The organism is Streptomyces sp. NPDC033177, assembly GCF_055577715.1.
In genome coordinates this window covers 329,486-379,214 of the sequence record NZ_JBVIPS010000004.1, presented here as the reverse complement: position 1 = coordinate 379,214, position 49,729 = coordinate 329,486, and the positions used below count along the sequence as shown (strand labels likewise).

Sequence of the window (49,729 nt, the reverse complement as noted above, 5' to 3'; positions counted from 1 at the left end):
GGGGGTTGGGCGGTGGGGGGATGGGGAGGATGTTTTTGGGACCCCACGCCGCGCCAGGGGGGGGGGAGTTGGTGGTGGGGCGGGCCCGGTTCTCCGCCCCCCGCCACCGGCTCCTGCCCGGCCTGCTCGGCGTCAGCCGCTCTCCGAAAAGTGGCCGGAGCCCTGAACGTCCTCGATCCAGCGGAGTGCCTGCTCCGGCTCGGCCACGACGCGCACGGCCTCGGGCACAGGCGGCCTGCGCACCACCACCACGGGCAGCCCGGCCTCGCGGGCGGCCGTCAGTTTGGGCGCCGTGGCCGCACCCCCGCTGTCCTTGGTCACGACGACGTCGATGTCGTGGCGGCGCAGTAGTTGCCGTTCTCCGTCGAGGGTGAAGGGGCCGCGGTGAAGCAGGACCTCCATCCGGGCCGGTTGCGGTGGCTCGGGCGCGTCGACGGACCGTACGAGAAACCACAGCTCGTCCAGGCCCGCGAAGGCCGCAAGACCCATCCGCCCGCTGGTCAGGAACACCCGGCGGCCCAAGGCGGGCAGCAGCTCCGCGGCTCCCTCGAGCGAGTGGGCCTCGTGCCAGTCGTCGCCCGCCACCGGGGCCCATCCGGGGCGACGCAGCGCGAGCAAGGGAACATGGGCGGTGGCGGCGGCGTGTGCCGCGTTGAAACTGATCGTTCCGGCGAAAGGATGCGTGGCGTCGATGAGTGCGTCCACCGTGTGCTCACGCAGCCACGCGGCCAGCCCCTCGGCCCCGCCGAAACCGCCCACGCGCACCTCGCCGGGCGGCAGCCTGGGGGCGGCCACCCGGCCGGCCAGGGAGTTCGTCACCCGGAGCCCGGGCAGGGCGGCGGCCGCCTGTAGTTCAGCCAGAAGTTCGGCCAGGCGGCGGGCCTCGGTGGTGCCGCCCAGGATCAATACGTGCACGAAAGCTCGGTTCCCTTCATGAATGAGCCCAAGGGCGGTCGTGGCGCCCAACTCAAGCACACCGGCCTGCGGCCCGGCTGGACCACCGGTGCCTGTGCGACCGCCGCGGCCACCGCCGCGTACACCGCGCTGCTGACCGGCGAGTTCCCCGATCCGGTGACGATCACGCTGCCCAAGGGGCAGACCCCGTCGTTCGCGCTGGCGGCCGAGGAGCTGGCCGGCTCGTGCGCCATGGCCGGCATCGTCAAGGACGCGGGCGACGACCCGGACGTCACCCATGGCGCGCTCGTCCGCGCGACGGTTCGGCTGCTGCCCGCGGGTACCGGAGTCATGTTCAAGGCGGGTCCCGGCGTGGGCACGATCACCCGGCCCGGCCTGCCCCTGCCGGTCGGCGAACCGGCTGTGAACCCGGTCCCTCGCCAAATGATGCGCGACCACATCGCCCGGGCCGCACAGGGGTATGGCGGCACCGGCGACGTCGAGGTCACGGTCTCCGTCGACCACGGCGAGGAGATCGCCCGCTCCACCTGGAACCCGCGCCTCGGCATCCTCGGCGGTATCTCGATCCTGGGCACCACCGGCATCGTGGTGCCCTACTCCTGCTCGGCGTGGATCGACTCCATCCGGCGCGGGGTGGACGTGGCGCGCGCGGCCGGACGCACGCATCTGGCCGGGTGCACGGGGTCGACGTCCGAGAAGACGGTGATCGCCGAGTACGGCCTGCCCGAGGATGCCCTGCTCGACATGGGGGACTTCGCGGGTGCCGTACTGAAGTACGTGCGCCGGCATCCGGTCGATCGGCTGACGATCTGCGGTGGCTTCGCCAAGCTGTCCAAGCTGGCGGCGGGCCACCTCGACCTGCACTCGGGCCGCTCCCAGGTCGACAAGGGCTTCCTCGGCGAACTGGCCCGCCGCGGCGGCGCGAACGAGACACTCGCCGCCGAAGTGGCCACATCCAACACGGGGCTCGCGGCGCTCCAGCTGTGCCAGGCCGCCGGGGTTCCGCTCGGCGACCTGGTGGCGGTCGCCGCCCGCGACGAGGCACTGGCGGTGCTGCGGGGTGCGCCCGTCACCGTCGACGTGATCTGCATCGACCGAGCAGGCACGGTCGTGGGCCGCAGCACGGTCCAGTAGACCACGACGCCGCCGCTCGGCCCGTACGGTCCGCAGACTGCCCGTCGGGGCCTCGTCAGCAGGAATGCCGCTCCCGCTCGGGCGAGTACAAGTGGCTGTCCCTGAAGTGCTCCGCGCCCAGCGACCGCCCGACCATGATCACCGCGGTGCGCAGCACTTCCGCCGCCTTCACCTTGCCGGCGATCTCGTCGAGGGTGCCGCGGATGATCACCTCGTCGGGGCGAGAGGCGTAGGCGACCACGGCCGCGGGGCAGTCGGCGCCGTAGTGCGGCAGCAGCTCGCCCACCACGCGATCCACGTACTGGGCAGCCAGGTGCAGCACGATCAGCGCGCCACTGCGACCGAGGGTGGCCAGGTCCTCGCCCTCCGGCATGGCAGTGGCCCGGTTGGCGACGCGGGTGAGGATGACGGTCTGACCTACGGTCGGCACGGTCAGTTCCCGCTTGAGGGAAGCCGCCGCGGCGGCGAAGGCGGGCACGCCGGGGACGACGTCGTAGGGCACTCCCGCCGCATCCAGCCGCCGCATCTGCTCGCCGACAGCACTGAACACGGACGGGTCCCCGGAGTGCAGCCGGGCCACGTCGTGCCCCGCTTCGTGGGCACTCAGCAATTCGGCGGTGATCTCGTCGAGGTTGAGCTGCGCGGTGTCCACCAGCCGTGCGGTCGGCGGGCATTCGGCGAGCAGTTCACGCGGGACGAGGCTGCCCGCGTACAGGCAGACCTGGCAGGCGGCGAGCGTACGGGCGCCGCGCACCGTGATCAGATCGGCGGCGCCGGGCCCGGCGCCGATGAAGTACACGGTCATCTGTCTGCTCCTGCAACGGGATCGGTCGGGTCGGATGTCTCGTGAGCCTGAACGGCCGGTTTCTGTACGGCCCACTGGGTCACCGGCATGGCCTGGCGCCAGCCGGTGAAGCCGCCCACCGGCACGGCGTGCGCGACCGCGAGCCGCACCAGGTCACCGCCGTGGCGTCGGTAGGCGTCGGCGAGCAGCGCCTCGGACTCCAGCGTCACGGTGTTGGCGACGAGCCGCCCGCCGATGGGCAGCGCCTCCCAGCACGCTTCGAGGAGGCCGGGCGCGGTGAGGCCGCCGCCCACGAACACTGCGTCCGGAGGCGGGAGTTCGGCCAGCACGGCGGGTGCGGCGCCGGTGACGACCCGCAGCTGGGGCACTCCGAGCCGGGCGGCGTTGCGCGTGATGCGCTCGGCGCGCACGGGGTCGCGCTCGACGGTGACCGCCCGGCACGACGGGTGGGTGCGCAGCCATTCGACGGCGATCGAGCCCGAGCCGCCGCCGATGTCCCAGAGCAGCTCCCCGGGGGCCGGGCCGAGCGCGCCGAGGGTGGCGGCGCGCACATGCCGCTTGGTGAGCTGGCCGTCGTGCTCGTAGGCCGCATCCGGCAGGCCCGGCACCGCCCCGAGGCGCAGTGCGTTCGCAGCGCGGTGGCATTCGACGGCGACGATGTTGAGAGGGTCGCCGGGCGGGTGCTGCCATCCGTCGGCAGGGCTTGCTTCCGTCGTACGTTCCCGCTCACCGCCCAACTGCTCGAGGACCCGCATCGTGCTGGGGCCAAAGCCCTGTTCGCGGAGCAGTGCGGCCACATCGGCGGGCGTGGCGGCATCGGCGCTCAGAACGAGGATCCGGCGGCCCTCGTGCAGCGCGGCTGCGAGGCGGACGAGCGGCCGGCCCACGAGCGTGACGACCGCGGTCTCCTCCAACGGCCAGCCGAGCCTGGCGCAGGCCAGCGCGGTGGACGAGGGGTGCGGCAGGACGCGTACGGACCCGGGGCCCAGCTCCTCGACGAGGGTGCGTCCGATTCCGTAGAACATCGGATCCCCACTGGCCAGCACGGCGACGGCGCGCCCCGCGTGTGCGGCGATCAGGCCGGGGACGGCCGGTCGCAGAGGTGAGGGCCAGGCGACCCGCTCCCCGGCACACGCGGTGGGCAGCAGCGCCAACTGTCGCTCGCTGCCCACCAGGACGTCGGCGGCGAGCAGCACCGCGCGCGTGGGCTGGGAGAGCCCCTCCCAGCCATCGGCTCCGATACCTACGACGGTCACGGCGGTATCGGCTGCACCCGCGGACTCGGGCGGTGCAGATCGTGCGGGGGCCACTGCTCGATACCTCGGGGCTCAGGGGGGGCAACAAAGGCGCACTTTACTGGGCATCGTCCTGCACGTCGGAGCCCGGGTGCCCATCAAGGCGATCCCCCGTCGGCCCCGCTTCGGGCACCGGCCGGAGCGTCCGACCGGGCGGCAGGAGAGCTGATGCGAGGTGCGTGTACCGCGAGTCAGGTACAGACTTGAGCACATGGGTACCAACAGGTCCCGGACGCTCTCCGCCGCCTCCTCGTCGCCGGGCGCGACGAACCAGAGTCTCGCGCTCGCGGCCATGCTGTTCGCGGTGTCGATGACGTTCATCGACCAGACCATCGTGTCCATCGCCGCACCGGACATCGTCGAGGAGCTCGGCCTGACATCCTCGGGGATGCAATGGGTCGTCAACGCCTACTTGCTCGCCCTCGCGGCTTTCTTCGCCCTCGGCGGCAGACTCGCCGACCTCATCGGCAACCGCCGGATCATGCTGGCCGGCACACTCGTCTTCGTCATCTCGTCGGTGCTCTGCGGCTGCGTCCCCGAGGGAGAGGTCGCGCAGACCTGGCTGATCATCTTCCGGGCCACTCAGGGGCTGGGTGCGGCACTGATGTTCCCCGCAGCCCTCGCCGTCGTGGTCAGCGTCTTCCCTGTTGAGAAACGCGGGCGGGCGCTCGCCCTCTTCTTCGGCTTGTCGGGCGCTCTTACCGCTATCGGCCCCTTGCTCGGCGGGTGGCTCACCGGGTGGACGTGGCGCGCGATCTTCTGGGTCAACGTCCCGGTCGCCGTGATCGCGCTCATCCTCACCTTCATGGCACATGTCCCCAACGTCCGGCGGCCCGAGAAGCTCGATGTCCGGGGAGCCGCGCTGGTCGCGGTGGGCATGGGGCTGAGCGTGCTGGGTCTCCAGCAGGCCCAGGCGTGGGGCTGGAGCAGCGTGCTGACCTGGGTCTGCATCCTCGGTGGCCTGGCGGTGCTCGCGGTGTTCGTCCGCTACGAGATGACCGTGGCCCAACCCCTGATCAGGATGCAGGTGTTCAGGGACAAGGCGTTCACGGTGGACAACCTCGTCCTGTTCTTCGCGATGCTCGCGTTCGTCCCGCTGTTCTTCTTCGCCTCCGTATACGCCCAGGTCTCGCTCAGCGCCTCGCCGAACCAGGCAGCACTGTATTTGCTCTACTTCTTCGCGGGATTCGCGATCACCTCGCAGTGGGGCGGTCGGATCCTTGACAGGAGGGGCGCCCGGCCGGCCCTGAAGATTGGCACGGCTCTCGGGGCGGTCGGCTTCGCGCTCTGGGCCGGCAAACTGACCGATCTGTCGATGCACAATCAGTGGCCGTACGTGGCTCTGGCCGGGGCGGGCATCGGGTTCCTGTTGGCCCCAGCCTCGACAGACGCGGTCAACAGGGCCATCGGCGCCTCGTACGGCGAAGTCACCGGCATCACCCAGACAGTGCGCAACTTCGCGGCGAGCGTGGGCCTTGCCGTCTTCGGCACGATGCTGACGCACGTGACCACCAACCGCGTGACGGACACCCTAGAGAGCCGGGGCCTGTCTCAGGACGAGGCCCGGGATACAGCGCGTTCGGTGGCCGAGGCGGTCGCCGGGAACGCGGACGGCCGGGCTCCGACCGGGGATGGACCGGCAGCCACACGGATGCGTGAAGCGATGGGCGACATCCAAATGGACTTCGCCCATGCCAACCAGTGGGTCTTCTACGGGATGGCCATCGCGCTCGGCATCGCGTTCTTGTGCGCGCTGCGCCATCCCGGATCACGCGTGACATCGGATTCCACCACCGCCGTGCCGCCCGACGCGCCCACCGGTAAGTCGCCCGATGCACCGTCCGAAACGCCTCCCGTCCACCGAGCGTAGGGCTGGCGGTTCAGCGGATGATCTTGACGCCGAAGCGGCCTCCGAGAGCGAGGCCGACGGCGGTGTGGAAGTGGGCGTACATCTCCAGGCCGCGGGCCGCGGCGAGGGGGCCGAGGTCGATGATGTCGGTCCAGCCGTAGGCGTTCAGAAGTTCGCGGGCCGCGGACTTGGCCTCTTCGTGGTTGCCGGCCAGGAACATGGTGTGGTCGCCGCCTGCGAACTCGGCCGGATTGACGACGGTCTCCTGTTCCTGGGTGACGAAGGCTTTGACGACGGGGGTATCGGGCAGGGCTCGCTGGATCTGTTCGGCGAGGCTGTCGGTGTCGACGGGGTCCAGACGCGGCATTTCACCCCAGGGGGTGGGCCAGGAGTGTTCCGGGTCGCCGGGCTGCTGGTAGACGTAGGGGACGGCGTAGTCGATGAGGGTCTTGCCGGTGAGGGCTCCGGCGGGGATGGCAGTCAGGGCGGTGACGGCGTTCGCGCCGTCGATGCCGTTGATCACCAGTTCACCCGCGTCGGCGGCTTCGGCGAACGTGGCCAGGGTCAGCGCGGGGTGGGCGGCGTGGAACGCGGCAAAGGGACCGGTTCCCATCATGTCCGGTTCGCTCCGTGCGAGGGTGGCCTGCGGATTGCGGGTGCCGACGACGACCTGGTGGCCGAGCGCGGACATGCGGGCTGCGTGCTGGCGGGCGCCCGCACCGGTTCCGAGAATTGCGATCTTCACAGTGATGCTCCTGAGATGGGGATGCTGTCTGAGAACAGGCGGCCCATATGGCCACAAAATAGACAGTAGAACCTTTTGAGGTCACGTCGTGTCCTAAAAGGACGCACCAGGCATCCGATCTCATCCGGCGGCGTCGAGGATGCGGCGGGCCGCAGCGCGCAGATGACCAAGGACGGCATCGTCGGCATCCAGGGCGTACTCGGCGCCGAGGCCGACGAGGATCTGGACGATGCCGGGTAGGTCATCGCCGGAGCAGTCGACCGTGCAGGAGTGGGGACCGGCCGGTTGGATGCGGTCGGCCAGGGCCCAGGTACGCCGACGTACGGCATCGGCGGGTTCCCGGAGGGTCGCGATCGCCCGGTAGCGCACCGGCGCGGAGGCGATCTTCCCTGCCACGTAGGCGGCGGGATCCTCACCCGGCACGGGGCGGGGTGCGTAGTGGCGGCGGGTCGGCGTCAGGTCGCCGATGCGGTCGAGGCGGTAGACGCGCCAATCTTCGCGTGCGTGGCCGTGGGCGAGGAGGTACCACAGACCGCCGGAGGAGACCAGGTGGTGCGGGTCGACGCGGCGGTCGGCGCCGTGGCCACTGCGGGTGGTGTAGGCGAAGGTCACGGTCTCTCGGTCGCGGCAGGCGGCGGCCAGCGCCGCCAGGGTCGCCGGGTCGATGCGCGGACCGCGGCGCTCCCATTCGACAGTGGCCGTTGACTGCTGCAGGGCGGCGACCTGCGAGCGCAGGCGCGCGGGCAGGACCTGTTCGAGTTTGGCGAGGGCGCGCAGGGCGGTCTCCTCCATGCCGGTGAGCTGGCCCGCAGCGGTGCGCAGGGCGACGGCGGTGGCGGTGGCCTCCTCGTCGTCGAGGATCAGCGGCGGCATCGCGGCACCCGCGGCCAGGCGGTAGCCGCCGGCGTGACCGGTGGTGCCCTCGACGGGATAGTCGAGTTCACGCAGGCGGTCGATGTCGCGGCGCACCGTGCGGGCGGTGACGCCGAGCCGCTCTGCGAGTTCGGCCCCCGACCACTCGCGGCGCGTCTGCAACAGGGACAGCAAGCGGAGCATCCGGGCGGGAAGGTCGGTCGTCATGTCTCCAGGATGACGCCCTTTACGGACGCGAGATGTCCTAAAAGGGCCATAACGTCTGCGGCGTGGACAAGAACCCTGCGGCCTGTGCCGGAGGCCACCCACGGCAGAACCGCAAGACTCCCCGGCGGCCTGCTCCCCGCTCCCCCCTTCGCACGTCACACACGAAAGGCAGTCACACCATGGGCTTCATGTCTCCCGGCCAGGTGGTCTGGTTCGAGTTCGGCACCACCGACTTGACGACCGTGACCGACTTCTACGGCCCCCTCCTCGGCTGGAGCTTTGAAGTCGACCCGGACTCCTCCATCGACGGCCGCACCTACACCCGCATCCTCGCCCCGGGCGCACCCTGGCCGATGGGCGCCATCCAGCAAGGTGACACCGGAGGTGAAAGTCTCAACCTCTCCGTCCTGTCCGCCGACGTCCATGACGACGTCGAAAAACTCATCGCATTCGGCGCGCAGGTCCTGGTACCGGCGACGGCAGTCGGTGACGTGACCGTCTTCGCACGGCTGGCCGATCCGCGCGGCAACGTCTTGTCCCTGTTCTCCCGCGGCGAGTCGGCAAAGCTCGCCGATCGGGCGAAGGCAACCGAAGAGCAGATGCAGCAGGCCGCAGCCGCGCCGCAAGCGGGAGCCATGGCCGGGTTCGAGATCGGCACCACGGATGCGCAGGCCACGATGGCCTTCTACACCGCAGCCTTCGGCTGGCGGTTCGAAGAGGACAAGACAGCCGGCAGCAGGCCGTACTTCAGGGTCTACACCGGCGGCGCCGAGTGGCCCTCCGGCGGTTTGTGGGACCACGGCAGCCAGCGCGACGGCGCCGACTACGCCATGCCGACCTTTCTGGTTTCAGACGTCGCCGCTGTCACCGACGCCGCCGCACAGCAGTCGGCAGTCCAGGTCGAGTACGGACCCGAGGCCTCCCCCGACGGGCTGGTCCTCTCCCGCATCGTCGACTCCCGCGGCAATCGCTTCGGCCTCTGCTCCCTGCCCGCCCAGCCCGCCGAGGCATGAGTTCCGACGGCGAACGCCCGCCACCCGGGAAGGAAAAGTCATGAAGATCGCCCTGCTAGGAACCAACTTCGGTCAGGCGCACGCCGCCGTCTACGCCGCCCGCACCGACGTGGAGGTGGTGATGTTCGGCCGCGACCCGCAGAAGACCGCACATTCGGCCGGCCAGTTCGGGTTCGCCTCCTCCACCGACATGGACACCGCGTTCACAGACCCCGCGTTCGACATGGTCGACATCTGCCTGCCTGTCCCACTGCACGCCTCGTACGTGTTGCGCGCCCTGGAAGCGGGCAAGCACGCCTTGGTGGAGCTGCCCCTGGCCGACGACATCGAGGACGCCAAACGCGTCGCCGATGCGGCGGCGCGCAGCAACAAACACGTGTTCGTTGACATGTTCGAGCGGTTCATCCCGGCCAACCAGGCCCTGTTCGACGCGGCGAGCAAGGGGACCTACGGGCGGCTGGAACAGCTCACCCTGTGGAACATGACCGCTCCCCTGTGGCCGGGTGCCTCACTCGGGCTGAAGGCCCTGCCACTGGAGGCCATGCACAGCGACATGGACATCATTACCCGCACCCTCGGACTACCCCAGGACGTCACCGTGACCACTGTGGCACGCGACAAGGACTCCGCCGCCATCGAGGCCGCCCTGGGTTTTGACGGCGCGACAGCCCGCAGCTCCATGTCCTCCTTGATGCCCAAGGCGTGGGGAGCTCGTGGTGGCTACACAGCCACATTCGATCACGGCGTACTGGACGCCACCTCCACGATGGGCTTCGACGGCAAACCGTCCGGAACCGTCACCGCCTACACCGCCGACGGGCCCAGCGAACTGGACCTCCCGCCGGCCGACCAGTACACCGACATGATCAATCACGTCATGGCCGTACTCCGCGGCCAGGCCGAGAACCAGATTTCCCCAGACAGCGTGCTGGCGGCTCTCCAACTCACCCTCGACATCGAGCAGCGCGTCAACCGTCCACGCTGAGAACACGAAGACGGAGTCGTCGCTGATTCTTCGGGCAGGCTGGACGCATGACCGACATCTACGAAGGCCCTGTCACACTCGTCATCAACGGAGAGGCGACCGAGGTGATGGCCGCTCTGCAAGCCGTCGACCACCAAGCGTCCAGGACCTGGTCGGGCACGGTGCACGCCGACGGGCTGCAGGCATCGTTCTGGGCCGCAGTGCAAAGCAGCAGCGTCACGATCCGCATGCCCGACGGCACCCAGGGGACCGCCCGGATCGACATGGACGCGGAGAGTGGCAGCGCCGCGGTCACGGGCGACGGCCCCGCACCCTTCTGAGCCACCCCACCCTTGCACGGGCAGCGGCAACTGCGGGTTCCGTACGGTGAGTGCGTGACGGGGCGCCACTCTGGATCAGGAGGTCTCGTGCCTGCCCGCGTGGGCTGCTGACCGCTCGGCAGACCCTCCAGGGCGTGTCCCGCTGTGCGCGGTCCAGGTCGACGTGGTGGATTGGGTCTGGCCCTCGCGGGGCACCCGTGCCTGCCGAGGCGACACCCCTCCCGGAAAGCAGGCACACACCCGTGACACACCCCGACGACGTACTCCCAGGCCGGCCCGAATCCTTCTGGATGGACACCAGCCCGGCCACGGCCCACCCCTCCCTGGACGCCGCAGTTGAGGTGGATGTCGCCGTGGTCGGGGGCGGCATCGCAGGGTTGAGCACTGCATGGGAACTGGCCAGGGCGGGGCACCGCGTTGCCGTTCTGGAAGCGGACCGGATCGCGGCCGGGGTCACCGGTTACACCACGGCCAAGGTTTCTGTGCTGCACACACTCGTCTACGACCGGCTGCGCCGCACGCGCGGCCCCGCCGCCGCCCGTTCCTACGCCCGGTCCCAGCAGGGCGCGCTCGACCGGCTGCGGGAGATCGTGGCCGAACTGGACATCGACTGCGATCTGGAACAGTGCAGTTCGTTCACCTACGCGGCCCAACCGGGTGACGCAACGGGCGAGAAGGTCCTGCGGGCCGAGGCGAAGGCCGCCGCAGAGGCAGGGCTGCGAGCCACGTACGTCGAGGAAACCGGCCTGCCGTTCGCGGTCGGCGGGGCCGTGCGCGTCGCCGACCAGGCACAGTTCCACCCCCGCAAGTACCTCCTCGCGCTCGCGGAGGACTTCGGCCGACTCGGTGGTGTGATCTACGAGCGGACCCGTGTCACCGACCTCTCGGAGGGCTCCCCCTGCAAGGTCACCGCGGAGTCCGGGCATACGGTCACCGCCAAGCACGTCGTGGTCGCCACCCACTATCCGGTCTTCGATCGCGCTCTGCTCTTCTCCCGGCTCACCCCCTCCCGCGAGTTGGTGGTGGCGGCGCCTCTGCCCGTGGCTGATGATCCCGGCGGCATGTACATCACCGAGGATGAGGGCAAGCGGTCCGTGCGAACGGCCCCGTACGGTGACGACGGATCGCAGCGGCTGCTCATCGTCACCGGAGAGGGCTTCACGCCCGGCACCGGAGACCCCTCCGAGGGTTTCGCCCGCCTGGACGCCTGGCTGCACGAACGGTTCCCGACCGCCGGGCCGACCACGTACCGCTGGGCCGCTCAGGACAACTCCTCCACCGACACCGTTCCGCTGATCGGCCCCCTCCACAAGGGCTCCCGGCACACCTACGTGGCCACCGGCTTCGGCGGCTGGGGCATGACCAACGGCGTCCTGGCCGGGCAATTCCTCACCTCCCTGATCGCGGGAGAATCCCCCGACTGGGCGGACCTGTACGACCCGCGGCGGCTGAAGAGCGTGGCCAAGGAGGCGTCCGGATTCCTCACGGCACAGGCGAAGGTGGCCAAGCATTTCGTGGGGGACCGACTGGCCACCGGGCACGTCGACTCCGTAGCGGAGATCGCGCCCGGCACCGGAGCGGTGGTGCGGGTCGACGGCGAACGGTGCGCGGTGTACCGAGACCCGGACGGCACTACGCACGCGGTCTCTGCACGCTGCACCCATCTGGGCTGTCTGGTGTCGTTCAACGAGGCCGAGACGTCATGGGAGTGCCCGTGCCACGGGTCGAGGTTCGACGTCGAGGGTGCGGTCCTCCAGGGGCCCGCGGTCCGGCCACTGGAGGGGGTACGCCTGCACGCCGATCGGGACAAGGACACGGACGGAGATATCGGCGAAGGCGCCCAGCAGAGCTGAAGGCCAGGACACAGAAGCCGACCGGGGAGGGCTGAGCGGTCACACGGATCGCTCAGCCCCTCCCCGGTGCAGGAACCCCGGCCGCTCCCCTGTGAAGGTGACTCAGGCCTGCGTCGGGAAGCGCTCCCAGACCCGGTGCGCGCCCATCAGCTCGGTCAGCCCCTGCAGCGCGCCGGTACCTGTGTCGTCGCTGACCACGCCCGGCGCGTCCGCCGAGATGCCCGCTGCGGCCAGTGTGGTCTGCGCACCATTCCAACCGCCGATCGCTTTGCCGTGCCGGAACGCCTCGGTCAGCAGCAAGAGGACTCGCGGGTCGGTGGTGGTGGTCGCAGTCGCGTTGCGCGCGCTCTTGCGGCGCTTGCCCGCCTTCGCGTCCCGGGCACCGAAGGCGTCCGCGCCCGCGCCGGGCGCCCCCGCCAGGAGCAGGGCGTCGTACTCGATGGACCGGGCGGTGGCGTAGGTGCGCTGGACGGTGACCGGGTCGCCCGAGGCGTCCAGTTCGCCGCCTGCCGGGGCGATGACGAGGGGGACCATCCCGCCGTCCAGGATTGCCCGGCGCGCCGCGCGGACCCCGTCGAGGTCGCAGCCCGCATCGGCGACGATGCCGATGATCCGGCCGTCCAGCGGCCAGGTGTCTCCGACCTGGGAGAGTGCCGGACTGGGAGCGGACTTCACCAGCTTCACCGTCGCGGACGGGGCGGGCAGGCCAAGACCGGTCGCCACCTGCTCGCACAGCACGGGATCGATGTTGGCGAGGACCTGGAGCGCACGCTCCTTGATCGGCTTCTCGTAGCACTTGCCCAGCTCGAACGTGTACGCGGCGATGATGTGCTCACGCTCCACCGCCGTCATGCTCAGCCAGAACAGCCGCGGCTGGCTGAAGTGGTCGTCGAACGAGGCGGGGGCCTGGCGGACCTTGCGGCCCTTCGGGACCGTCACCGGCCGCTCGACGTAGGCCCCCATGTCCTCCCCGGCCATGAACGGGCAGCCGCCGTCCAGGGAGTTGGGATGGTAGGGAGCCACGCCGCTGTGGTCCGCCGTCTGGTGCATGCCGTCGCGCAGCATGTCGTTGACGGGTGCGTGCGGGCGGTTGATGGGCAGCTGGCCGAAGTTGGGCCCACCGAGCCGGGTGAGCTGCGTGTCGAGGTACGAGAACAGGCGGCCGGCGAGCAGCGGGTCGTCAGTGACGTCGATGCCGGGCACCAGATGCCCGACGTGGAAGGCGACCTGCTCGGTCTCCGCGAAGAAGTTCGTCGGGTTGGCGTTGAGCGTGAGCAGACCCACCGGCTGCACCGGTGCCAGCTCCTCGGGAACGATCTTCGTCGGGTCGAGTAGGTCGATGCCCTCGAATGTCTGCTCGGCGGTGTCGGGGAACACCTGGATACCCAGTTCCCACTGCGGGTACGCGCCGGCCTCGATGGCGTCGGCGAGGTCACGTCGGTGGAAGTCCGGGTCCACGCCGTTGGTGATCTGAGCCTCCTCCCAGACCAGGGAGTGCACACCCAGCTTCGGCTTCCAGTGGAACTTGACCAGGGACGTCGCCCCGTCGGCGGCGACCAGGCGGAAGGTGTGGACGCCGAATCCCTCCATCATCCGGTAGGAGCGCGGGATGCCCCGGTCGGACATGTTCCACAGCGTGTGGTGGGTGGCTTCGGTGTGCAGGGTGACGAAATCCCAGAAGGTGTCGTGGGCGCTCTGGGCCTGGGGGATCTCCCGGTCGGGGTGCGGTTTGCCGGCGTGGATGATGTCGGGGAACTTGATGCCGTCCTGGATGAAGAACACCGGGATGTTGTTGCCGACCAGGTCGAAGGTGCCCTCGCCGGTGTAGAACTTCGTCGCGAACCCGCGAGTGTCGCGCACCGTGTCAGCGGAACCGCGCGAGCCGAGAACGGTGGAGAACCGCACGAAGACCGGGGTCTCGACGCCCTCCCCCAGGAAGGCAGCCTTCGTGACAGCGGCGGCGGTTCCGTAGCCCTGGAACACGCCGTGCGCGGCGGCGCCGCGGGCGTGCACGACGCGCTCGGGAATGCGCTCGTGGTCGAAGTGCGTGATCTTCTCACGCAGGTGGTGGTCCTGGAGCAGGATCGGCCCCCGCTCGCCGGCCTTCAGTGAGTGGTCGGTCTCGTACAGCCGCGCGCCCTGAGCGGTGGTCAGGTACATATCGCCCTGGGCCAGCTCATCGGGGGACCCGGCCGTGACCATTCCGGTCGGACCGACCGCGGCGGGGCCGCTCTGGTCAGGCTTGGGCGGCAGCGGGGGGCGCGGGGTGGTGGGTTCGGCGACCGTGGGCGACTCTGCTCCGGGTTTGCCAGGAACACCGCCGGCGGGGCCGGCGCCCGGAGTGAGAGCGGCAACGGCCTTCTTCGCCACGGCTTTCAAGGGGTTTCTGGTACGCCCGCCCGTCGGCCGCTTCGTTGCGGGCTTCTTCGTCGCGGGCTTGGGCGTCGGGGTCTTCTTCGCCGCGGGCTGGGGCGTCGGGGTCTTCTTCGTCGCCGTTGCCGCCTTCTTTGAAGCCGTCGTCTTCTTCGTGACAGCCGTCGACTTCTTGTCTGTGGTCCCCCTGGTCTTGGAAGCCGTCGGCACAGTCCTCTTGGCGGTCGCCTTGGCGGCTTTCTGGGTCGCCTTGGTTCCCGTGGGCTTGTCCGCAGCTGTCTTTGACCGGGTGGTCTTCGTCGACTGTTTCCTGGCAGGCTTCTGGCTCGGCATGCGCTCTCCAACCGTGGGGGGGGTACGTGGGTTGTGCTGTGCAAGTGGTGCGGACTACGGGATGCGGTCGCCGTGCGGGTGGAAACTGGTGGAACGGATACCGCAGGCGATTTCGCTGGCGAGCGCGGGCTCGTTCTCAAGGAGGCCGCCGATCACCTCTCTGCGGACTATCTGCTCGTGGACGGCATCGGCCCCGCGCAGGGCACGCATCACTGCGCGCGAGAGCTCGCCGCGCGGTATCGGCAAGACCGGGGCCCCGGCGCGGAGCTGTTCCGCGGCGGTCATGACCGCCGTCCTTGGCCGTGGGCGAGGGTGGCCTCGACGGACACAGGGCCGTCAACGAGAACCACATCGGCCAGACCCTCGACCCGCAGAGGCCCCTTCCGGTCGGCTAGGTCGTAGCGGGGGTCAGCGTTTGACGGCACGGATGACCACCAGTTCTTCCTCAGCTCCATCGGCGCTCAACAGCCCGCGCTCGCGCAACCAACCCAGCCGCCCCCGCATGACGGGGCCAAGCGGGACCTGTATGCGGTCATTGACACCGGCCCGCAGCCCGGCCTCCCGCAGGCGCCGCACGGTCGCCTCGGGCCCGCTGACCGCGGAATGCACCAACAGCAGTACCCCGCCGGGACGCAAAGCGATGGGCGCGACGGCGCAGATCCGGTCCAGGAGGGCGCGCCCGTCGGGACCGGCGTCCCAGGCGCGGGCGAGGCCCACGCGGGGCAGGGCCGATCGGGGAGCCGGCACGTAGGGCGGGTTGCTGACGATGAGGTCGAAGGACCGCCCAGGCAGGGCGCCCAAGAGGTCGCCACGGTGAACGGCGACATGCTGCCGCGCAAGCAGCGCGTTGAGGCGAGTGGTCAGGACAGCACGACGCGATATGTCGACAGCGCTCACCCTGGCTCCGAGCCTGGCAGCGTGAGCTGCCAACACGCCGCTGCCCGAACACAGGTCGAGTACATCCAGGCCGGACACGTTTTCGCGTCGGATCGCTTCGGCCAGCAAACGGGTGTCGGCCTGCGGCGCGTAGACACCCGGCAGTATCAGCACTCTGCCGAGGCCCGGCCGCGCGTGCGGGGCGTGGACGGTTGTCACAGGGCCTCCGTGCTGGTCTTGGATGCTCATGAACCGTGGCACGCAGCAGCCGGTTCAGATCAAGACTCCCCCTCCCCCAGGCAGGCCACCACTCGGGAGCCGACGTTTTTGAGCCGTCCCGTGTGTGGCTGGCGGGTCTGGTTCCCCTCGGGCCCTTCCGCCTCAAGGCACCTCTTTGCACCGCAGACTCACGGCTCTGATTGCGTCAGGTCAGAGGCGGAAGATCCTTCGCGCATTGCCGGCCAGGAACAGTTCGGTGGCTTCCTCGTCCAGGCCCAGCTCACCGAGGTGTTCCAGGGCCTGGGCGGGAGTGATCATGGGGTAGTTGGTGCCGAACAGCACCTTCTTGCGACCCCGGCCGCGCAAGTAGTCGACCAGCTCGGGCGGGTAGCGGCGAGCCGTGTAGGCGCTGGTGTCGATGGAGACGTTGGCGTGCTTGTCCGCTACCGCGATCATCTCGGTGGTCCACGGATAGCCGATGTGCCCGCACACGATGCTCAGTTCCGGGAAATCGAGCGCGACCTGGTCGATGTAAGGGATGGGGCGGCCGGTCTCGGACGGCCGCAGCGGGCCTGTGTGTCCGACCTGCGTGCAGAAGGGGATGCCGAGGTCGACGCAGGCGGCGTACAGCGGGTAGTACAGGCGGTCAGTGGGCGGGAGTTGCCACAGCCAGGGCACGATCCGCAGGGCCACGAAGCCTAGCTCCTGCACCGCGCGGCGCAATTCCCGTACGGCCTGGACCGGTCGGGTGAGATCCACGCCGGCCACCCCGCGCAGCCTCCCGTCGGCCTGAGTGACGAACTCGGCCACCTCATCGTTGCTGATCAACGGCCCCTGCGGTCCGTACCAGGCTGCCGAAAGACCGATTTCCACGTCGGCGGCAGCCATCAACGCCACCGTGTCCTTGATCGGCACTGGCTCGTCCAGCAGCCCCCGCCCCGTCCACCGGCGCAACGACTCGAACATCTCATGGTTGGAGTGACGGAGCGTGGGATGCTGCATCCACGCATCGATGATCGACATCAGGTTCCCTGCCTCTCAGCTGGCGCTGCGGTCCCGCCACCGGCCCAATGGCTAAGCAAACGCTTACTCGGAGCTTAGATGCTACGTGGCATCCACAACCAGACGCCGAACTGTTTCGCAGGCGCCCCTCCCGGTCACCCGATCCTGACAACCTCCGACGCGGAGGCAGGCCGGAGCAGCCAGGACAGAGAGGACGGCACTTCACCATGGCCACGAAAAAGGCACGGGACATCATGACCGGCGGCGCGCAGTGCGTTCAGGGGCACGACAGCGCCCTCGACGCGGCACGCAGGTTGGCGGAGCTCCAGGTGGGCGCCCTGCCCATCTGCGGCGAGAACAACCGGCTGGTCGGCGTAGTGACCGACCGGGACATCGTGGTGAAGGTCCTCGCGAAGGGGCTCGACCCTGCGGAGGTGGAGACGGGCACCCTGGCGCAGGGCGAAGCCGTCACGATCGGCGCAGACGACGACGCGGAACAAGTCTTCAGCACGATGACCCAGCACAAGGTCCGGCGTCTGCCCGTGATCGACGGCACTACCCTCGTCGGGGTGGTTGCGCTTGCGGACGCCACCCGAGCCCTCGACGCCCCCGACGCGGGACGTCTTATCGAAGCGCTCTCCACGGACTGAATCTCACCTGCCGCTACGGCGCACGCAGCAACCACGGTCAACTCCCCCGCACGACCACGGCCGTGGTCCGCCGCGCCGGCTGCGTGAGGTGTCCCTCCTCAGGGCAGCGGGAGGAGGGGAGTACGGGTCGTGCACGTCCGGGTGGGGCGGAGCGCGGGGTCGAGGGCGTCCAAGGTCAGGTTGATCACGTTGGGCGAGAAAAAGTATCGAGGTGACCTGACCTGTCGGTCGGACACACACGTTGGAGCGTGATGTTGTCGACCGCTCCAGGGCGGCCGACGGGGGCCGCGAGGAAGCTCGACGTGTAGGGGGCGACCATCTTGTCGTAGGTGGTGGCCACCACCGTGCAAAAAGCTCAGCAAGGGACCCACGCCCCCGTCGATGCACTCGTCAGGGCATGCCCACACCGATCACCGTGGAGGATCGCCTACCGCCGCCTGCCCGACCCGGCGATGTCAGCGAGGTCAGCGATGTCAGCACTCGACGTCGAAATCGAGTTCGTCGAAGCGGCGCTTTGCGATCTGCTCCTGAGTCCCCGAGATGAGGGTGATGTGACCATCTCCGTCACAGACCGCGTTCTCCGCAATGTGAATGAGCAGTACGTTCCCGCGGTCCTCCACCGGGTTCTGCCAGGCGCCGGAGTAACCGCCGAGCTGGATGCCGTGATCCCACCGATCGATGAGAACCTCCCTGATTTCATCGATCAGCTCCTCCACGAGGTCGGCCCGCTCGGCATCGTCCCCGACGTAGTCGACCGCTTCTGCAACGTGGGACCGGCTGAGAAACGCGGGATCGGTGATGCCCGGTACCGCGTAGAGCGAGAACGGCTCGCGAAACACCGCAGCGCCTCTCTCCTTGACCTCGTCCACCTCCCGGCGGCGTTCGGCCGTCTCGGTGCCTGTCGGCAGGTGGATGACGACGCCTCCACCGGGATGGTCCGTGATGTCGGCAAGGACGATCAGGTGGCCGTCGACGGGAAAGTCGATGTCGAGGACGCCGGCCGGTATGGCGGCGCAGTCGATGGTCAACACGTGCGGCAGGCCCGGCGGTACGTCCATGTCCCTGGGAAGATGGGGAAACCCAGCGGCTCGAGCGGCCGGACGGGCGCCCTTCCTCAACTCTTCCGGCAGTTCGTCAAAGGGGCAGAGGTAGATGCAGGGGCGCAGGAGGCGAATGAACGCCTCGCTGACCCTCTCGGGCAATCCAAGGGTCCGCCCAGCGTCCAGGACAGCATCACGCACAGTTGGTTCCATGGCTGCCACCATGCCATGCACCACTGACACACCTGTGCTCAGGACATCCAGCGGCACTACGCCCCTCCAACTGGCGGCCACATAAGCCGAGTCGGCGCTGGGCGCTGGCCACGTTGGTGCCCATGTTGGGCACGGTGCCCATCGTTCAGCGCGGCCCAGTCGAGCTCGTTATCCTGGCCGAGCTGAGCGGCGGGCCGTACTGTCAATCCCTGCGCACAAGCCTGCAGTTGGGGCCCCAGACCCCCAGGCACACGTCCAGCGCCGGAATCTCGGCTCGCAGGGCGGCGGCCAGGCAGATCGTCCACCGAGGTGCTCAGCAGGTCAATGAGGTCGCGTTCCTATTGGCCAGGAACGGATGCAGCAGCGCGAGCAGAGCTTGCGGGCGGTGCAGGGGAATGATGTGGCCACAGTCTTCGATGACGTGTCCGGTGAGATCGTCAGTGATCGGGCGGAGTTGGCGTTCCAGTGCGCGGCCGACGGGGCGGGCGCCCAGCGCTATGGTCGGTACCGTCAGGCGGGCGATGGTGGTCGCCTGCTCGATCTGCAGTGCGCTCTCGGGCAGTGCCCGGTAGTACGAGAAAGCGCGGCCCAACGCATGGCTGCCCGTGTACGCGCGGACAAACGCATCCCGGATCGCAGGGGATATCCCCTCCCCGAGTGTGCCGGTGTGCAAGAACCAGTCGATGTAAGCGGCCTCGTGGCCTTCGAGCACGGTCTCGGCGAGTCCGGGCGCGGCTGCGTGGAAGCCGAACCACCAGGGCGGACCGTCGGCGAGAAAGTCTTCGGCACCGGGCAGTCGGCCCAGCAGGGACTCCATGACGACGAGGCGCCGGACGAGACCGGGGTGGCGTAGGGCAAGAAGGAAGGCCGGCGGGGTGCCCGCGTCGATGCCCACCACCGCCGCCGAGGACACGCCGAGCGTGGTGAGAAGCGCGGCGGCGTCCTCGGCCAGGGTGCCTGCGTCGTATCCCGAGGTGGTCCCGCTACTCGCGCCGAACCCCCTCAAGTCAGGCGCGATGACGCGGTAGCGGTCGGACAGGTCGGCCATGAGGTCCGTCCACAGCTCCCAGGTGTGCGGAAAGCCGTGCAGCAGCAGGACGGCCGGGCCTGATCCGGCGAGAGCGACGTTCAGTTCGACACCGTTGACAGAGATGCGCCGCAGTTCGGGCACGAGTCGGCTCCAGGGGTGGTGAGGAATGGTGACAGTGTCACGGTAGGGAACTACCCTGGTCTTTCGAAGACGGCACTTTCCCCTCAGGTGGTGAGCTCCGGGTGACCGCATCGAAGTCCGATGGACCCAGTCGGCGGTCCGGCGAGCGTGGTGATCTGCTGGATCCGGAATGTCCGACCCGCCAGTTGCTCGACCGGATCGGCACCAAGTGGACGTCGATGGTGGTCAAAGTGTTGGCGGAGGCCGATCCCGGGGAGCTCCGTTTTGCGGAGCTGCGACGTCGCGTTCCGGGTATCTCTCAGAAGATGCTGTCCGTCACGTTGCAGAGCTTGGTTCGGGACGGCCTGGTGATGCGCCGTGTGGAACCCACAGTGCCGCCCGCCGTGCACTATCAACTGACCGGGCTCGGCCTGTCCCTCGAAAAGCCGCTCTCCGCTCTGAGGGCCTGGGCCGAGACACACATGCCGGAGATCGACCGCAGCAACCGGCTCGCCGAGGCTCGGCAGACCTGACAACAACGGCGACGTACACAGCCATTTGTGTTCCTCACCTCGCTCGCCCACCCGATCACCGTCGGGAACCACGCAAGCCGTTCAGCAACCGGTCCAACGCTGCCTCTGTGTGTGCCAGTTCCTGCGGGCTTGCTGATCGGGCCAGCCACAGGGCTGCCTCATTCATCGCCCCTGACAGCAACCGCGCCAGCGGCTCCACCGGCTGGTCGGTAATGACTCCGGCCTTTACGAGGGCCTCGAGCGCCTCGGTCAAGTGCCGGGCGGAGGAGTCCTCATCCATGGCCCGCCATTCGTCCCATCCGAGGACAGCCGGCGCGTCCATCAGCACGATTCGGCGCACCATCGGATCGCATCCGGCGGCGAGGAAGGCCCGGCAGCCCGCCCGCAGTTGCTCCCACGGGTCGTCGTACTGCTCGGCCGCGTCCGCGACCTGCTCACCGAGTTCTTGTTGCACCTCGGCGACCACGGCCCGGAAGAATCCCACCTTGCTCTCGAAGTGGTGATAGGCGGCCCCCTTGGTGACCCCCACCGCCTGTGCCACCTCGGCGAGAACCACGTCGTGGTAGCCGTCGGCGGCAAACCTCCGCCGCCCCTCGGCCAGCAGCGCCCGCCGTGTCGCCGCCCGCTGATCAGCCCTCGTGACAGCCATTTTTGACCACTCTCCCCTTTTCACACACCCCGGGTATGTTAACGTCCACCTTCACATACCAAGGGTATGCGAAACGAGACCACCGGCAGATGGAGACGTATCGTGACGGTCAAGCTCGGCAGCTTCTACCCGGTGATCGCCACCCGCGATGTCGCCGCAGCACGCCACTTCTACACCCAGCACTTCGGGTTCGAGGTGACCTTCGAGGCCGACTGGTACGTGAGCCTCCACCGCCCGGACGCCCCCCAATACGAACTCGCCCTGCTCGACCACGCCCACCCGACCATCCCCGAGGGCCACCGCACGCCCCTCCAGGGCGGCCTGCTGCTCAACTTCGAGGTGGACGACGTCGACGCCGAACACCACAGGCTGGTCACACTCGCGGGCCTGCCCGAACTCCTCCCCTTGCGCACGGAGGAATTCGGGCAGCGCCACTTCATCGTCGCGGCGCCGGACGGCGTCATGCTCGACATCATCACCGTCGTTCCGGCGACCGAGGAGTACGCCGGGCAGTACGCCCCCAACCACACCCCACAACCCTAGCCAGGCCGTTTCGTCACCGGCTGAGGGCCGAGGCAGACCACGACGAGACGCAAGGTGACGCTGACGCCGTCGGAAATACCACCCCGACGGCGTCTGGGGTTGCTTGCGGCCCGCGAACTCCTGAGTATGAGTCGGTCCTTCGGTCAGGCTGCTGTGGCAACGCCGATGCCCATCGCGATGAACAGCCAGCCGGTGGTCAATTCCCAGCGCCGGCGGATCTTCGGCCGGGCCAGCAAAGTGCGTAGCCGCACGGCGACCGCGACCAGGGCGAACCAGTAAACGACCCCGATGAGGACGTCCAGGATCCCCAGGAGGAAGATCTGCTGGGTCCTGGCGCCGCCTCCGTTGACGAACTGCGGCAGGATGCTGAGGAAGAACAGCGCCGCCTTGGGGTTGAGTACGTTGGTGAAAAACCCCTGCACGAAGCCGGAGCGCCATCGCGCGGCGGCCGACTGCAGTTGACCCGGCGTGTCCTGTACGGCCGCGTAGGGGCTTTCGCTGCGTGCGGATTTTGCGGCGGCATACTCCCTGGCCCTGCGCCGCGCGGCGAGCACCGCCCGTACGCCCAGGTAGACGAGGTAGGCGGCGCCCATGAACTTGATGGAGTCGTACACCACGGGTGAATGGGCAGCGATCACGGACAGGCCGACGGCGGCGGCAAGCATGTGCACGCACAAGCCTGCCTGGGCTCCCAGCGCTGCCGCGCGGCCTTTGGCAGGGTGCTCGGCTGCTGAGCGGAGCACCACCAGGAAGTCCGGCCCTGGGACCAGATAGGCAACAAGCACCACGCCGAGGAAGCCGATGAGGTCGACTGACATCCGTTCTCCGTTCATCAGCCCCGCAGCCTGGTGGCCGCCGGGGGCGGGGTGTTTGTGCTCCACTTCTTACGGTCCGATGGAGTGCGGGCGCCGACGACTTGCGCGAGGAACACGACGAGTAACGCCAGGCGCTGGCCGAGGAGTTGCTCCGCCGCCTGGCTCGCGCCGTCGGGCCAGTACAACTCCAGGGCCCCGGTGGCGGTGACGAACGCCGGATAGCCGCCCCGGAAGGTGCCGTTGCGCTCGCCTGGTCGCCTTGTGCCGCATTCGAGGCGCATCAAGGTGCGGGCCATGGACACCCTGTACCCCCGACGGGCATGAAGACGCTAAAGATGTGAGGAACGATCTCAGTCGTCTCAACGGGGAAAAACGGGTTGTCCGCATCCAGCCCGCCTGGAGGTCATCGCGACGACAGCGTGCCGTGCGCTCGGACCCATGAGGCGGGAGCCGTGAACCAGGCCGCCCGGGTCTACCTGGCCCTCACCCTGAACGGTTACCGCCAACGCGGCAAGAGAGCACGCGCACACCCGCAGCGACGCAAGGAGTCGTCATGGCCTGGGTTGATCGCGAACAGATCCGGCATCTTGAGCAGGATCACCGCTACACGCGACTCATCAATCTGCCCCGGCGGCTCCTGGAGGCCGAGGTGTCAGCCTGCGGCAACTGCACCGGCGGAACAACCCGTGCGGTACGGGTGCGTGAACGAGACCGCCGTCGCGTGCGGCGGGACCGGGGAAGTCGGGACTCTGTCGCTGCTACGAGGACGACGGGCAGGCCGGCGGCTAGCTAGCCCCGGCCTCGGTCTCATCCGGCCCTGCAAAACGCGGCGGGTTGAACAACCGCTGCGCGCGTCGACTACTTTCCTCCCGCTCCGCGGTCAGCCAGGGCCAAAGATCCAACGGCTCCAGCCCTGGACACACCAGCCGGTGCGCAATCCGGCAGACCGCACCCGGAGTCGGCTCCGCCTCCCACGGATTCCACGCCACCCCATCACTGTTGATCAGCCAGCGCTGCCGCGGCGGCACAAAGTGCGCGGGCACCTCGTTCACCGGATCCAGCGGCTCCAACAGCACCCACGCCTGGGAGTATGTCGGGAAGCGGTCCGCCAACTGCCCGCACTCCGGGCACACCGGCGGGTCCGGTGGAGCGGGCGCCGTCGCCCCCTGCAGCATCGCCTCCGCCCGATCCGTGATCTCCCGTACCCGCTCCCAGTGCACCTCGTCGACTTCGCCCGGGTCCCGCTCCGGCTGCGTGCACGCGCCCTCAAAATCCCCCATAGGGTGAGAGTGCGGGTCGGCGCATCGCGCCGCACGTCGCGAACCAGCCGGGTCATATGCGGCTCCAGGCACCGCACTGGGCACGGGAGTTGAAAGACGGACCACTCCAGCGCTCGCGGCACAGCAGCGACGGCTGGTGAGGCGCCGTAGACGGTGCCGGCGACTTACGGCAGAGCGGGCCCCGTCAGGTACTCCCACACTTGCCCGTACACGCCATCCGGGATCCGCTCCGCCAGCTCGTCGACCGCCACCCAGGCGGCCACCGACACCTCCCGCGGCGACGCCGCCCAAGCCGCACCCGACAGCCACCGGCACGCCACATACACGACCCGCCGGCCCGTCACCGGATGCAGCCGCTCACCGATCACCGACAGCGGCTCCACGACGACACCTGCCTCTTCCAACGCCCGGTCGACGCCAGACTTCGGCATGCGCTGTCCGGAGCTGCCTGCGCCTGGTGTCTGTCGGCAGCTTCGAGCGACGATCGCCGCCGGGTACGGACAGCGAGTGGCGCGCTCGCTCCCTCCGGGGCAAGGCCGTGGGCGGTGAAGTGGGCGGCGAGCACGGTGAGTTCGCGCGGGTGGTGGCTGTGCCGGGCTCGCCGGTTCGTACACTGACCAGGGTGGAGGACCATACGGCAACCATGATCGAGGCACGTCCGGCGCCCGCCTTGCGACGCTATGTCGGCTCGTACGTCGGTTTCGACCTGCGCGGGTTCCCGGCGGGGGTGCACTGCGGGCCGCCGGGACGCGAACTCACCACGGTCATCAGTCTGTCCGGCCCTTTGGAGGTGGCGGCGGGCGTCGACGACGGGTCACCGGTCGCCCGCTTCGACAGCGTGGCCGGCGGTCTGATGTGCCGGTCCGTCGCGATCCACCACGATGGACGCCAGCAAGGCGTCAAGGTATCGCTGACACCGCTGGGAGCTCGGGCCGTCTATGGCATGCCCGCCGCTGTCCTCGCCCACCAACTCATCCCGCTCGAGGAGCTTCTTGGAGCGCTTGGCATCGAGCTGGTCGACCGGCTCCAGACGGCACCGACATGGGCCTCGCGGTTCGCTGCGCTGGATGAGTTGCTCCTGCGCGCCGTCACTCGCGCCGCCGGAGATCGCGTGCCCCGGGCGGGCCCCGAGGTGGCCGAGGCATGGCGCCGCCTCGTCGCCGCGCGGGGCCGCTTCCAGGTTGGGGCGCTTGCCTCGGAACTGGGCTGGAGCCGCCGCTACCTCACCGATCGGTTTCGCGGCGAGGTGGGCCTGTCGCCGAAGACCTTCGCCCGCGTTCTGCGCTTCGAGCACGCCCACGAACTGGCAACAGCACACACCCCACTCCCCTGGGCCGAGGTGGCGAGCGTCTCCGGCTACGCCGACCAGGCCCATCTCGTCCGGGACTGGCGCGAGTTCACCGGCCGATCGCCGACAGCCTGGCGTCGCGGCGAAATACTCCTCGGCACCGGGTAGTCGCCAACCGGCCGCCCGCCGCGCCTGCTTCCGTTCCGTTTTGTTCAAGACCACCCGACCGTCGTCCTGTGACGATCGTCGGCATGAGACTCCTCGACCACGAAACCAACCCCATCGACCTGCGCACCACCCCCGTGCACCTCGGACTGGGGTCGAGAGCGAAACCCATCGAGGGCTTCGCCTGGGACCCACAGGTGCTTCAGGCCTACAGCGCAGCGGTCGCAACCGACGGCGCCGAGGGCCGGATCGTGACCATCTTCGACGGCGACGGCCCCGGCGACCACTTCGAGCGCCACCCCGCCGGCGACGAACTGGTCGTCTGCCTCAGCGGATCGGTGACCGTCACCCGCGACGCGGACGGGGTCCCCGAGCGCGTTGTCCTCGGGCCGGGTGAGGCCACCGTCAACCCGGCCGGAACATGGCATACGGTCGACATGACGGGGCCCGCGTCCATCCTGACCATCACCGCCGGCCTGGGCACCGACCACCGTCCCCGGACCGATACCCGCCCCACCGATCACGTCGGCACGTCCGGCCTGCAAGCGCCGTGACGACACGCGTCGCGTGCCTGGGCGACAGCCTCACCCGCGCGCAGCTCAGCGTCGACTACCTGGAGCTTCTCAAGCGCCGACGCCCTCCCGGCGACGTGCGACTCGCCCGTTACGGCGCCAACGGAGACTTTGCCTACAACCTCTTGCAGCGCCTCGATGCCCTCGTCGCGGACCCGCCCGACGTAGTCACGGTGTTGATCGGAACCAATGACGCCCGAGCGAGCCTCGCCGGCTACCCCGTCGAGCGGGCCATGAAGCGCAAACAGCTCCCCCAGCGCCCGTCGGCCGACTGGTTCCAGCAGTGCCTGGGAGCCGTCGTCGAACGGCTGCGAACGGAGACCGACGCCATGATCGGACTGCTGTCTCTCCCGGTCCTCGGCCAACAACTCGACGGAGCGGCGGCGCAGGCATCCCAGGCATACAGCCGGAGGGTCGCCGAGGTTGCCGCTGCCAACGAGGCGACCTACCTCCCGCTCCACGAACGCCAGCTCGAGGAACTACGCCAAGCGGACGCGCCGCCGATCCCATACCGGGAGCTGACCCCCGCGGCGGGCGCCGGCGTCCTCATCCGACACGCCGTACTGCGCCGCAGCCTGGACCCGATCTCGAGGCGCCGAAGTCTCGTGCTCACGACCGACCACATCCACCAGAACAGCCGCGGCGCCGCCCTAATCGCCGAAGTCATCGACACCTGTCTGCTGCCCCAGAGCGCGGAGCCGGTTCGCGCGCTTGAGGGCAAAGGAGGCGAAGGAGGGCGAAGAACCCGTCGATCCAAGTGATCCGCGCTCTCGTCGCGGACTGCTTCGGCGTCTTGCCCGGACTGGCGAGGTACTGGTCGACATCGCGAGGCGCCAGCCGACAGGGCGCCGTGTCGTGGAGGGGGCAGATCTCAGCAGCTGGTGCTCCGACGTAGCCGCGACGCGTGCCGGCTCGGCTACGTCCATAGCCTGCTCCAACTGACGCTCGATGTGCTCCATGGCCTGGTCAGCCGCTCCAACCTGCCAGTTGCCCCGGCCCTTTCCCCTTTTCACCACTGCATTGGCGGCGATGGTCATGAAGCCCGCTTATCCGAAGCTATGTTGGTGCTGTCCCCCACTTGGTCAGGGGGTGTCCTGTCCCAGGCCCCGACGGATCGCCGTCTCCACGGGTGAGTACGCGCCGTCGGCCCGCTCCAGTTCGTACGGTGCTGCCGGCATCAGCGGCGGCTGCGCCATGAAGCGCGGCCGCACCCCATGATGCGGTTGCGCCGCGTGCACCAGGAACGGATGGCACAGAAAGACGTCGCCCGGGGACCCGGTGGCAAGGGCAAGTGGCCGGTGGTCGGACGCCGCCACCAGATCGGGGGCGAGGGTCAGCCCGCTGGCCCCGTCCTCTCCGTATTTCTCCAGCACCTTCGGCACGTCGAGGTGCGAGCCGACCCGGATCCGGGTCGGGGCGTCATGTTCACCGACCTCACTGAACAGGAACAGCATCAGCAGCGCCCGACCCTGGGAGCGCAGATTCGTGAAGTACCAGCTCTCGCCTTCCGGCAGGTAACTCCCCTCGATGTGCCAGCCCGCGTCGTCCGGCTCCTCCTCGTGCGGGAAGCGCAGCGGGAACGTGCCCAGCGAGTAGCGCGGCTCCCAGCGCCCCTCGCCGACGAGCAGGTCGTAAGCGCGCTGCAGGGCGGGCGAGTTGGGTGCGGCGGCGAACGGCCCCTGCGCCATGCCGGCCACCCAGTGCACGGGCTGCTTCCACGTCGACGGGTCATCCGGGTCGCAGCCCGTCTCTCGCCACAGCAGCCGCGCGCAGTCCGCGGCCACGCGTGGCGCGACAGCGCCTTCCAACTTTACGAAGCCGTCGCGGAGGAATCGGGATACCAAGGTCGTGTCGTCCATGCCCTCATGGTGCGGCGACACCAGCCCCGATCACCCAACATTCTCCGCACCACCTTTATCGGGTATCGGGTGATCACCACAGCGCGGTCAGGCGGCGTGCGGGGCTAACCCGACCGTGATCGTTCCCGTCGCCAACGGGTGAAGCCGCCGAACCTGCGTCGCTCCCCCGGCTCCAGGGGCAGGGTAACGGTTCGGCTGTCCCATCCCGTCGCTACGCGTTCCGGCGGCGTCGGCCTCGCGTCGGCGCCGATCGCCCGTGCGCGCGGCGCAGGGGCGATCACCATCAGTGACGAACGCATGAGTGGGCGGCTGTCGGTCAGCCGTTCGCCAGCGCTTGCACGCGGTCCAGGCCCCCGTTGAACCGGTCGTGGTCGCCGACCGTCGGTCCCTTTGACGTGTACTGCCAGATGGTCTGGTACTTCCAGCCCCCGGGCAGGGCTCCGACAGACGAACCGTAGCGCGGCACCCACAGCGGATTGGTCTTGCCGAACCCGGTGTAGTTGCCGGTGCAGTTCTTCCACCAGTTGGTCGAGGTGTAAATGACGACGTCCCGGCCGGTCCTGGCCTTATAGGTCCTGAAGAAGTCCCTGACCCAATTGACCATGGCCTGCTTGCTCAGTCCGTAGCAGGTGGCTCCGTAGGGGTTGTACTCCATGTCCAGCGCACCGGGAAGTGTCTTACCGTCCTTGGACCAGCCACCGCCGTTAGCGAGGAAATAGCGGGCCTGGGTCGCGCCACTGGAGGTGTTGGGGAGGGCGAAGTGGTAGGCACCCCGGATCATGCCGACGTTGTATGCCCCGTTGTACTGCTGGGTGAAGTACGGGTTCTTGTAACTCTTGGACTCCGTGGCCTTGATGTACGCGAACCTCACGCCGGACTTGCGCAGCGTGGACCATGCGACCTTGCGCTGATGACTGCTGACGTCCACGCCCTCGGTTCCCGCGGCGGCGGTGAGTCCAACGGCGCTCCTGGGCGTTGCCTCATGCTTGAGGATCTGGGAGCCGGCGTAGTCATCTTCGGGGTGAGTGGGCTCGGGTGCTGGAGGTGCGGCATCTGCCGTACCGGACAGGGCCAGAGCAAGAGCGCATACGCCGCCACCCAGGGCGGTGAGGACAGTCGACATCCGGCGAGGTGTACGGGTGGTCACAGACACAGACATGAGACTCCTCCTCTAGGGCACGCTCAGCCTGCATGGAGACAGGGGCCAACCATCGATGGGCGCGCGGAGAGCGCGACTCACGTCACCTGAAACGCCCTACGGTGCATTGCCCCTCGGCGCGCTCCGCCCGGCCACGTCTACTTTGGAGGAGGTCGTAAAAGTGTCGAGACTGGAATTGGGGCCATGCCACATTCTGTGATGTTCGAGGACGACGACCCGTACCTGGTACGGCTGCGCAGGGTGGCGCTGGCGTTCCCGGATGCGGAGGAGCAGATCGCACATGGGCGGCCGGGCTTCCGGGCCGGTAAATACTTTGCCTGGTACGGCGGTTCGACCAAGGGCACCGCTGATGACCGAATCCGCTACGACCGGGCTCTGATCGTCCTGCCGGACGACGCGGACCGTGCGGCCCTTGCCGAGGACACGCGTTTCTTCCTTCCTGCCTACCTCGCTCCGTCCGGCTGGATCGGCATCGACCTCGCAGCCGGCGGCACCACTGTCCCCCAGGAGGTGGACTGGCAGGAGGTGGCCGAACTCCTCGACACGTCCTACCGTCAGGTCGCCGGCGTCCGGCGGGTGGCGCGCCTCGATGCGGAAGGCGGCCCGGCGGGCCCACCCGGGTGACATGTCCGCCGGTCCCGGACTGCCTCATTGCGCCGGGCCTTGCTGGAAGCGTGTTCACCAGTGGTCCAAGCGGGAGCGGGATCATCCCTCCGCGTCGCGGACCAGGAGTGCGATTTGTACCCGGTTGGCGACCGCCAGCTTGGCGAACAGGTTGCCTGTGTGCGCCTTGACGGTCGCGACGCTGATGTGCAGCCTCTCTGCGATCTCCGGGTTGCCCAGGCCGTCCGCGATGGCCCGAGCCGTTTCGCGTTCCCGTTCGGTCAAGGCGGACAGCTTTGCCCGTGCGGTGTCGCGGGACGACTCCCGAACGTGCGCCGAGTGTGGCCCGGTGGCTGCGGCGATCACCCGCGCTGCGGCCGTCGGAGACAGCACGGGCTCGCCGTCCGCGACGGTCCGCACCGCGTCCAGGATCTGCGCCGGCCGAGTGTCCTTGAGGACGAAGCCCAGTGCCCCGGCGCGCAGCGCGCCGAGCACCAGATCGTCGGAGTCGAAGGTCGTCAGCATGAGCACCCGGGGCGGCGCCGCGCGGGCGAGGAGTTCGCGGGTCGCGCTGAGGCCGTCACGTCCGGGCATCCGCACGTCCATCAGCACGACGTCCGGGCGCTGCTCGTCCACCACGGTGATCGCGGCGTTCCCGTCGGCCGCCTCCCCGACGACGCTCAGGTCGGGTTCGCCGTCGATGACCAGCCGCAGCGCCATGCGCACCAGCTGTTCGTCGTCGACGATGACGACACGTACTGGGTGCCGTTCGCTGTCCACTCATGTTCTCTTTTCGTGGGTGGGGTTCGGCCAGGGCAGGTGCGCGGTGAGGACGTATCCGCGGTCGGGTGTGGGGTGGTGGTCGAGCTTTCCACCGGCGAGGTCCACCCGTTCGGTGAGGCCGAGCAGACCGAACCCCGACGCCGGTCGTGGCCCGGTTCCTGTGGTCGCCGCAGATGTGGTGATGGCCGGGGAGTTGCGGACGCTGACGTCGAGTTGCTCGCCCGCTGATCCTTCGAGGGTGATCTGTACGGGGGCGCCCGGAGCGTGTTTGGCGGCGTTGGTCAGTCCTTCTTGGACGACCCGGTAGCAGGTGCGTCCCACGACGTCGGACGGTGTTCCCGTCACGGTGGTCGTGAGCGTGGCGTCCAGTCCGGATGAGCGGGCGTCGGCCACCAGGTCGGGGATCCGGTCCAGGGAGGGTTGTGGTGGTTCCGGGTGGCCCGGTTCGGCCCGGAGCACGCCCAGGACATCCCGTAGTTCTTCCAGGGCTTGGTGGGATCCCTCGGCGATGCCGCGCACCAGCACGCGGTTCTCCTCTGCGCTGAGGTCGCGGCGGTGGTCGAGCACTCCGGCCTGCATGGCCACCAGGGAGATCCGGTGCGCGAGTACGTCGTGCATCTCGCGGGCGATCCGGTTGCGTTCCAGAGCCCGTGTCTGTGCCGCTCGTGCGGTCTGTTCCCGTTCCGCGCTCTCCGCCCGGGCACGCAAGGACCGCACCTCGACACGGCGCGCGCCGATGGCCATGCCCGCCGCCACCGCGATGCCCGCGATCAGTGCGGGCATGGTGAGCTGGATCCACCACGTACCGGGCGGGCTCTGGACCGGGTATACCCCCACGGTGAACTGGGCCGCGGTCACGTAGGCCAGCACGACGACCCCGATCTCCACCGGACGACGCCGGGTGGCGATCGAGCCGAGCGCCGCGAGCGCGGCGCCGGCGGCCAGCGTCGACGCGGTCGAGGCGATCGCTACCGTCATGGCCACGGCGAGCGGGAAACGCCGCCGCCACACGAGCGCCGTCAGGCAGCCGAGAGCGACCAGCGGGTCCCCGAGGTGGAACCAGAGGCCCGTTTCATCGCCCTGCCGGTGCAGCACCACACCGGTATAGAGCCAGGCCGGGACACCCGCTGCCGCGGCTGCCGCCAGCCGCCAGGTCTGCTGCCACCACTCGAGCCGGGGCGCGAGGTACATGTTCACCTGGCCATTGTCGCCAACGCGTGCAGCCGGTGAGTCAGACCAAGGGCTGATGTGCCCTAGACCAAAGTCCAATGACCGCCTCGCCCGGGGGCCAAGACGGTACGGGCCGCCGGGTGGATGTGCCGAATAGGCCGCGCGCACAGACTCGTTCACGTTGCCGGTCAGAACTCGTCCGAATCGCCGGTCAGAACTCGTCCACGTCGCCGGTCAGCGGGCCACGAAAGGGAGATACGCGATGCGCAAGGCCGGTTTCGCGGCCCTTGAGGCGGTCGGAATGGTGATCACAGCCCTGGCCGCCCCAGCAGTGATCAACGCTCTGATCGGCCGGAGCAACGAGGTGCTGTGGGGAGTCTTCGACTGGGTCCCCGGTGGCACGACCGGCCAGATGATCTTCCTCGGACTCATCGCGCTCATTGCCACGGCGTTCGGCGGTTGGGCCCACCTCCGCCGGGGGCTGGGCGTCGGGCAGGTCGGTGTTGGGAAGGGGCCGCCTCGCAGCCGGGAGGCGGCCTGACGAGATCCGGGGCCGGGACGACCGGGCCCGTCCCGCAAGGCACCACCGTCGACTGGTTCCACGAGCGGGTACAGGCGATCGGCTCCCCGCACCCGCACCCCACCCGAAGGAGAAGGCCAGAGCCTGCGGCAGGCGTTCCACGCCGCGTTTTCTGGCGCCCCTCACGCACGCCCTTTCAGGAGGACACCAGATGCACAGATACCTGCCCCTCACCCTCGCCCTCGCCAGCACCACGATGGCGGCGACCGCCATGCCGGGCGTGTCGTCGGCGGCGACGCCGGACACCGTGCGGTGGGGCCCCTGTCCGCAGGACGTCGCCGCGCCCCGTCTCGAGTGCTCGACGCTGCAAGTCCCCCTGGACTACCGGCATCCGGACGGCCGACGGATAGAGATCGCGATCTCGCGGCTGGCCAGCGAGAAGCCCTCGCAGCGTCGCGGCGTGCTGCTGACCGATCCGGGCGGCCCCGGCGGTGCGGGGCTGAACTACCCGGCCGTGCTCGCCGGTTCCGGACTGCCGCAGAAGGTGCTTGACTCCTACGACGTGATCGGCTTCGACCCTCGCGGGGTCGGCCGCAGCGCACCGGTGACGTGCGATCTGACGCCGCAGCAGCAGGAGCGCGGCAACTTCGCACCGTACGCGCACACCGACGCCGATGTCGCTCGGGAGGCGAAGAACGCCCAGGCCATCGCCCGGCAGTGCGCCACCTCGAAGACGTCGTGGATGCTGCCGCACACCACCACCGCGAACACCGCACGCGACATGGACCGGATCCGGGCGGCGCTCGGCGCGCCGAAGGTGTCCTATCTCGGGCATTCCTACGGCACCTACCTCGGCGCGGTGTACACGACGATGTTCCCCCAGCGCAGTGACCGGTTCGTCCTCGACAGCAACCTGGGTCCCGACGGTTACGACGTCACCGCCATGCGACGGTTCGCCCGCGGAATGGAGGACCGCTTCCCCGACTTCGCGGCGTTCGCGGCCGCGCACCCCAAGTACGGTCTGGGCACCACACCGGAGCAAGTGACCGCGAAGTTCTTCGATCTCGCGCGGCGGTTGGACGCCAAGCCGGTTCAGGGCATCGACGGGACGCTGTTCCGCGGGTTCACGTTCGACCGTCTCTACTCCGACGCGCTCATGCCCCACATGGCCGAGTTCTGGCAGGCGCTCGACACGGACCGGCCACTGCCGCCCGTCCCGGCGTTGCCGAACATGGAGAACCTTATGTCTGCGCGCTTCTCTGTCATCTGTGGTGATACCCGCTGGCCGACAACGGTGCGGGAGTATCAGCGCAATGTCACAGTCGACCGGCTGAAGCACCCCATGCTGGGCGGTTCCACGGCCAGCATCGGACCGTGCGCGTTCTGGCCGGACAAGCGGGTCGAGCCGCCGGTGCGCATCGGTGACCGGGGCCCGTCGAACGTGCTCATGGTGCAAAACGAACGCGACCCCGGAACGCCGCTTGCCGGGGCCAAGGAGCTGCGGCGCGCGTTCGGGAAGCGGGCCAGGATGGTGACCGCCGACCAGGGCGGTCACGGGGTCTATCCCTTCGGCCGCAACACGTGCGCGAACAGTACGGTGACGGCTTTCTTGACCAGCGGGGAGCGCCCGCCGCGGGATCTTGCCTGCGCGGCCGAGCCGAACGACTAGCGGGAGGCCAGTCATGCTGAAGGAATGGCGGCACCACCGGTCCGCTCAGAGGGTCAAGCCCGGGGACGGGCGCCCACTGAAACGCTTTCGCTGGTGGCAGATGACATTGCGCGCACTGCTCTACCTCCGGCTCACACACGACGACGGCCGCCAGACGCTCTACGCCGTCGACGTCAAGCATGCGGGCAACAGGTCGACCGGCGAAATCGAAGCCCACCTGTACCGCGATGGCAGGCAGCACGCCCAGTCCAGGCTCCCCGCGTCCTTCCCCGTCCCGGGTGGCACCATCGAGGTGAAAGGCAGCGGCTTCGGGCTCAAGCGCTGCCACTACGTCACCGACACCGGCGCCGAGCACCAACTCACCCCGGACCGCGCCTCCGCCGAAGGCCGCCGTGCGCACCTCGACGACGCGCACCCCGCACTGAGCCGCGCGATCGGCTTCCTCTCGTCGATCATGCTCCTCATCGCCCTGGCACTCCTCTGCTCACAACTCGTCGAACCGCTCACCGAGGTGGAGCCCATCGCCCGGCGCATCGGTACTTTCACCTCGCCCGTCCGTCTGCCGACCTGGCTCAACTTCGTGATCGGTCTCGGCGCCGCGGCGGCCAGCACGGAGCGGGCACTGCGGCTGCGCTACCACTGGCTGCTCGACGGTGGAGTGGGTTGAGCTGACGCGCCCACTCCCCCTGCCCCCCACCTCACCCTGGCCCAGTGCATGACTGACTTGGCTCAGGTCTGCTGCGCGGGGAAGGCTGGGCCTTCTGCACGGCTTGTGGCGCAGTGTCGTTCATTGGGAGCATCTCCGCATGTTCGAGTTGCTCCCCGACGTCGGTCTCCGGCTCCCTGGCTGTGCCGGCATTCTCCGCTTCGGCATGGACGAGCGCACCGCCCGGTGGGCCGTCGCCGCCGTCGCGGACGTTCACGATGGTTGGGTCTGTGGCGCCCGCTGGGCCTTCAGCGCGCAGTACGAGGGCCTGACGCTCGAGGCACACGGCGACACCACGGACCGCAACGGCCGGCACCAGAACACCTCTGGCCTGGCCCACATCGGCCTCACCCGCGACCCCTTCACGCTCACCGGCCCCTCTGTCTGCCCAGTTGTCTTGGGCGGCATCGACCTCTTCGGCTATCCGGCCGCCGAGGTTTCGCACGCCCTCAGTGCGGGCCTGCCCCCGACGCTCCGGCTCAGCGGCGACGGTCTGTACCTCACCGCCGTGTCGGTCCACGCACAACCCGTACCTGTCGAAAGCTGATCACGACGGCTAGCCAGATCAGCAAGGCTGAGCACACCGCCCGCCCAGTTCATCCTGTCTGTCGTGGGAGGTCAGTTCCGCAGGTGCAGCCCGAAACCCGTGCGGCCCGCGGGTTCAAGTCCCTCCTTCAGGTGCAGTGAGGGGATCTCGTAGTCGCCGAAGTTCTGCTGTCGGAATGCGAGCGGTTCGGTCGACTCCAGGGTGAGCAGGCGCTGTTCCCAGGCCTTGGCGACGTCCGGGTACTCCTGGTCGGTCAGCCGGTCGGTGCCGTAGAGCACGAACGGCGGCAGCACCTCGATGCCTGGGTAGTAGAGGATGCCGTGGTGGATCGGGAACAGCAGATCGTCGATGGGGCCATTGATCCCGCGGGCGGCGTAATGCGACTCCGGGCCGCCGGCGGTCACCGACAGCAGGGCCCTGCGGCCCGCGAGAGTTCCCTCGCCGAAGCGCTCGCCGTACTTGGTGTCGCTGTGCTCACCGACGCCGTACGCGAAGTGGAAGGTGAACACTCGGTCCACCCAGCCCTTGAGAATCGCGGGCATCGAGTACCACCACAGCGGGAACTGGAAGATGATCGTGTCGGCCCACAGCAGCTTCTCCTGCTCGCCGCGGACGTCCGGGGTGAGCGCCTCGGCGTCGAAGGCCCGGCCCGAATCCCGCGCGACGTGCAGCGGACTTGAGGCGTGCGGGCCGTAGTCCGCGGCGTCCACGACCGCCTTCCAGTTCATCGCGTACAGATCGCTCACCCGCACCTGATGCCCGGCCTTCTCCAATGTGGATACCGCGAGGTCCTTGAGCGAGCTGTTGAGCGACTTCGGCTCCGGGTGGGCGTAGACCATCAGCGTCTTCATGAGAACTCCTTCGGATCGGATGCCTTCGATTCTGGGCACCGTGGCGCCCGGTGTTCAGGGGCGCCGCTTCCGTCGGACGGGACTTCCTGGTAACGGCAGTACCACCCTCGCGGGGCCCGCCGAGGCCATACTGGAAGGCATGGACGATCTCGCGAGCTTCCTGCGGACCCGGCGTTCCCGGGTCGCCCCGAAGGCCGTCGGCATCCCCACCGACAGCCGCCGCCGGGTCGAAGGACTGCGCCGCGAAGAGGTCGCGCACCTGTCCGGAGTCAGCGTCGATTACTACGTGCGCCTGGAGCAGGGCCGCGCGACCCAGCCCTCCGAGCAGGTCCTCGACGCGCTCGCCCGCGTCCTCGGCCTGGACGAGACCGAACGAGACCATCTCTCCCGGCTCGCCCGGCAGCGCCGCCGGCGCGCGAAAGTGCCGGGCGGGCGGGTCCGGCCGGAGATCTCACGCATCCTCGACCTGGTCACCGACGCCCCCGCGCTGATCATGGACCATCGCCTTGACGTGCTCGCGGGCAACCGCCTCGCCGGGCTCCTCTTCGGCCGGCCGCTGCCCGGCCTGAACACCGCCCGGCACATCTTCCTCGAGGAGGCCGAGCGCGGCCTGTACGCGGAATGGGAGAGCTGCACCCTCGATGTGGTCGGACACCTGCGCCTGGCCGCCGGAAAATACCCCGAGGACCCCCGCCTGGCCTCGCTCATCGGCGAACTGGCGATGGGCAGCGAGCGCTTCCGTCGCCTCTGGGCTCGCGCGGACGTGCGCGCCCGCACACATGGCCGCAAGGTGTACCGGCACCCGCTGGTCGGACTCCTCGAGTTGCACCAGGAGAATTTCGCGCTGCCCGACGAATCAGGCATGGAGCTGCTGGTGCTGACCGCGGCGGCCGGCAGCCCCGCCGCGGACGGGCTGCGCCTGCTGGCGGGCCTTGGCACGGCGGGCACGGAAAGCGGTGACGTGCTTCGCGCAGCGAACGCGCCGATCCGCAAGTAAGGGAGTTGGTCAGGCGGATACCGGGCGGGAGGGGTGCTCGGCGTTGAGGATGAACGCCATGCTGTCGTTCACCGGGGGCAGGCCGAGGACCGCTCGAGCGGCGGCCTCGCCGAAGACCGGTGCGTTCTTGAAGCCCTTCCCGGAGAAACCGGCACAGACGAAGACCGAGGGCATGGCCGGGTGTTCGCGCATGAACTCGATGCGTGAGTGCGTATAGGCCTCGAAGTACGCCTGGGCACGCATCGGGTAGTCCTCCAGCATCGGGAAGAGGTCCCGCGCGACCGCGCGGATGGGCTCGAGGTCCTCGTCGGCGATCCGCAGGGGCGCGGTGTCCGGGGACTCGACGGGCAAGTGGTCGCGGAATCCGACGCCGAGCTTCATGGCAAGGCCGTCGGCGGTCGGCAGCCCGTACGAGTAGTGGGGTTCGGTGCGCAGGTAGGGCAGCATGCCGTCGAGTGTGCTGCCGGCCGTGGGCAGGAACCACGAGGAGATGAGGCGCCGCGTCGCCAGGTAGGGGGCCATGTCCGGGAGGAGGGCGGCAGTCCATGCGCCTGCCGCGACGACGACCCGGTCGTAGCGTTGTGTGCCGTTGCCCGTCGCGATGTCGACCTGGGTGCCGACTTGGTTGATGGCGGTGACACGGCATTCGCGGAGGACCCGTGCGCCGCGTGCGATGGCCGCATCCGCTGCTGTACGTACCGTGCGCTCGGGAAAGATGATGCCAGCGCTCTTGTCGAGGATGGCGATCTCGTCCTCGTGCAGCCGGTAGTGCGGGAACCGGTGCTGTGCTTCCTCCCGAGTGAGTACCTCGGCGCCGCTGCCGAGTACGGCGGCGCTTTCGAGCGCGGTGCGCGTTGCGGGGCTGGCGGAGCTGCCGATGGCGAGGGCACCGGTCAGGTTGCGCAGTGTGCGCCCGGATTCCCTCTCGAGCTCGCGCCATATGAGGTCCGAGCGCCCCGTGATGGGCAGGTACTCGAGGTGTTCCACGTCGATGTGGCGAAACAGCCTGGTTTCTCCACCGGCCGCTCCCCGTGAGTGTCCGGGGCTGAAGAGTTCGTACCCGGTCGCGTCGGCGCCGAGCTTGGCGAGCTGCCAGAGCGTCTGCGCTCCGATGGTTCCCGTGCCGATGACGGCGATGCGAGGAGCGGGCATGTGGATCACATCTCGATTCCGGCGTACAGGCCGCGGTGGATCGGTTGGTCGTCAGGATCCCCTGGATTGTTCCTCTGCGTGCGCACGCCTTTGACACCGGGTGCGTTGTTAGGACACCGCGAGACGCGGATACGGACCTGGTCACCTCACGCAGGCGGTCGCACGAGGGGCTCCGCCACCTGTGGATCAATCGCCTGGGCGGGCAGTGATTCCGATTGGATGTGTTGGTCAGGCGCCGTCCCAGACCGGGGCGTCTGTCCCCCACAGGCCCGGCGGGCGTGCCCAGTTCGCCGGGCTCCCCTCGTACGAGATGGGCGGCAGCGCGTGCCGCAGTCGGCCCATGGGGCTGTCGGTCTCGGTCAGCCGGTGCGCGGCGTCGAAGCCCTCATCCCCGCCCGGGCCGGGTGCCAGGTCGTGGACCAACCAGTGCGCGGTCTGCGTAAGGGACAGGCGGACCAGCCGGGTGCCGCCGGTGCGGTGCTGCTCGGTGAGCGCGCGCAGCGCCCCGGCCGCGAGCAGATAGCCGGTGCCGTGGTCGAGAGCTTGGGCCGGCAGCACACCCGGCGAGTCCGGTGAGCCCTCCAACTCGGCGATTCCAGTGGCCGCTTGGACCATGCTGTCGAAGCCGCGCCGCTCGTGCCACGGCCCGTAACGGCCCCACGCGGAGAGTTGGGCGATCACGAGACCCGGACGGCGCTCGGCGAGCGCCTCGGGGGTCAGTCCGAACCGTTCCAGCGCGCCAGGCCGGTAACCGGTGACCACGACGTCTGCCGTCTCGAGCAGATCCCCGAAGACCCTGCGGTCCACCGCCTCTGCCAGGTCCAGCATGGCCGAGCGTTTCCCCATCCCTGTGTCGTTGTGGGCCTCCTGACTTTCCGGCAGTTGCGGGGCGTCGATCCGCAGCACGTCGGCGCCGAGCAACGCCAGCGTGCGGGTGGCGACCGGCCCGGCCAGCACCCGGGTCAGATCCAGGACGCGCAGCCCCGCGCACGGCAGTGCGGCACCACCGACCATCCGCTCGGGGGCTTCATCGATGCGCGTTGTCGTCAGCAACGGCTGCCCTGCAACCATGCCCCCCTGCTCACTCTTGGCCCAGTCCTCAGGGCCGCGTGCCGCGACGGCCAAACCGCCCCTCGCGTACACGCTCTCCTCCACCTCGAGCGCCGTAAGCCCGGCGATCGCCCTCGCCACCGCATCCACTGCCCCCTCGCCGATGTCCCCCGGCACACCAAGAGCGGCGAGCAATCGGGCCCGGTGGTGCGGGTAGTTGGCGTGCGTACGAACCCATCCATCCGCTGCCCGCCAGAATCGGGACAGCGGCGAGAAGGTCGACCACGCCTCGCCGTCGACCCGCACCAACCGGTCGCTGAGGAACGCCGTCGCGACCGCCTCGTCATCGACCCGCACACGCGGCACCGGGCGCCCTGTGCGCAGGGAAGCAAGCTCGGCAGCCGCGAGCGAGCACACCGCCACGGTGGCCCGAGCCAGCTCCATGACGGGCAGCCGCGCCGGCAGCCCTCCAGACGCGCCGCCGTAGGACACCCTGTCGAGCAGCGAAGAATCGGCACCCAGTGCCGCCCAAGCCTGCGAAGTCCCGGACATGATCGGAGAATTCATACCCGCACTGTGGCACTGAGGGCCACCTACGGGAAGGGTGCGCCGTCAACCGGGCGCTCGTCGACGCCCTAGCTGCGGTTGCCGCCATTCACGATCTGTCATGCCCCACAAGTGAAGCCGCCGGACACGCATCGCTCTCGCGCGTCCGGCGGCAGGATGAGGGGTCAGTTGTCCCTGTGGAGGGTCAGCTGTCCCTTCCCGTCTCTACTCGTACGGGATGACCACGACCGTGTCCGCGGCCCCCGTCTTCAGCTTGGCCGTGCCGTTGCCGATGGCGTTCCAGACCTCCAGGCGGACGCTGCCGCCCTTCAGTTCGCCGAGGTTGCCGGTGGCGGACTTCAGGCCCTTGGCCTGGGTGTACTCCTCCCAGCCGGTGACCGGGTCGCTCGCGAAGTACTGGTACGTCTCCATGCGGTCGTACGTCCCGTCGCCCGTCAGGTCGTACGAGATACGGGCCTGCTGGCCGAGCGCGACCGTAGATCCCGCGTCGACCTGGAGTCGGAAACTGGTCGAACTGCCGGACTTCACCTTGCCGTTGACGTTCTTGATGACGTAGGTGAGGGGCTGGTTCGGGCTGCCGTCGTGGTTGGCGCCGCCGGCGGAGGCGATGGTGTCGGAGCCGGTGGTGGTGGAGGTGGAGGTCGTGAGGGCACCGCCCGTGGCGAGGCGGAAGGTGTTGCCTGTGGGCGGGTCGGTGGGATCCTCCGGATCCTCGGGGGCGGTGCCGTTGCCGCTGGCCGTGGAGCGAGCCGGGACCGTCAGCTTGCCTCCGTCGGAGAAGGTGACGGTGACGGGCGAGGAGGTGTAGTTGTGAGCGGCGTAGGTGCGAGTGGTGCCCTTGGTGAAGACGGCGGAGGTGGGGATGGAGCCGGTCACCGAGGGGGTGGGGGTGCCCAGTGCGTCCAGGGTGGTGAGCCAGTGGTAGGTGTGAGCCTTGGACTCGCCGGCCTCGGGGGTGTAGGAGCCGTTGCCCGCGTCCCATTTGGACTTTGCGGCGGCGGGATCGGCCAGGGACTGGAACTCCCAGAGGATGTCCCGCCATTCGACGGCCGGTCCCCCGTTCTCGCGTTCCATCTCGGCGAGGTTGCGCTTGATGGCGGCCGGGTGGGCGGCCAGGTGCAGGGACGAACCGGAGGTGATGGGCAGGGCGTTGATGCCGTGGATCTCCTCGGGGTTCGCGGTCCACCAGGTGGAGTAGGCGCCGCCGCTGCCCCAGACCATGCCGACCGTGTCATGGCCGAAGCCGGAGGGGAAGACCTGCTCGTCGGCGTCGAACCAGTACTGGGCGATCGCTTCGGACTCGGTGGTCAGGAGGTGAGAGCCGAGGTCACGCAGTGAGGTGTCGCCGGTGGCCGAGCCCCACAGGACGAGCGCGGCGCTGAGCTGGGTGGACTCGGAGGAGGACTCCTGGTTGTTGCCGGCGGCGAAGGCCTGGTGGCCGGAGGCCCAGCTGTGGCCGGCGTAGACATCGAAGCCACGCAGGAAGGGGTAGGCGGAGTCGGTGCGGGAGGGGTTGGCGGTGTCGCGGATCAGCGTCTTGACCATGCCGCCCCAGGCGGAGTCGGCGGCCCATGCCTGGTCGTACTGGGCGACGATGGCGGCGGCGTAGATGTAGTAGCCGTAATGGAAGTGATGGTCATTCAGTTCGGCGTCGCTGCCGTACGAGGCCGGGTAGCCGATCAGGGTCCGCCAGTCCTTGTCGTAGCTGAACTCGTGTCCACCGCCCGCTGTGAACCACGCCTGCAGCTTGCCCTTGAGCAGGCCGATCAGCTTGTCACGGGTGCCGGTCTGCCCTATCTGGTCGGCTACGGGGACCAGTTGGGCGAGACGACCGAGCGCCTTGCCCGTCCAGTAGGTGTCGGTGGCGCCGTTGAACGGGTCGGAGGCGTTCGCGACATCGTTGAGGTAGCCGGTGAGGCGGGCCTTGTCCACGGCGGAGACGGACGGCAGCGTCGGCAGGACGGGGGACGCTTTCTGGGTGGTGGAGAAGGAGGCGCCCTCGCGTACCTTCATCGTGCCGCGCGGGGAGACGTAGGTGAGGTTGGTCAGCGTGGAGTCGGTGGCCTGCCACTGGTGGCGGTAGAGCGCCTGGAGGGTGCCGGTCTCGGTGCCCTCCTTCGGGGTGGTCTCCAGGGCGTAGGTGGCCTTGGTCTGGCCGGATGCCGTCGAGGACCAGGAGACCTTCGAGCCGGTGACGAAGGAGTACGCGTACTTCTTGTACGTGGCGAGGTCACCGGTCGAAGGGAGGACGGCGACGGAGAAGTAGTTCTTCGCCGAGGTCAGGGGCGCGGTGAGGGTGGAGCCGGAGATGGACCAGTCGGTGCCGGAGGGGGCGAAGAGCGCGTAGTGGTGGCCGCCGACGGTGATGCCGATGACGTTGCCCTGGTCGGAGAAGACGGTGGGCGCGTTGGCGGTGGTGACGCGGGCGTCGCCTCCGGAGCCGGTCGCGTAGACGAAGGGCAGGCCGTGGCCGATGGTGGTGCGCAGGGTGCGGGTGCCGTCGGACCAGTAGGGGGTGACGGTCCAGTCGGACCAGGAATCGGCTTTGGTGTCGGGTGAGTTGAGGCCGGTGAGACCGAGGGTGAGGTCCCTCTTGTGGGCGTACTCGTACTGGCGGCCGTCGCCGACCACCGCGGCCGAGGTCGGATAGCCGACGTCGAGACCGCCTGAGGCCGCCTGGTAGGTGAGGGGGTGGCCGTACATCGGCGTGGAGTACGGGTTGTCCGGGTAGCGCTGGAAGGCGAGCGACGACCACCAGTCGTTGGTGGGTACGGGCTTGTCCTTCGCGGCGGCGGTGACCTTGGGGGTGACGGCACCGCCGACGTTGTTGGTGGGGCCGACGGTGCCTGCCGGGCGGGTGTCGGAGTAGCTGCCGGAGCCGACCGGGATGGTGGCGGCGGAGGCGGGCGCGGCGGCGAGGGCGACCAGGCCGGTGGCGGCGAGTGCGGCCGAGGCGAGGCCGGCGACGGTGCGTCTGAGGGGTGGCCACACGCGGGACGCGCGGCGGTTGGTGGGCATGGGAGGCAGCTCCTCGAAGTCTTGACCGGACGGTCTGCTGAGAGCGCTCTCAGGCGCGGTGAACGTAGGACTCCCGAAGGGAGGGTGTCAATATCCGTGACAGAAATAGGAGTTGGCGATCACGGGGTGAAGCGGTGAGTTCGAGAGGTGACGGCGAGTAGGTGTGGTCTCCAGGTTTCCGGGGGCCGCATCCTGCCGCGCCCTGCCACGTCCACTCCGTCCTGCCGCGCCCAGCTACGTCTACCCCGTCCGCCGTACGGGTCGCACCGTCCGGTCATTTTTGGGATGCTGGCGCAACTGGCCTACATCTAGAAGGAGTTGCACCCGCAGCACTGTGCGCGGAGCGCCGTGCGCGCGGTAGGTAAACAGTTACGCCTTCGGCCGGAGGAGAACACCGTGGACCGCACTGGCGACCACCCCTCGACACCGAGTCACGGCAGCAACAGCAGCACCGGAAAGCAGGACGACGGCGCCCAAGGGCTCGCCATGCCCCACACCCGAGCGGCCGAGAGGCGCCGTGACGTCGCCCGCATCTTCCGAGACATCGACACCTTCGACCCGGACAAGTTCGTCGCCCACCTCACCAAGGACGTGGTGTTCCGCTTCGCCAACAACCCTGAACTGACCGGCCGCCCGGCGGTGCGGCAGGGCGTCGCCGACTTCTTCGCCACCATCGCGGGACTGTCGCACCGTCTGCTGCGCACCTGGGAAATGGGCGACATCGTCATCGTCCAGACCGAGGTCACCTACACCCGGACAGACGGCAAGCAGGTCACGGTCCCCAATGCCGACATCCTCACCTTCCGCGGTGACAAGGCGCGGGAGTGGCGCATCTACATCGACCTCACGCCGGTTTACGCGGACTGACCGCCCTGCAACTCACTGGCGAACGGGTGTGGTTAATTGCGCTCCGCACGGCGCACTCGTGATGTCAGGCGGCGCGCTTCACGTGACGGACCAGCCACATCAGCAGGGCGTCCAGGTCGGCGGCGGCCGAGAGGACCCGGTCGGCTGCCTCGGGGGTGTGCAGCCACGCCTCGCAACCGAGGGGGCGGGCGGCGATCAGAGAGCGGTGGCGCAGCAGGCTCGTACGGGGATGGTCTGTCGGATAACCGCGCGGGGGACGTTTCATCACGTCGCCGGAGATGTCGTAGCCCTTCGTGCGCACGTCCTCGATGATGTGGGACAGTTCGCGCCCGCTCCCCTCGGCGGCCACCGCTTTGCGGAACGCGTCGACCTGGCCGGGATCGGGATACCACCAGGCGCCCTGGATCTGGAGGCCGTCGAGGGAGAACCGAAGACTGATCTCGATCTTGCGGCCGAGCCGAATCACCGCGGCCTGGTGCTGCCACCACCAGGAGTTGGTGCGGTAGTGCCAGACGGAGAAGTCCTCGTACCGGGGCTCGGTGTCCGCGACAGCGTTGAGCAGGGCGATCATCGGCTGCCGGACCAGCCGTTCGCGGTCGGCACGGTAGCGCTCGCGAATCGCGTGGGACGGTTCGCCCTGGAGCTGGCACAAGACATCCATGGCCTGCTCCGGCCAGCCGGTGAACTTCTCGCGCATGCACGCAGGATAGCTCGCAGGGAGAACAGGAGGGGTGGGGTCCGATACTCAGTGGCGGTAAGCGGCTGTCGCGATCTCGACGAAGGACCTGATCAACGGGTTGGTGTCACCTTGGCGCGCTCGCCGCACCGCGCACGGGTCGACCCGTCGCGCACAGCCGACTCGACACGTCAGGCGAGGTCAGCACCCAGCGGGATCACCAGGTTTCGTCGCCCATCGATGACAGCGGCGCCCACGTATAGCGGACGCGCACACCGCGGCGGCGCAGCCAGGCTGTTTCATGGCGCCGGAGTTCGTGGGCGGACTCCGGGGCGATGGCACTGGGCCAGCGGACGAGTACCGCGGTGACGTGGCCTTTCTGCACGAGCTGGCGCACACGTCGCCACCCGCTGCGCTGGGCCGGGTCGGGCTCGCCAAAGGTGTCCGTGACGACCTCGGCGATGGTCAATCCTCGCTCCTGGGCGTAAGCGCGGCCTTCTGTCCGCGCGCACTGCGTGGCCGTCCCGTGCACGCCCGGGGTTCGGTCGGCGCATACGTACAGCACGACGGGAGACGAGGTTGAGCCAGGGGAACTCATGGATGCCTTCTTTGGGTGGACCGAGGAGGAGCTCGCCACGTGAAGGGGACGCTATCGAACAGCGCGGTGCCGACCAGCGCCCTTGGCTGGGGTCAGGGGCAGGCCGTCAACTCGGCCCACACGACCGTGCCTTCGGCTCGCGTGGAGTGGGTGGAGCCCCAGCGGTCGGCAAGTTCCTGGACGAGGAACAGGCCTCGCCCGCCCTCGTCGCAGGAATCGGCTTGGTGCTCGGGCGGGCGGATCGGGGTGCGGCCCTCGTCGTGGAGTTCGATCCGCAGGCGCTGCTCACCGCCGGTCAGCGTGAGACCGCACAGGACCTGTTCGCTGTCGGTGTGAAGGACAGCGTTCGTGGTCAGCTCCGAGACCAGCAGCACCGCGTCGGAACAGGTGTCGCCGGTCACCTGCCAGGCGCGGAGGCGGTGGCGAACGGTGTCGCGGGCGGCTCGTGCGCTGGCGCGCACTGCGGGCAGGCCAAACCAGTACTCGCGTCGCGGCACGGCCGTGGCTAAGCCGACAGGCGGGGCGGGAGTTGAGTGTGGGGGCAGAGTCACGAAATTCGCCTTCCAGGGCCTGTCGCGGGGCAGGCGCGGTGTGGGGGGTGCGGGCTGCAGCTCGAACAGTGCGAGGCGGATGCCCGGTCTGGTGCCCTGCGCCTGGGGTGGCGTCGCGGCGAGGGCATCACCTTCCCGCATCCGGCCGGGGCCGAATGCTGCGGCAGGGCTGTGACGCGACCGTGCATATGCCGACTATGCGCGTGATCACCTCACGCTGCAACCACCTCCCTGATAATTTCACCCAGCGGATATCACTCTGGCGTCATCATCAAGTCACTGCCAGAATGGCCTTGTTGATGAGCCCTCAGGAGGTCGGGCGTGAGTGAAGGCCGTTCCAGCACCAGCGCGCCGACAGTCCTGCGCATGATCCTCGCCCGTCGGCTGCAGGACATGCGGCTCGGCGCCGGTGCTTCGCTGGAGGACGCGGCCAGAGCACTGCGTGTCAAGACCCTGACGATCCGTCGGCTGGAAAAGGCCGAGGTCGCCCTGAAGCCTCTCTACGTGGAGAAGCTCCTGGAGACGTACGGCGCGGACCGCCGGGAGATCGACGAGTTCGTCGAGCTGGCCGAGCAGGCCAACGAGCCCGGCTGGTGGCACTCCTACCGCGACGCGGTCCCCAGCTGGTTCACCGCCTACGTCAGCCTGGAGACCGGCGCCAAGACCCTGCGCACCTACGAACCCCAGTACGTGTCGGGCCTTCTACAGACTCCCGATTACGCCCGCGCCGTGCTGCGCGGCGGACTGCCCAACGGCAGCGAGGAAGAGCTGACGCGCCGCGTGGAACTGCGGCTGCGGCGTCAGAGCCTGCTGGACCGGGAGGACGCGCCCACCCTGTGGGTGGTCATGGAGGAAGCTGTCCTGCACCGCCAAGTGGGCAGCCCTGACGTGATGCGGGAACAGATCGAGCGGCTCCTGGAGGTGTCCGAACTCGCCCACATCAGCCTCGACATCGTGCCCTTCACGGCAGGTGCGCACGTCGGGGCATGTGCCCCGTTCACGTATTTCCGGTTCGAGGAACCCGAGTTGCCCGACATCGTGTACAGCGAACTCCTCTCGGCCGCCCTCTACTTGGACCAGCGCGCGGACGTCGTCGCCCACCTCGAAGCGCATTCCAGAATGGCGCTACTGACGTCATCCGAGGACAGCAGGGCCCTTTTGAACCACATGCGCAAGGAGTACTCGTGACGGTGACCGACGAGGGTGTCTACAACGGGATGCCGGCCCACGAACTCGGGGACCAGGGCTGGGAGCGCCCCTGGAGCGGGCCGAACGGCGGGCAGTGCGTCGAGATGAAAAAGCTCGCCGACGGCCGCGTGGCCCTACGGCAGTCGACCGATCCCGGCGGACCGGCACTGATCTGCACGCCGGAGGAGATCGCCGCGTTCCTGCGCGGCGTCAAAGAAGGCCTGGCCGATCATCTGACCGCCGGGTGAACCTGCGACGGGCACACGGGAGAGACCACCGGTGCCCTACCTGGCCTGTGGGCCGACAGATACACGCACGAAGGGAACAAAAAAAATGCCCCCCAGTCAGACCGGCCGGTATCTCGACACGAGCAAGGCGCATTCGGCCCGCATGTACGACTACTTCCTCGGAGGCAAGGACCACTTCGAGGTCGACAAGGAGGCGGCCCTGGTCGCCGCCAAGGCCCACCCCGGCCTTCCGGTGACCGCCCGCGAGAACCGGGCGTTCATGCACCGGGCCACCCGTGTGCTGGCCCAGGAGCACGGTATCCGCCAGTGGCTGGACATCGGCACAGGTATCCCGACCGAACCCAACCTGCACCAGGTCGCCCAGTCCACCGTGCTCGACGCCCGCGTCGTGTACGCCGACAACGACCCTCTCGTCCTCAAGTGCGCCGAACGCCTCATGCGCAGCACGACGCAGGGACGCACGGCCTACATCGAGGCCGATGTCACCGACCCCGACGCACTGATGCGCGCCGTCGAAGACTCCGACGTCCTGGACTTCAGCCAGCCCGTCGCCCTCTCCCTCAACGCACTCATGCACTTTGTAACCGACCCGCACGATCCCTACGCCATCGTGCGCCGGCTCCTCGACCCGCTGCCCACCGGCAGCGCCCTCGCCATGAACCACTGCACGCCCGACTTCGACCCCGTCACCTGGAACAACGTCGCAGAGGCCTATACGAACTCCGGGACTCCGGTCCAGTTCCGTTCACACAGCGACATCCGCGCCTTCTTCGACGGGCTCGACCTGATCGAACCCGGGATCTGCTGCTGCCACCGCTGGCGCCCCACCGAACCCGCCGACGGGACAGAGCCCACGGACGCTCAGATCAGCCTCTTGGCGGGCGTGGGCATCAAGCGCTGACCAGGGACGCGTCGAAAACCGGGGCGGCCGCTCCTTGCGTTGGCGACAGAGGGCCAGGACACCGGCCGTTCGGGCCGCATGAGGAGGGGAGCGGCTGGGCACCCCCTCCCTCGGGAACACCCGGGCCTCACAAGAGTCCGGCCCACAGAGGGGTAGGTCCAGTACCCCACCGACTACACCGACAGTGCGCAGTCCTACGAGGGCACGGACCGCGCCTGGTGGCGACTGACGCGCCCCTGATCGACGCAGGCCTGCCCGCTCACTGGAAGACGAAGGCCGGTCGAGAAGACGGTCATACCCGCTCGCCCAGTCCGGCAGCCCCGCGGGTGTACCGGTGGTGGCCACCGCCAACGACAAGGCGGTCGAGGCCCTCGGCTGCGGTCTGCGCTCCCCCGGCACGCTCCTCGTCTCGCTCGGCACGTACGTCGCGGGCATGACGACGGGCCCGCGCAACGTCAAGAACGCCACGGACTTCTGGACCAACTACGCGTCCCTGCCGCACTCGTACCTCTACGAGTCCGGAGGCGTACGACGCGGCATGTGGACGGTCAGCTGGTACCGGGACCTGCTCGGCGAGGAGGCGGCCGCCGAGGCCCGCGCGGCGGGAGTGAGCGTAGAGGACCACCTCAACTCCGAGGCGGCGAAGGTCGCACCGGGCTCCGACGGCCTGATGACGGTCCTGGACTGACTCGCGCCCGGCGAGGCCCCGTTCCGCAAAAGCTCGATCCTCGGCTTCGACGGACGCCACGGCAGCTCCCACATCTACCGCTCCATCCTGGACGCGCTCGCCATGACGATCCACGACTCGGCGGCCCGGATGGCGAAGGAACTCGGCACCGAGTACGGCGAGGTGATCGTCTCCGGCGGCGGCTCACGCTCCGACCTCATGATGCAGATCCAGGCCGACGTGCACGGCCTCCCGGCCCGCCGCGCCGAGGCACCCAGCGCCGCGGGCCTCGGCTCGGTGATCTGCGCGGCGGTGGGCCCGGGCGTGTACACGGTGGTGACGCGGTCGTGGGCGACGTCGATGTCCTAGTTCCCACGCCCTCTCCCGGCGCCACCGCGTCCTGCGCCCCGCCCCGTCAGTACCCGCTCATGCGGCGGCCCGGTCCAGCGCGATGACCTCGACCTCGATCTGCCAGTCGGGCTGGGCCAGCGAGACGACTTCCACGAGGGTGTCGGCCGGGTAGGGCTGGGCCAGGAACTCGCCGCGCAGCGTGATCACGTGCGGAAGGTTCGTCGCCATGTCCCGCACGAAGATACCGACCTTGATCACGTCCGCGAAGGTCAGACCGGCCGCCTCCAGCACCCGTCCGACGTTCCTGAATGCCTGCCGCCCCTGCGCCAGGAATCCGCCCTCGACGGTCGTCCCGTCCTCCTCGAAGCCGGCCTGTCCAGAGACGTACACGAAGCCCCCGGCCCGGACGGCCTGCGAGATCCGGTACGGCGCGTACCAGTCCGGCGTGGTCGCGATCTTCTCTACGCGCCTCGCGGTGGCCGCGCTCTCATTGCTGGACATGCGTCTCCCCTGTCTCGGCGGGTCCCGGCAAGCCCACGACCCACGATTCCACATCCCATGCGGTTACGTTACGAAACGTTCCGTAACGCCTCGGAAGTTAGATCAGCCGGGGCACCCTTGTCAAAACGAAACGTAACGTCACGCAAGCCGTAGGATCAGGCCCATGGCCCCCGACCCGAACAGTGAACGGCGCAGCGCGCGTGCCCGCCGGGCGATCCTCGATGCGGCATTCGACCTGGTGAGCCGCAAGGGCTTCGCGAAGGTGACCATCGAGGCCATCGCCGCCCAGGCCGGCGTGGGCAAGCCCACGATCTACCGTTGGTGGCGCTCCAAAGGGGCCGTGATGCTGGAAGCGATGAACGAGGAACTCGGCGACGACTTCGCCTACCCCGACACCGGTGACATCGCCGCCGACCTCACCACCCAGATCACGGCGGTGAGTCAGCGGCTGATCACCGGCAAATTCAGCGAGGCGTTCAAAGGCGTCATGAGCGAGGCACAGAACGACCCCGCCCTGATGAAGGCGTTCCGCGAAACGATCCTCGAGCCCAGCCTCGTGGAATGCCGGGCACGCCTGGATTCCGCTGTCGCTGCCGGGCAGCTTCGCTCCGACGTGCCCATCGACGTGATGGTCGACCTCCTGTACGCGCCGATCCACTACCGGCACTTCCTGGGCTTCGGCGACGACGCGGTCAGGCAGAGCGCCGATCTCATCCCCCATGTCCTGCTCGGCCTGCGGCCCCGGCCGGACACGGGGTGAACGGTCGGCGCCCGGCCATTCGTTGCGGATGCTGTGATGCTGTGGGCCAGCTCGGGTCTGGTCACCTCACCCGGC

At 69.0% G+C, this 49,729-nt stretch carries 50 protein-coding genes and 3 pseudogenes; 25 read left to right on the top strand and 28 right to left on the bottom strand.

From position 1 onward, the window contains the following. Positions 1-132 precede the first annotated feature (132 nt). Positions 133-915: a cobalt-precorrin-6A reductase gene (locus ACZ5U5_RS16640; RefSeq protein WP_469021789.1), complete on the bottom strand. Its 783-nt coding sequence runs from the start codon at positions 913-915 to the stop codon at positions 133-135. Between the two features lie 18 nt (positions 916-933). Here ACZ5U5_RS16640 and ACZ5U5_RS16635 point away from each other — a divergent pair, with 18 nt between their 5' ends. Then, the gene (locus tag ACZ5U5_RS16635) at positions 934-2,049 is read left to right on the top strand and encodes a cobalt-precorrin-5B (C(1))-methyltransferase (RefSeq protein ID WP_469021786.1); all 1,116 of its coding nucleotides are present in this window, start codon (positions 934-936) and stop codon (positions 2,047-2,049) included. Between the two features lie 55 nt (positions 2,050-2,104). Here ACZ5U5_RS16635 and cobM read toward each other — a convergent pair whose 3' ends face one another. Both cobM and cbiE read right to left on the bottom strand, forming a co-directional pair. Beyond that, on the bottom strand, positions 2,105-2,854 hold the full coding sequence (cobM, locus tag ACZ5U5_RS16630) for a precorrin-4 C(11)-methyltransferase (protein WP_469021783.1): 750 nt from the start codon (positions 2,852-2,854) through the stop codon (positions 2,105-2,107). Continuing rightward, complete coding sequence (cbiE, locus tag ACZ5U5_RS16625) at positions 2,851-4,164, bottom strand: precorrin-6y C5,15-methyltransferase (decarboxylating) subunit CbiE (RefSeq protein WP_469021780.1); 1,314 nt, start codon at positions 4,162-4,164, stop codon at positions 2,851-2,853. The genes cobM and cbiE overlap by 4 nt, the downstream gene beginning before the upstream one ends. Before the next feature lie 196 nt (positions 4,165-4,360). Between cbiE and ACZ5U5_RS16620 the strand changes: the two genes are divergently transcribed. Then, entirely contained in the window at positions 4,361-6,019 is a 1,659-nt protein-coding gene (locus ACZ5U5_RS16620; RefSeq protein WP_469021777.1) for an MFS transporter, read from the top strand. Between the two features lie 10 nt (positions 6,020-6,029). On the opposite strand, the gene ACZ5U5_RS16615 is transcribed toward ACZ5U5_RS16620, so the two are convergent. Further along, positions 6,030-6,743 (bottom strand): NADPH-dependent F420 reductase, encoded by a 714-nt coding sequence (locus ACZ5U5_RS16615; protein ID WP_469021774.1) that lies wholly within the window; start codon positions 6,741-6,743, stop codon positions 6,030-6,032. A gap of 120 nt (positions 6,744-6,863) precedes the next feature. Beyond that, positions 6,864-7,823 carry a helix-turn-helix transcriptional regulator gene (locus ACZ5U5_RS16610; RefSeq protein ID WP_469021771.1) on the bottom strand — a complete coding sequence of 320 codons (960 nt, stop codon included), beginning with the start codon at positions 7,821-7,823 and terminating at the stop codon, positions 6,864-6,866. Positions 7,824-8,011: 188 nt separating this feature from the next. On the opposite strand from ACZ5U5_RS16610, the gene ACZ5U5_RS16605 reads away from it, so the two are divergent. The 4 genes from ACZ5U5_RS16605 (at position 8,012) to ACZ5U5_RS16590 (ending at position 11,994) form a co-directional block, all read left to right on the top strand. Continuing rightward, positions 8,012-8,836, top strand: coding sequence for a VOC family protein (locus ACZ5U5_RS16605; RefSeq protein ID WP_469021769.1), 825 nt, complete (start codon positions 8,012-8,014; stop codon positions 8,834-8,836). A 40-nt stretch (positions 8,837-8,876) separates the two neighbouring features. Next, positions 8,877-9,821 carry a Gfo/Idh/MocA family protein gene (locus ACZ5U5_RS16600; RefSeq protein ID WP_469021764.1) on the top strand — a complete coding sequence of 315 codons (945 nt, stop codon included), beginning with the start codon at positions 8,877-8,879 and terminating at the stop codon, positions 9,819-9,821. A gap of 47 nt (positions 9,822-9,868) precedes the next feature. Continuing rightward, positions 9,869-10,141, top strand: a complete 273-nt coding sequence (locus ACZ5U5_RS16595; RefSeq protein ID WP_469021762.1) for a DUF4873 domain-containing protein — start codon at positions 9,869-9,871, stop codon at positions 10,139-10,141. A 290-nt stretch (positions 10,142-10,431) separates the two neighbouring features. Continuing rightward, positions 10,432-11,994 (top strand): FAD-dependent oxidoreductase, encoded by a 1,563-nt coding sequence (locus ACZ5U5_RS16590; RefSeq protein ID WP_469022457.1) that lies wholly within the window; start codon positions 10,432-10,434, stop codon positions 11,992-11,994. Between the two features lie 102 nt (positions 11,995-12,096). On the opposite strand, the gene ACZ5U5_RS16585 is transcribed toward ACZ5U5_RS16590, so the two are convergent. From ACZ5U5_RS16585 to ACZ5U5_RS16570, 4 genes and pseudogenes are all read right to left on the bottom strand, one after another. Continuing rightward, the gene (locus ACZ5U5_RS16585) at positions 12,097-14,700 is read right to left on the bottom strand and encodes a catalase (protein ID WP_469021759.1); all 2,604 of its coding nucleotides are present in this window, start codon (positions 14,698-14,700) and stop codon (positions 12,097-12,099) included. Positions 14,701-14,754: 54 nt separating this feature from the next. Further along, positions 14,755-14,892, bottom strand: a pseudogene (locus ACZ5U5_RS16580) (iron-containing redox enzyme family protein); the annotation flags it as partial. A gap of 216 nt (positions 14,893-15,108) precedes the next feature. Further along, positions 15,109-15,825 carry a HemK2/MTQ2 family protein methyltransferase gene (locus tag ACZ5U5_RS16575; RefSeq protein ID WP_469021757.1) on the bottom strand — a complete coding sequence of 239 codons (717 nt, stop codon included), beginning with the start codon at positions 15,823-15,825 and terminating at the stop codon, positions 15,109-15,111. 180 nt (positions 15,826-16,005) lie between these two features. Further along, the gene (locus tag ACZ5U5_RS16570; RefSeq protein ID WP_469021755.1) at positions 16,006-16,818 is read right to left on the bottom strand and encodes an amidohydrolase family protein; all 813 of its coding nucleotides are present in this window, start codon (positions 16,816-16,818) and stop codon (positions 16,006-16,008) included. A 206-nt stretch (positions 16,819-17,024) separates the two neighbouring features. Here ACZ5U5_RS16570 and ACZ5U5_RS16565 point away from each other — a divergent pair, with 206 nt between their 5' ends. Next, positions 17,025-17,447: a CBS domain-containing protein gene (locus ACZ5U5_RS16565; protein ID WP_469021753.1), complete on the top strand. Its 423-nt coding sequence runs from the start codon at positions 17,025-17,027 to the stop codon at positions 17,445-17,447. A 473-nt stretch (positions 17,448-17,920) separates the two neighbouring features. Here the strand turns inward: ACZ5U5_RS16565 and ACZ5U5_RS16560 are convergent, their stop codons facing one another. Both ACZ5U5_RS16560 and ACZ5U5_RS16555 read right to left on the bottom strand, forming a co-directional pair. Next, positions 17,921-18,700, bottom strand: coding sequence for a hypothetical protein (locus ACZ5U5_RS16560; protein ID WP_469021751.1), 780 nt, complete (start codon positions 18,698-18,700; stop codon positions 17,921-17,923). 313 nt (positions 18,701-19,013) lie between these two features. Next, complete coding sequence (locus tag ACZ5U5_RS16555) at positions 19,014-19,871, bottom strand: alpha/beta fold hydrolase (protein ID WP_469021748.1); 858 nt, start codon at positions 19,869-19,871, stop codon at positions 19,014-19,016. A 101-nt stretch (positions 19,872-19,972) separates the two neighbouring features. On the opposite strand from ACZ5U5_RS16555, the gene ACZ5U5_RS16550 reads away from it, so the two are divergent. Next, complete coding sequence (locus ACZ5U5_RS16550) at positions 19,973-20,383, top strand: winged helix-turn-helix transcriptional regulator (protein WP_469021746.1); 411 nt, start codon at positions 19,973-19,975, stop codon at positions 20,381-20,383. A 55-nt stretch (positions 20,384-20,438) separates the two neighbouring features. Here ACZ5U5_RS16550 and ACZ5U5_RS16545 read toward each other — a convergent pair whose 3' ends face one another. Continuing rightward, complete coding sequence (locus ACZ5U5_RS16545; RefSeq protein ID WP_469021744.1) at positions 20,439-21,032, bottom strand: TetR/AcrR family transcriptional regulator; 594 nt, start codon at positions 21,030-21,032, stop codon at positions 20,439-20,441. Positions 21,033-21,098: 66 nt separating this feature from the next. Between ACZ5U5_RS16545 and ACZ5U5_RS16540 the strand changes: the two genes are divergently transcribed. After that, on the top strand, positions 21,099-21,575 hold the full coding sequence (locus ACZ5U5_RS16540; RefSeq protein ID WP_469021742.1) for a VOC family protein: 477 nt from the start codon (positions 21,099-21,101) through the stop codon (positions 21,573-21,575). Between the two features lie 143 nt (positions 21,576-21,718). Here the strand turns inward: ACZ5U5_RS16540 and ACZ5U5_RS16535 are convergent, their stop codons facing one another. From ACZ5U5_RS16535 to ACZ5U5_RS16520, 4 genes are all read right to left on the bottom strand, one after another. Then, the gene (locus tag ACZ5U5_RS16535; protein WP_469021740.1) at positions 21,719-22,393 is read right to left on the bottom strand and encodes a LysE family translocator; all 675 of its coding nucleotides are present in this window, start codon (positions 22,391-22,393) and stop codon (positions 21,719-21,721) included. Positions 22,394-22,407: 14 nt separating this feature from the next. After that, positions 22,408-22,686 carry a hypothetical protein gene (locus ACZ5U5_RS16530; protein ID WP_469021737.1) on the bottom strand — a complete coding sequence of 93 codons (279 nt, stop codon included), beginning with the start codon at positions 22,684-22,686 and terminating at the stop codon, positions 22,408-22,410. A gap of 489 nt (positions 22,687-23,175) precedes the next feature. Further along, a complete protein-coding gene (locus ACZ5U5_RS16525) occupies positions 23,176-23,670 on the bottom strand; it encodes a DUF6083 domain-containing protein (protein WP_469021735.1) in 495 nt (164 codons plus the stop codon). A 164-nt stretch (positions 23,671-23,834) separates the two neighbouring features. Next, entirely contained in the window at positions 23,835-24,101 is a 267-nt protein-coding gene (locus ACZ5U5_RS16520; RefSeq protein ID WP_469021733.1) for an NUDIX hydrolase, read from the bottom strand. A 191-nt stretch (positions 24,102-24,292) separates the two neighbouring features. Here ACZ5U5_RS16520 and ACZ5U5_RS16515 point away from each other — a divergent pair, with 191 nt between their 5' ends. The 3 genes and pseudogenes from ACZ5U5_RS16515 to ACZ5U5_RS16505 form a co-directional block, all read left to right on the top strand. Further along, positions 24,293-25,126, top strand: coding sequence for an AraC family transcriptional regulator (locus ACZ5U5_RS16515; RefSeq protein WP_469021731.1), 834 nt, complete (start codon positions 24,293-24,295; stop codon positions 25,124-25,126). An 83-nt stretch (positions 25,127-25,209) separates the two neighbouring features. After that, positions 25,210-25,677, top strand: coding sequence for a cupin domain-containing protein (locus ACZ5U5_RS16510; RefSeq protein ID WP_469021729.1), 468 nt, complete (start codon positions 25,210-25,212; stop codon positions 25,675-25,677). After that, a pseudogene (locus tag ACZ5U5_RS16505) lies at positions 25,674-26,390 on the top strand (SGNH/GDSL hydrolase family protein); the annotation flags it as partial. The gene ACZ5U5_RS16510 and the pseudogene ACZ5U5_RS16505, both read left to right, overlap by 4 nt. Before the next feature lie 387 nt (positions 26,391-26,777). Here the strand turns inward: ACZ5U5_RS16505 and ACZ5U5_RS16500 are convergent. Continuing rightward, positions 26,778-27,554: a phytanoyl-CoA dioxygenase family protein gene (locus ACZ5U5_RS16500; RefSeq protein ID WP_469021726.1), complete on the bottom strand. Its 777-nt coding sequence runs from the start codon at positions 27,552-27,554 to the stop codon at positions 26,778-26,780. Positions 27,555-27,870: 316 nt separating this feature from the next. Continuing rightward, positions 27,871-28,713: a lysozyme gene (locus ACZ5U5_RS16495; protein ID WP_469021723.1), complete on the bottom strand. Its 843-nt coding sequence runs from the start codon at positions 28,711-28,713 to the stop codon at positions 27,871-27,873. 183 nt (positions 28,714-28,896) lie between these two features. Between ACZ5U5_RS16495 and ACZ5U5_RS16490 the strand changes: the two genes are divergently transcribed. After that, positions 28,897-29,337 (top strand): MmcQ/YjbR family DNA-binding protein, encoded by a 441-nt coding sequence (locus ACZ5U5_RS16490; protein WP_469021720.1) that lies wholly within the window; start codon positions 28,897-28,899, stop codon positions 29,335-29,337. An 81-nt stretch (positions 29,338-29,418) separates the two neighbouring features. On the opposite strand, the gene ACZ5U5_RS16485 is transcribed toward ACZ5U5_RS16490, so the two are convergent. Together ACZ5U5_RS16485 and ACZ5U5_RS16480 are read right to left on the bottom strand one after the other, a co-directional pair. Next, positions 29,419-30,096, bottom strand: coding sequence for a response regulator (locus ACZ5U5_RS16485; protein ID WP_469021718.1), 678 nt, complete (start codon positions 30,094-30,096; stop codon positions 29,419-29,421). Further along, entirely contained in the window at positions 30,097-31,290 is a 1,194-nt protein-coding gene (locus ACZ5U5_RS16480; RefSeq protein ID WP_469022454.1) for a sensor histidine kinase, read from the bottom strand. Between the two features lie 241 nt (positions 31,291-31,531). Here ACZ5U5_RS16480 and ACZ5U5_RS16475 point away from each other — a divergent pair, with 241 nt between their 5' ends. From ACZ5U5_RS16475 to ACZ5U5_RS16460, 4 genes are all read left to right on the top strand, one after another. Beyond that, the gene (locus tag ACZ5U5_RS16475; protein ID WP_469021715.1) at positions 31,532-31,810 is read left to right on the top strand and encodes a hypothetical protein; all 279 of its coding nucleotides are present in this window, start codon (positions 31,532-31,534) and stop codon (positions 31,808-31,810) included. A gap of 190 nt (positions 31,811-32,000) precedes the next feature. Beyond that, positions 32,001-33,458, top strand: coding sequence for an alpha/beta hydrolase (locus ACZ5U5_RS16470; RefSeq protein WP_469021713.1), 1,458 nt, complete (start codon positions 32,001-32,003; stop codon positions 33,456-33,458). Between the two features lie 13 nt (positions 33,459-33,471). Next, complete coding sequence (locus tag ACZ5U5_RS16465) at positions 33,472-34,125, top strand: hypothetical protein (RefSeq protein WP_469021711.1); 654 nt, start codon at positions 33,472-33,474, stop codon at positions 34,123-34,125. A gap of 139 nt (positions 34,126-34,264) precedes the next feature. Then, the gene (locus ACZ5U5_RS16460) at positions 34,265-34,711 is read left to right on the top strand and encodes a hypothetical protein (RefSeq protein ID WP_469021708.1); all 447 of its coding nucleotides are present in this window, start codon (positions 34,265-34,267) and stop codon (positions 34,709-34,711) included. 71 nt (positions 34,712-34,782) lie between these two features. Here ACZ5U5_RS16460 and ACZ5U5_RS16455 read toward each other — a convergent pair whose 3' ends face one another. Further along, positions 34,783-35,562 carry an NAD(P)H-dependent oxidoreductase gene (locus ACZ5U5_RS16455; RefSeq protein WP_469021705.1) on the bottom strand — a complete coding sequence of 260 codons (780 nt, stop codon included), beginning with the start codon at positions 35,560-35,562 and terminating at the stop codon, positions 34,783-34,785. A 139-nt stretch (positions 35,563-35,701) separates the two neighbouring features. Between ACZ5U5_RS16455 and ACZ5U5_RS16450 the strand changes: the two genes are divergently transcribed. Beyond that, entirely contained in the window at positions 35,702-36,559 is an 858-nt protein-coding gene (locus ACZ5U5_RS16450; RefSeq protein WP_469021703.1) for a helix-turn-helix transcriptional regulator, read from the top strand. 9 nt (positions 36,560-36,568) lie between these two features. On the opposite strand, the gene ACZ5U5_RS16445 is transcribed toward ACZ5U5_RS16450, so the two are convergent. The 3 genes from ACZ5U5_RS16445 to ACZ5U5_RS16435 form a co-directional block, all read right to left on the bottom strand. Further along, complete coding sequence (locus tag ACZ5U5_RS16445; protein WP_469021700.1) at positions 36,569-37,711, bottom strand: FAD-dependent oxidoreductase; 1,143 nt, start codon at positions 37,709-37,711, stop codon at positions 36,569-36,571. Between the two features lie 228 nt (positions 37,712-37,939). Then, entirely contained in the window at positions 37,940-39,328 is a 1,389-nt protein-coding gene (locus ACZ5U5_RS16440) for a CoA transferase (RefSeq protein WP_469021697.1), read from the bottom strand. A 204-nt stretch (positions 39,329-39,532) separates the two neighbouring features. Beyond that, positions 39,533-42,346 carry a glycosyl hydrolase gene (locus tag ACZ5U5_RS16435; protein ID WP_469021694.1) on the bottom strand — a complete coding sequence of 938 codons (2,814 nt, stop codon included), beginning with the start codon at positions 42,344-42,346 and terminating at the stop codon, positions 39,533-39,535. A gap of 396 nt (positions 42,347-42,742) precedes the next feature. Here ACZ5U5_RS16435 and ACZ5U5_RS16430 point away from each other — a divergent pair, with 396 nt between their 5' ends. Further along, complete coding sequence (locus ACZ5U5_RS16430; RefSeq protein ID WP_469021691.1) at positions 42,743-43,213, top strand: nuclear transport factor 2 family protein; 471 nt, start codon at positions 42,743-42,745, stop codon at positions 43,211-43,213. Positions 43,214-43,277: 64 nt separating this feature from the next. Here ACZ5U5_RS16430 and ACZ5U5_RS16425 read toward each other — a convergent pair whose 3' ends face one another. The 3 genes from ACZ5U5_RS16425 to ACZ5U5_RS16415 form a co-directional block, all read right to left on the bottom strand. Continuing rightward, a complete protein-coding gene (locus ACZ5U5_RS16425; RefSeq protein WP_469021689.1) occupies positions 43,278-43,910 on the bottom strand; it encodes a DUF2461 family protein in 633 nt (210 codons plus the stop codon). 196 nt (positions 43,911-44,106) lie between these two features. Beyond that, the gene (locus tag ACZ5U5_RS16420) at positions 44,107-44,358 is read right to left on the bottom strand and encodes a hypothetical protein (protein ID WP_469021686.1); all 252 of its coding nucleotides are present in this window, start codon (positions 44,356-44,358) and stop codon (positions 44,107-44,109) included. A 221-nt stretch (positions 44,359-44,579) separates the two neighbouring features. Continuing rightward, positions 44,580-44,948: an ATP-binding protein gene (locus ACZ5U5_RS16415; RefSeq protein ID WP_469021684.1), complete on the bottom strand. Its 369-nt coding sequence runs from the start codon at positions 44,946-44,948 to the stop codon at positions 44,580-44,582. A gap of 411 nt (positions 44,949-45,359) precedes the next feature. Here ACZ5U5_RS16415 and ACZ5U5_RS16410 point away from each other — a divergent pair, with 411 nt between their 5' ends. From ACZ5U5_RS16410 to ACZ5U5_RS16390, 5 genes and pseudogenes are all read left to right on the top strand, one after another. Further along, positions 45,360-46,226: a helix-turn-helix domain-containing protein gene (locus ACZ5U5_RS16410; RefSeq protein WP_469021682.1), complete on the top strand. Its 867-nt coding sequence runs from the start codon at positions 45,360-45,362 to the stop codon at positions 46,224-46,226. Beyond that, positions 46,223-46,474, top strand: a complete 252-nt coding sequence (locus ACZ5U5_RS16405; protein ID WP_469021681.1) for a DUF397 domain-containing protein — start codon at positions 46,223-46,225, stop codon at positions 46,472-46,474. Before ACZ5U5_RS16410 ends, ACZ5U5_RS16405 begins: the two co-directional genes overlap by 4 nt. 85 nt (positions 46,475-46,559) lie before the next feature. Next, a complete protein-coding gene (locus ACZ5U5_RS16400; RefSeq protein WP_469021680.1) occupies positions 46,560-47,375 on the top strand; it encodes an SAM-dependent methyltransferase in 816 nt (271 codons plus the stop codon). A gap of 337 nt (positions 47,376-47,712) precedes the next feature. Beyond that, the gene (locus ACZ5U5_RS16395; protein ID WP_469021679.1) at positions 47,713-48,063 is read left to right on the top strand and encodes a hypothetical protein; all 351 of its coding nucleotides are present in this window, start codon (positions 47,713-47,715) and stop codon (positions 48,061-48,063) included. A 15-nt stretch (positions 48,064-48,078) separates the two neighbouring features. Beyond that, positions 48,079-48,411 (top strand): annotated as a pseudogene (locus ACZ5U5_RS16390) (FGGY-family carbohydrate kinase); the annotation flags it as partial. A 57-nt stretch (positions 48,412-48,468) separates the two neighbouring features. On the opposite strand, the gene ACZ5U5_RS16385 reads toward ACZ5U5_RS16390, so the two are convergent. Next, the gene (locus ACZ5U5_RS16385) at positions 48,469-48,894 is read right to left on the bottom strand and encodes a RidA family protein (protein ID WP_469021678.1); all 426 of its coding nucleotides are present in this window, start codon (positions 48,892-48,894) and stop codon (positions 48,469-48,471) included. Between the two features lie 163 nt (positions 48,895-49,057). Here ACZ5U5_RS16385 and ACZ5U5_RS16380 point away from each other — a divergent pair, with 163 nt between their 5' ends. Continuing rightward, complete coding sequence (locus ACZ5U5_RS16380; RefSeq protein WP_469021676.1) at positions 49,058-49,654, top strand: TetR/AcrR family transcriptional regulator; 597 nt, start codon at positions 49,058-49,060, stop codon at positions 49,652-49,654. Positions 49,655-49,729 lie beyond the last annotated feature (75 nt).

What these genes read in the sequence shown, in the direction of transcription:
- ACZ5U5_RS16635 (WP_469021786.1), top strand. Translation starts at nt 934, where the DNA reads ATGAATGAGCCCAAGGGCGGTCGTGGCGCCCAACTCAAGCACACCGGC.
- cobM (WP_469021783.1), bottom strand. Translation starts at nt 2,854, where the DNA reads ATGACCGTGTACTTCATCGGCGCCGGGCCCGGCGCCGCCGATCTGATC.
- ACZ5U5_RS16620 (WP_469021777.1), top strand. Translation starts at nt 4,361, where the DNA reads ATGGGTACCAACAGGTCCCGGACGCTCTCCGCCGCCTCCTCGTCGCCG.
- ACZ5U5_RS16610 (WP_469021771.1), bottom strand. Translation starts at nt 7,823, where the DNA reads ATGACGACCGACCTTCCCGCCCGGATGCTCCGCTTGCTGTCCCTGTTG.
- ACZ5U5_RS16605 (WP_469021769.1), top strand. Translation starts at nt 8,012, where the DNA reads ATGTCTCCCGGCCAGGTGGTCTGGTTCGAGTTCGGCACCACCGACTTG.
- ACZ5U5_RS16600 (WP_469021764.1), top strand. Translation starts at nt 8,877, where the DNA reads ATGAAGATCGCCCTGCTAGGAACCAACTTCGGTCAGGCGCACGCCGCC.
- ACZ5U5_RS16595 (WP_469021762.1), top strand. Translation starts at nt 9,869, where the DNA reads ATGACCGACATCTACGAAGGCCCTGTCACACTCGTCATCAACGGAGAG.
- ACZ5U5_RS16590 (WP_469022457.1), top strand. Translation starts at nt 10,432, where the DNA reads ATGGACACCAGCCCGGCCACGGCCCACCCCTCCCTGGACGCCGCAGTT.
- ACZ5U5_RS16585 (WP_469021759.1), bottom strand. Translation starts at nt 14,700, where the DNA reads ATGCCGAGCCAGAAGCCTGCCAGGAAACAGTCGACGAAGACCACCCGG.
- ACZ5U5_RS16575 (WP_469021757.1), bottom strand. Translation starts at nt 15,825, where the DNA reads ATGAGCATCCAAGACCAGCACGGAGGCCCTGTGACAACCGTCCACGCC.
- ACZ5U5_RS16570 (WP_469021755.1), bottom strand. Translation starts at nt 16,818, where the DNA reads ATGTCGATCATCGATGCGTGGATGCAGCATCCCACGCTCCGTCACTCC.
- ACZ5U5_RS16565 (WP_469021753.1), top strand. Translation starts at nt 17,025, where the DNA reads ATGGCCACGAAAAAGGCACGGGACATCATGACCGGCGGCGCGCAGTGC.
- ACZ5U5_RS16560 (WP_469021751.1), bottom strand. Translation starts at nt 18,700, where the DNA reads ATGGAACCAACTGTGCGTGATGCTGTCCTGGACGCTGGGCGGACCCTT.
- ACZ5U5_RS16545 (WP_469021744.1), bottom strand. Translation starts at nt 21,032, where the DNA reads ATGGCTGTCACGAGGGCTGATCAGCGGGCGGCGACACGGCGGGCGCTG.
- ACZ5U5_RS16540 (WP_469021742.1), top strand. Translation starts at nt 21,099, where the DNA reads ATGCGAAACGAGACCACCGGCAGATGGAGACGTATCGTGACGGTCAAG.
- ACZ5U5_RS16535 (WP_469021740.1), bottom strand. Translation starts at nt 22,393, where the DNA reads ATGTCAGTCGACCTCATCGGCTTCCTCGGCGTGGTGCTTGTTGCCTAT.
- ACZ5U5_RS16530 (WP_469021737.1), bottom strand. Translation starts at nt 22,686, where the DNA reads ATGGCCCGCACCTTGATGCGCCTCGAATGCGGCACAAGGCGACCAGGC.
- ACZ5U5_RS16525 (WP_469021735.1), bottom strand. Translation starts at nt 23,670, where the DNA reads ATGGGGGATTTTGAGGGCGCGTGCACGCAGCCGGAGCGGGACCCGGGC.
- ACZ5U5_RS16520 (WP_469021733.1), bottom strand. Translation starts at nt 24,101, where the DNA reads ATGCCGAAGTCTGGCGTCGACCGGGCGTTGGAAGAGGCAGGTGTCGTC.
- ACZ5U5_RS16510 (WP_469021729.1), top strand. Translation starts at nt 25,210, where the DNA reads ATGAGACTCCTCGACCACGAAACCAACCCCATCGACCTGCGCACCACC.
- ACZ5U5_RS16500 (WP_469021726.1), bottom strand. Translation starts at nt 27,554, where the DNA reads ATGGACGACACGACCTTGGTATCCCGATTCCTCCGCGACGGCTTCGTA.
- ACZ5U5_RS16495 (WP_469021723.1), bottom strand. Translation starts at nt 28,713, where the DNA reads ATGTCTGTGTCTGTGACCACCCGTACACCTCGCCGGATGTCGACTGTC.
- ACZ5U5_RS16490 (WP_469021720.1), top strand. Translation starts at nt 28,897, where the DNA reads ATGCCACATTCTGTGATGTTCGAGGACGACGACCCGTACCTGGTACGG.
- ACZ5U5_RS16480 (WP_469022454.1), bottom strand. Translation starts at nt 31,290, where the DNA reads ATGTACCTCGCGCCCCGGCTCGAGTGGTGGCAGCAGACCTGGCGGCTG.
- ACZ5U5_RS16475 (WP_469021715.1), top strand. Translation starts at nt 31,532, where the DNA reads ATGCGCAAGGCCGGTTTCGCGGCCCTTGAGGCGGTCGGAATGGTGATC.
- ACZ5U5_RS16470 (WP_469021713.1), top strand. Translation starts at nt 32,001, where the DNA reads ATGCACAGATACCTGCCCCTCACCCTCGCCCTCGCCAGCACCACGATG.
- ACZ5U5_RS16465 (WP_469021711.1), top strand. Translation starts at nt 33,472, where the DNA reads ATGCTGAAGGAATGGCGGCACCACCGGTCCGCTCAGAGGGTCAAGCCC.
- ACZ5U5_RS16460 (WP_469021708.1), top strand. Translation starts at nt 34,265, where the DNA reads ATGTTCGAGTTGCTCCCCGACGTCGGTCTCCGGCTCCCTGGCTGTGCC.
- ACZ5U5_RS16455 (WP_469021705.1), bottom strand. Translation starts at nt 35,562, where the DNA reads ATGAAGACGCTGATGGTCTACGCCCACCCGGAGCCGAAGTCGCTCAAC.
- ACZ5U5_RS16450 (WP_469021703.1), top strand. Translation starts at nt 35,702, where the DNA reads ATGGACGATCTCGCGAGCTTCCTGCGGACCCGGCGTTCCCGGGTCGCC.
- ACZ5U5_RS16445 (WP_469021700.1), bottom strand. Translation starts at nt 37,711, where the DNA reads ATGCCCGCTCCTCGCATCGCCGTCATCGGCACGGGAACCATCGGAGCG.
- ACZ5U5_RS16440 (WP_469021697.1), bottom strand. Translation starts at nt 39,328, where the DNA reads ATGAATTCTCCGATCATGTCCGGGACTTCGCAGGCTTGGGCGGCACTG.
- ACZ5U5_RS16435 (WP_469021694.1), bottom strand. Translation starts at nt 42,346, where the DNA reads ATGCCCACCAACCGCCGCGCGTCCCGCGTGTGGCCACCCCTCAGACGC.
- ACZ5U5_RS16425 (WP_469021689.1), bottom strand. Translation starts at nt 43,910, where the DNA reads ATGCGCGAGAAGTTCACCGGCTGGCCGGAGCAGGCCATGGATGTCTTG.
- ACZ5U5_RS16400 (WP_469021680.1), top strand. Translation starts at nt 46,560, where the DNA reads ATGCCCCCCAGTCAGACCGGCCGGTATCTCGACACGAGCAAGGCGCAT.
- ACZ5U5_RS16385 (WP_469021678.1), bottom strand. Translation starts at nt 48,894, where the DNA reads ATGTCCAGCAATGAGAGCGCGGCCACCGCGAGGCGCGTAGAGAAGATC.
- ACZ5U5_RS16380 (WP_469021676.1), top strand. Translation starts at nt 49,058, where the DNA reads ATGGCCCCCGACCCGAACAGTGAACGGCGCAGCGCGCGTGCCCGCCGG.